Origin of the sequence: Ilumatobacter sp., assembly GCF_039969435.1 — a bacterium.
In the GTDB taxonomy this organism is placed as follows: domain Bacteria; phylum Actinomycetota; class Acidimicrobiia; order Acidimicrobiales; family Ilumatobacteraceae; genus Ilumatobacter_A.
Map to the genome: position 1 here is coordinate 1 of NZ_JBDVNU010000032.1, position 57,476 is coordinate 57,476.

Sequence of the window (57,476 nt, forward strand, 5' to 3'; positions counted from 1 at the left end):
GGTGGCGCCGGGTCGTCCGGCGGTGGCTCCGTATCGGTACCAGCCGATCTCGGTTTCGTCGGGGATCTCGAGTTGTCCGTCTTCTTGGAGTCCGACGGGTCGGATGGGGTAGGGGGTGAGGTCGATGGACGACGTGACCGCTCCCACCGGAACCGGACGCGGCGCCACGGGCTCGGGGATCGCCGAATACAATGGGCCGAGCCGATCCGTCAGGCGGGAGCGGTCGGAGGCGCCGTCGCCGGGTTCGTCGTCCACGGGTTCGTCGTCGGATCCGATGGTCGCGCCGGACGTCGATGCCCGATCGGGCAGGGGCAGTTCTCGGCGACCCGACGACGGCTCGCTCCCTGGCTCGGGCGTCGGGTCGCTCCGCGAGGAGTCCGTCGCCGGAGCGAGCGTCGCGTCGGCGACGTCGAGCACGGGTTGCGACTGCGTGCCGGACCTCGGCGCCACCGTCACGGTGATGCCGATCGCAGCGAGGAGGCACGAGACCGAGACGACGACGAGCACTCGGCCGACCCGGTCCGAGCGGCGGGCGCCGCTCGTTCCGGAGGGGGTGTCGGAGCGAATACTCATCGTCGTCTCGAACGTGAGATGTCGGGGATGGGGATCGAGGTGGGCGTTCGGCCGGTCAGGTCAGGCGTTCGAAGAACGGCGGTGAGCGGTGAGACCGGCACCCACACCGATGACGAGCAGGCCGAGCGCCGCCGCCAGGAGTGGGGCCGTGTCGTTCGCCTGCAGTGCGTCGCCGGTGTTGACCTCGGTCGGGGCTGGAGTGCCGTCGCCCGCTTCACCTTGGGCTGGAGCGGCGGACCCGACCGTGCGTTCCTGGACGTAGAACGTGAACGTCTCGTCCTCCAGAGATCCGACGGCGTAGACGATCAGGTTCTCGCCGGCAGCGAGTTCGACGGTCGGGACATCGGCGATCGGGTCGCCTCCGGCCGGCGCGATCTGGGCCCCGGCGATCTCACCGGCGGGCAGTTCGAGGTCGGCGCTGGCACCGTTCTCGGCACCTTCGACGGGTCGGGCGTCGCCGACCACGAGGTCGACCGCCGGTGCCGCTGCGGTGTGACGCACGGTGAGGCGACCCTGTCCGTCCGCGGTCTGGGCGGTGTTGTTCTCGAACGGAGTGATCGACGGCGTTCCCTCGGCATCGAGGTGGGCGACGACAGTCCAACTCCCGGTGGCCGGAACGGCGAACTCCGGCACCGGGCCGATCGCGATGTCCTCGGTACCGGCGACGCGGACTTCGAGGTTCGCGAGGGTCTGACCTGCGAACGACGACAGATCCTGCATCGTCCCCGGCTCGAAGCCGGGAATGACGACGTCACCGTCGACGACGACGTCGACCTCGACTCCGGGAATGCCGTGGAGCAGCATCACCTCGGCTGCATCGGACTGGGCGCCCGCACTCGACGGCGCGAGCAGGGCGGTGGCCGCGAGAGCGGCAACTCCGAGGAGCATCTTCTTCATGACCTGATTTCCTTTCGCAGGACCGCCGGCGGTTCCAGGGTCGTGCCCCTATTACGGACCCGGCCCCGATCCTGGATGACGATGCCGCACACCGACGCCGGCGTGTCGGCTCCCCGCGTGCTCAGGGAGTCAGCGTCGCACGGAGCGCATCGGCGTCGCGGCTGCGGAGACGAGCGTTGACCCGCTGGCGTTCGAGCACCTGGCGCAGGGTGCTCGCCGACTGTTCGATCGGATGGTCGGCGAAAAACGCCTCGGTGTCGGCGACGTCGTCGGGGGTCGTCAAGGACTTCACGGGCCCGACCATGTAGACGATCATGTTCGACGGGAACCTGTCGTTGGCTGCCTGCCAGTTCTCCTTCACGAACTCCCATGCCTGGCGTCCGTGACGGCGACTGCCGATCGCGCCGGCGAGCAGGTACGGGGCGTTCTGGCTCTTGACCTTGCCGCTCATCGCCAGCTCGCACGTGCGGGCGACGAGGTCGGCGTCGTCGAACTCGGGCAGCGCCGTCAGGTGGCGCATCAGGTCCTGGGGCGTGGCTGCGTTCGTCAATCCGTCGATCATGCGGTCGTAGTCGTCGCTGTCGCCGTGCGCGGCGACGACCTTCGTCGCTGCGGCGAGCAACTCGGGGTCGACGGATTCGCCGTTGCGTTCGGCCTCGAGCAGGGCTCGACAGCGGGCGATGGCGTCGGCGTCGGAACCGAGTGCCCCCATGGTGCGCAGCAGCAGACCGCGCAGCTTGGCCCGCAGGTCGGACTCGTCGGGCACCGGTGCGCCGAGGTCGTCGAGCGCGGGGGCGACCAGGCCTCTGACCCGACTGCGCAGTGCGTCGAGCGCTTCGCCGTCGAGTAGTCGCGACACGCCGCCCAGTGCGATCACGATCGCCTGCCAGACGCCGTACTCGCGCTCGTCGACGAAACCGTCGAGCAGGTCGAGCAGATCGGGGGACGACATCGTTCCCGCCACCGTGGATGCCCACGCGTCGTCGACGAGCATGTATCGCTCCAGGGTGGAGAGCGACGCGATCCCTGCGGGGTCGGCCAGCCGGCCGCGCAGGACGTCGTCGTACGCGACGCGATAGAAGCCGTGGCCGCCGGCGTTCACCACCACGACACCGGCGGGGGAGGCGAGTGGCACGCGCACCGGTTCGAGCGAGTCGAGCACCACGGTCACCGTGGTGTCGCCGTTGCGGACGTGGATCGGGATCACCCAGACGGCGTCGTCGTCGGTCCCGGGCTCGGAGTACCCGAACCGCTTCTGACCCAGCTCGAGCTCGGGGGTGCCGTCGGAAGCCTCGGCCAGTCGGGCGCTCACGAGCGGGAACCCGGGCTGCCAGATCCAGGAATCCATCATCGCCCGGACCGGCTCGCCGGACATCGCCTCGATCGCATCCCACAGGTCGTTGGTCTCGGTGTTCGCGTAGGCGTGGGTTCGCAGGTAGTGGCCGACTCCGTGGCGGAACGCCTCGGGCGAGAGGTACTGCTCCAGCATCCGCAGGAGCGCACCGCCCTTCTGATACGTGAGCACGTCGAACATCGCGTCGGCCTCGGCGGGTGACCGGACGTCGAACTCGACCGGACGCGTACTCGTCAGCGAGTCGACCTCGAACGCGTCGCTGCGCTCCTGCCCGAAGCTCGTCCACCGCTCCCACTCCGGTGCGAACGCATCGCACGCAGCGATCTCCATGAAGGTGGCGAACGCCTCGTTCAACCAGATCCCGTTCCACCAGCGCATGGTGACCAGGTCCCCGAACCACATGTGCGCGAGTTCGTGCGCGACCACGTCGGCCACCCGCTGGCGCTCGTCCTGGGTCGAGTTCCGGCCGTCGACGAGCAGCGCCGTCTCGCGGAACGTGATGCAGCCGAGATTCTCCATCGCACCCGCCGCGAAGTCCGGCAGCGCGACGAGGTCGACCTTGTCCGACGGGTAGTCGATGCCGTAGTAGTCCTGGAACCACCGCAGGCAGAACCGACCGACCTCCAGACCGAAGGGCGTGAGGCCGGACTTGCCGGGAACGTGCACGATCCGCAAGGGGATCCCGTCGGCATCGACCGTGTCCGTCGCCTCCAGGTGCCCCACCACGAACGCCACGAGGTAGGAACTCATCCGCATCGTGTCGGCGAATCGGATGACGGTGCGCCCGTCGGCCGACGTCCGTTCGACCTCGGCGCCGTTCGAGATCGCGGTCAGGCCGTCCTCGACGTCGAGCGTGACGGCGAACACCGCCTTGTACTCGGGCTCGTCCCAGCAGGGGAACGCCCGCCGACAGTCGGTGGCCTGCATCTGCGTGGTGGCGATGATCTGCTCGTTGCCGTCGGCGTCGACGTACGTGCTGCGGTAGAAACCGCGGAGCTTGTCGTTGAGGGTTCCGGTGAACTCGACGTGCAGTGTCGCCTCGCCCGACACCTCGGCATCGAGCGTGACCGTCATGCGTTCGGCCGACTCGTCCAGACTCCACCTCTGTGGTGCACCGTCGACGAGGACCGTCTGGACCTCCAACTCGATCGCGTTGAGCACGATGGTGCGGGTGGGTTCGGTCACCTCGAGCTCGATCGCGACGGACCCGGTGAACGACGCGTCGCTCAAGGACGGTCGCAGCCGGACGTCGTAGTGACGTGGTCGCACACCCGACGGCAGGCGGTACGGGTCGTCGGTGGCGGTGATCGGCTCGGAGTGCGTCGACATGGCGGGGAGAGTACCGGGGGTAACGTTGCCGACCGTGCCCGAATCGTCGTCCGAGTCGTCTTCGTCACCCGGAGGATCGGGTGTCTCCGTCGGTGCACGCGCGCCGCGCTACGACGTCGTCGGGATCGGCAACGCCCTCGTCGACGTGATCGCCCATGCGACCGACGATTTCCTCCCTCGCCACGATCTGGTCAAGGGGTCGATGACCCTGATCGAGACCGAGCGGGCGGTCGAGTTGTACGCGTCGCTCACGGGGGCGGTCGAGATGAGCGGCGGTTCGGCCGCCAACACGATCGTGGGCGTGGCGAGCTTCGGTGGCGCTGCGGCGTACATCGGCAAGGTGGACGACGACGACCTCGGTCAGGTGTTCGGCCACGACATGCGCGCGGTCGGAGTCGGATTCGTGGGCGGCGGAGTGCCTCAGGAGACGCCGACGGGGCGGTGCATCATCGTCGTCACGCCCGATGCCGAGCGCACGATGAACACCTACCTGGGGGTGTCGTCCACCCTGGGCGTGGGCGACCTCGACGAATCGGTGATCGCCGACGGGCAGATCCTCTACATGGAGGGCTACCTGTTCGACCGGGACGATGCGAAGGAGGCGTTCCGGAGGGCCGCGGCGGTGGCGCACGAACACGGCCGAACGGTGTCGCTCACGCTGTCGGACTCGTTCTGCGTGGATCGCCATCGGGAGGACTTCCGATCCCTCGTCGCCGACAGCGTCGACCTGTTGTTCGGCAACGAGGACGAACTGCTGTCGCTCTACGAAGCCCCGACGTTCGACGAGGCGGTCGAGGCGTTGCGTTCCGAGTGCTCGCTCGCTGCGATCACACGCGGCGCGAACGGCTGCGTGATCGTCACTCCCGAGGAACTGATCCCGGTTCCGGCAGTGCAGGTCGTCAAGGTCGTCGACACGACCGGAGCGGGTGACCTGTTCGCCGCCGGATTCATGTACGGCCGGACCCACGGTGCCGACCTCGCCGAGTGCGGTCGCCTCGGCTCCATCGCTGCCGCAGAGGTGATCAGCCACGTCGGCCCCCGCCCTCTGGTGGAACTCAGCACGCTGCGCGGCGATGTGTGAGGCTTGAGCCGTGAGCGATTCCGAGCCAGCCACCACGCAGTCCGACGCCGTGCCCGACCCCGACGTCGACGTGAGCCCGTCGGAGCTGATCGAACAGGCCGTCGCGTGGCTCGAGGCCGAGCCCGACGACGACATCCGTCGTGAGCTGACGACGCTGGTCGACGCAGCACGGACCGACAACGCCGATGCCCTGGCCGACCTCGCCGACCGCTTCTCGGGCCGCCTGCAGTTCGGCACCGCCGGGCTGCGCGCGGCTGTTGCGGCGGGGCCGATGAGGATGAACCGACTGGTCGTGCGCCAGGCTGCGGCCGGTCTCGGTCGCTGGTTGCTCGACCAGGAGGCGACGGGCGCGATGGAGCGGGCGGCTGCTCGTGGCGTCGTCGTGGCGTGCGACGCGCGACGCAAGAGCGACGTGTTCGCGCTCGACACGTGCCGCGTGCTCGCGGCGCTCGGGATCCGTTCGATGCTGCACCCCGGACTCACGCCCACGCCGGTGCTCGCCTGGTCGATCACCGGGCTCGACGCCGCGGCCGGCGTGGTGGTCACGGCGTCGCACAACCCGCCTGCCGACAACGGGTACAAGGTGTTCCTCGAGACCGGTGCTCAGATCGTCACGCCGATCGACGTCGACATCTCCGAGCAGATCGGTGCCGTCGACCCGCTCGACGTTCCTCTGGCCGCGGAGGACGACCACCTGATCCAGCGTCTGGACCTGTCGTGGCAGGAGGCGTACGTGGCCGCGGTCCCCCAGGTCCGGCTGCGACCCGACGTGCCCGGCGTCCCCGTCGCGTACACCGCGATGCACGGTGTGGGGGCCGAGACGATCGAGATGGCGTTCGCTGCGGCGGGCTTCGACCCGCCGATCCCGGTGGTCGAGCAACACCAACCCGACGGCACGTTCCCCACGGTGTCGTTCCCCAATCCGGAGGAGCCGGGAGCGATGGACCTGCTGCTCGAGACCGCCGCCTCGTCCGGCGCGGCCATCGCGCTCGCCAACGATCCCGACGCCGACCGCCTGGGTGCGGCGATCCCCCAAGCCGACGGTTCGTGGCGGCGGCTCAGCGGCGACGAGATCGGCTGGTTGTTCGCCGACCACATCCTCACCAACACCTCGGGTGACGACCGCCTGGTCGTCACGACGCTGGTGTCGTCCTCGCTGCTCGGTCGGATCGCCGAGGCACACGGGGTGCATTCGGAGGAGACGTTCACCGGGTTCAAGTGGATCGGCAAGCTCGCCCTCGAACGCGCCGAGGTCGGTCAGCGTTTCGTCTTCGGATACGAGCAGGCGCTCGGCTACCTCGTCGCCGACCGGCCGCTCGACAAGGACGGCATCACGGCCGCGGTCCTGATGGCCGAGATCGCGGCGTGTGCCGCAGCCGACGGTGTCACGCTGCAGGGCCGCCTCGACGCGCTCGCCGACCGGTTCGGTCACTACGTCACCGCCGAGCTCTCGGTGCGGATCCCGCCGTCGGAAGGGGCGACGTGGGTTGCGGCGATCGAGGCCGATCCGCCAGCGGAGGTCGGTGGCGTCGCCGTCGTCGGTGTGGAGTCGTACCCCGAAGCGAACCTCGTTCGCCTGAAGCTCGACGGCGGCACCCGCCTGCAGGTGCGCCCGAGTGGCACCGAGCCGAAGGTGAAGCTCTACGGCGAAGCCGTCGGCATGGAACCGGCACGACTCGAGTCACTCCTCGAGTCCCTCGCCGCCACCCGCTGATCAGGCCGGCGTCGAGCCGGTGTGGCAGGGGTCTGACCCACTCCACACCCTCGTTGGTGTGGCAGGGGTCTGACCCACTCCACACCTTTCGTTGGTGTGGCAGGGGTCTGACCCACTCCACACCTCCTGGCGTGGCGCGGACGAGTTGGTCAGGCAGCGTCGGACTCGATCGACCGTGGCATGTCGAACAGCCACCGCTGCGTGGCATCGACCGCAGCTTCCACCGTCGGCATGGACTCCGACCGATGGTCTGCTCGGCGATACGCGTCGCGAACACTGCGGGGTGTCGTGAGATCGAGATGGTCGAGGAGTCTCCGCTGGTTGTCAGGCCCGAGCCGACGACCGAGCTGCAGGAGCACTGTGCGTGACAGTTGGATTGCGGAGGCATGTTCGCCGACATGAGTGTCGATCATGAGTGATGCGACAGCTGCGGCGTGGTCGAAACGGATCGCCCGAGGCTCCGATGTTTCGGGGTCCCTGAGGACGAAGTCTCGATACTGATCCACTGAATCGAACCACCCCAGCACTCGGTCCGAATCGAGCCATGATGGACTGCGCCGGAGCCCGAGATGGGCACGGACACTCGACCATCGATATGTGTCGGGGGACAGCACGCCCGGCAGATCGAGGGAGTTGCGCTCGACGTAGCGCAGGGCCGCCAGCATGTACGCGTTCGAATCGATGAGCGTCGAGTGGAAGCGTGATCCGAAGAGGTGGCCGGTTCTGCCGTGTCGAGCGTTGATCGACTCGGCGTAGCGACTCCCCAGAAACTGCATTGCCGCCGACAGCACCGAATCAGGACAGTGGATGATGAGGTGGTAGTGGTTGTCCATCAGACAGTACGCCACGATCGTGATGCCGAATTGCTCGCTCGCCTCGCCGATCAACTGACCGAACGTGATCCGATCACGATCGTCGAAGAAGATCGTTCCGCGGTCGACACCACGATTGACGACGTGATGCGTTGCGTCGGGGAGGTCGATCCGTCGCGCTCGAGGCATGGTCTCATCTTGGCGAAGGGGTACTCCAGGGTTCGGAGCTCGGGAAAGGTGTGGAGTGGGTCAGACCCCTGCCACACCTCGGCCGGTTGTGACCGCCTCGGGCTCGACTCGGGGGTCGGTAGCGTGGGGGTCATGTCGACGGCTGAACTGATCGCACGGGCGCCCAAGGCGCTGCTGCACGACCACCTCGACGGCGGGCTGCGCCCCCAGACCGTGGTCGAACTCGCTCAGGAGTACGGGTACCACGATCTGCCGACGACCGACGTCCACGAACTCGGGCTGTGGTTCAACAAGGGTGCCAAGCGCAACGACCTCGTTCTCTACCTCGAGACGTTCGCTCACACCGGCGCCGTCATGCAACATCGCGACGCCATCGAGCGGGTCGCCTACGAGTGCGCGCAGGACCTCGCTGCCGACAACGTCGTGTACGCCGAGGTCCGGTTCGCACCCGAACTCCACACCGAGGCGGGCCTCAGCCTGGACGAGGTCGTCGAAGCGGTGCTCGCCGGATTCGAACGAGGATCGGAAGGTACCGACCTGACGATCTACGCGATCCTCGATGCGATGCGCCAGGCGGCGCGCAGCTACGAGATCGCAGAACTCGCGATCAGGTTCCGTGACAAGGGTGTCGTCGGCTTCGACATCGCCGGCCCCGAGGCCGGGTTCCCGCCCACCCGTCACCTCGACGCGTTCCAACTCGTCAACCGCGAGAACTTCCACGCCACGATCCACGCCGGCGAAGCGTTCGGCCTGCCGTCCATCTGGGAGGCGGTCCAGTTCTGTGGTGCCGAGCGGCTCGGCCACGGCGTGCGTCTGGTCGACGACATCGAGATCAGCGACAACGGCGAGGCCACCCTCGGCCAGCTGGCCACCTACATCCGTGATCGTCGGATCCCGCTCGAGGTGTGCCCGACGTCGAACGTCAACACCGGCATCGCCAAGACGATCGCCGACCACCCGATCGGCATGCTGCGTCGACTCCGCTTCCGCGTCACGATCAACACCGACAACCGGTTGATGAGCGACACGTCGATGACCCGCGAGATGGTCGCTTGCCACGACGCCTTCGGCTGGGGGCTCGACGACATGCAGTGGCTCACCGTGAACGCCGTGAAGTCGGCGTTCGCGCCGTTCCCCGAGCGGATCAAGATCATCGACGGGATCATCAAACCGCGCTATGCGATGTTGAAGGCCGAGCAGCAGCTCGGCGTCTGAGACACTGTCGATCATGTCCGTCGAAACCGTCATCGTCGACCATCCGCTCGTGCTCGATGCGCTCACGCGCATCCGCGACCGCGACACGCCGAACGCCCTGTTCCGCCAGCATCTCGAACGCATCGGCACGCTGCTGATCGCCGAGGCGACCCAGACGCTGCCGACCGTGCAGGGAACGGTGACCACGCCGCTCACCGAGACCTCGGCCACCCGCCTCGCGGTCCAACCGGTGATCGTCCCGATCCTGCGCGCCGGTCTCGGATTCCTGGCACCGGCTCAGCAACTCCTGCCCGCAGCCGACATCGGGTTCATCGGCATCGCCCGCAACGAGGAGACACACGAGCCCGAGCCGTACGTCAACAAGCTGCCCGACAACATCGCCGAGCGACCGGTGATCGTCGTCGACCCGATGCTCGCCACCGGTGGCTCGTTGATCCACACCCTCGAACTGCTGGTGCAGCGCGGCGCGCAGCAACCGATGACCGTGATCTGTGCGCTGTGCGCGCCCGAGGGCATCGCGGCCGTCGAAGCGTGCGGGATCGACGTCATCCTGTTCACCGCCTCGGTCGACGAACGCCTCAACGACCAGGCGTTCATCGTGCCCGGCCTCGGTGACGCCGGCGACCGACAGTTCGGTGCACCCGCCTGATTGGTCGACGCCCGTCGGAGACGCATCGATGACCGCTGCGGGCGGTCAGCGCTGCCCGGGGGTCATGTAGAACCAGATCGGGAACTTTGCGCCGCTGTCGCGGATGGCCGTGCGAGCGGCGAGCACGGTGGCGCCGGCCTCGGTCCGTTCGAAGAACCAGTCCTCGAGAGCCCGCCCGCCGGGGAGCGGACCGTCGACCAGTTCGAGTGACGCCTCCTCGTAGTACGTGCGGATGTCGTGGCAGATCGCGGTGGTGTTGCCTCCCGGGATCCCGGCGGTGGACCAGTCCTCGCCGTTCGCGATCGAGTGCAGGACGGCGAGTGCGTCGGGAACGCCGTCGGCATCGACCACCCGCCCGACCGAGGTGACTCCCCGTCGCGCAACGGCTCGGTCGTAGGCCTTGCGGAGCCCTCTCGCCTCGTCGACCGATGGCGGGAGTGACGGATCGAATCGCGGAGGCAGCGTGCACGACACGGCCTCGTCGTCGGCCTCGATCACGTCGGGGTGGTCGACGAGCACGGGGCCCTCGGACGCATCGAGCAAAGCGAATGCCCGTGTCAGCACGTCGTGCTGGTAGTCGGAGTCCCCCGGCTTGCCGAGCGGGCGGCCGAGCGGGAACTCACAGTGCAGCGCCCGAGGCGGGGCGACGGCGACGGCCATCTCGCGGATCGACGACAGCACGACGGTGGCGATGCCGGCCGCTTCGAAGACGTGGGCGAGCACACTCACGGTGCGCGTGCAGAGAGGTCAAACGGGTGTGAGGATCGCGACGTCGACGCCGTCGGCCTTCAACTGTGCGGCGGCTGCGGGCCCTGTGTCGAGCCGAATGGTGGCCACATCGTCGGGTTGGTTGCCGGCGAACGAGACGTGACGAGGAGCCACGCCGCCGATGACCCCGCGATCGGCGAGTTCTTCGAGGCGGTCGATCGGGTAGACGACGTTGAGGTCCATCGCGACCGCGGCACGGTCGAAGTTGGGGCTCCAGTGGCCCATCACGAGGTCGCGACGGTCCCGGTCGATCAGCCGGTATCCGGTATCGCCCGCGGTGAACGCATCGTCACCGTTCGCGTACAGCGCCGCTGACGTCACGATGGCGACGGTCGCGTGTGCGAGTTCGGGTGGCGTGACCCATGCCGGGTTCGGGAACTCGGGGGCGGGCAGCGTGGCCGAGTGGGCACGCATCGTCTGGTCACCGTTCATGTCGACTCCGTTCGTCGGTGTGCGGCGACAATATCCACCGCGGGTCGCACGTTCTGCAGTGCTCGGTCGTATCGCCGATCGTCCGTCTGCATCAGGGCTGCGGCGGTCGAAGGGGAGTGCGGCACTACGTTGGCGATGTCGCGACCAAGGAGGCACGGATGACACAGATGGAGATCACGGTGCGCGGATCGCACTCGGTGTACGCACCGCCGCAACGGGCGACCGCGTCGCTCCAGGTCGCGATCGACGGGCCGACGTCCGACGAGGTGTTCGCCGGTGTGAACCGGACCGCGGCCGCCGTCCGCGAGTCACTCGAACCGTTGCACCGCCCCGACACCGGCCCGGTCACCTGGTGGTCGAGTGATCAGATCCGCACGTGGGCGAATCGTCCGTACCACGACGAAGGCGTTCAGCTTCCTCTCGTGCACCACGCCCGGCTGGGGTTCCAGGTGAAGTTCTCCGAGTTCGTCGAGATGGGGCGGTGGATCTCGGGTGTCGCTGCGTTGCCGGGTGCCTCGATCACCGGGATCGAGTGGGCGCTCACGGCCGACCACCGGACGCTCCTCGTTGCGCAGGTGCGGGCCGCAGCGGTGCGCGATGCGGAGTCGAAGGCGAAGGAGTACGCGGCGGCACTCGGGGTGACCACGGTCAGAGCGATCGCGATCGCCGACGCCGGGATGCTCGGTGAAGGGTTGCACCCGGTCACTGCGTCGGGAGCCTCGTTCGCCCGGATGAAGTCATCGGACAACGGCGGAGTCGAATTCGCTCCCCAGGACGTCGCCGTGTCCGCGGACATCGACGCTCGGTTCCTCGCGGGCTGAGTATCTCGGCGTGTCTGCGGATGTCGACGGGTCGATCCCCGACGTCTGAAGCGGAGTTCGACACTCGGGCGGGTGATGTCCTGGCGGGCGACGACGCACGGCGTGGAGCGGACGACGGGAATCGGTCCCGCATCATCAGCTTGGAAGGCTGACCACGCACCGGGACCCGTTCGGCCGATCGGTCACCCCTTGGCCTTGCGACCGTCGGCTGCGGCCTCGACGATCTGACCGATCCGGTCCGTCTTTGTGGCCGGCTGGATCGCGCTGACGACCCACCAGAGCATCTGCTTGCGCGAGCTCGGGGAGAAGCCATCCCAGTTCGCCCGTGCGTCGGAACGCGCATCGAGCGCTCCTGCGAGTTCGTCGGGTTCGACGAGGTCTTCGACCGGGTCGAAGATCGTCCACCAACCGTTGCCCTTCGCGATCTCGATCACACGCCGACCGGCATCGGTCATGTCCCCCGCCGCCTCCATGTCCGCCGCACGCTGACGGTTGAGCCGGGTCCACGAACTCTTCGCCTTGCGCGGCGTCATGAGCTGCAGGCCGCGATCGTCGTCGAGCACGGCCGCGGTCGAGTCGATCCAACCGAAACAGATCGCTTGCTCGACCGCTTCGGGATACGGGCACCGCGGTCGATCCGTCGTGGACCGCCACGAACACAGCCACACGCCCCGCTCGGATTCGTGGTGATGTGCGAGCCACGCCCGCCACTGCTCGCGGTTCTCCGCGTGGAAGATCGGGTAGTCGAACTTCCACACGGATGGATGCTCCGACGCCGACTTGGGTGGGGTCGATTCGGACGGCTCGGTCATGTCCGGCGGGCGCTCCTTCGATCTGGACGGGTGGGTCGGCGTTCCGGCTGGCGGACCCAGCTCAGCACATCTGCGAGGCGGCCGACGCCGCCGCCCGTCATCCGAGCGCAGGGAGTCCGTCGATCGACGTCGAATTCTTCGCCGCCCAGTAGTCCTCGAGGTCCTGCTCGCTCTTGTCCTCGGCCCAGTCGAGGAGCCGGCGACGGTCGTCGGTGAACTCCATGAACGGCACCGAGTAGCCGCACGACATCGACGTCCGATCGATGTCGGCGACGATGATCGACCGAACGGCACCATCGGCCGCATCGGCACCGTCGAACAGCTCGAGGAGACCGTCCCACTCTCCGTCGGCAGCGCGCACGACCCGACCGGTGCCGTGGAGCCGGACGATGTTCGGCTTGCCCTCGAACGCGCAGAACATGAACGTGATCCGACCGTTCTCCCGCAGGTGGGCGATCGTCTCGGCACCGCTGCCCGTGAGGTCGAGATAGGCCACGCGTTGCTCGTCGAGCAGCCGGAACGAGTCGTACCCCTTGGGCGACAGGTTGACCCGACCCGCACCGTCGAGCGGTGCGGTCGCCACGAAGAACACGTGCTGTTGCTCGATGAACTGCTTCATCGGTTCGGTGATGTCGTCGAACGTACGTCCCATGCCGTCAGTGTGGACCATCGCGACACACGCCGGCGACAGGTGTGCATCCCGCCACGATCGTCCGCACGCCGAGGGCCGTGTTCCGGTCGACTGGTACGTTGCCGATCCATGGAGCGCTTCCATCCGATCGGTGTCCCTGGCGAGCCGTGGGGCGAGGCCGAGAAACGGCAGTGGTTCGAGTCGCAGTCGGTCCAGCGCAGCTACCGCGACGAAGTACTGGCGAGACTCGACGGACTCGACGACACGTTCGAGGTGTACCAGTACGGCGCACTGTCGATCGATCCGGAGCGGTACCCGTTGATGGCGGTGAAGGTCGCATCCGAACGCGCCGATGTTCCCTGGGCACTGATCACCGGGGGAGTGCACGGCTACGAGACGAGCGGCGTCCAGGGTGCACTCACGTTCCTCGCCTCACACGCGTCGAGCTATCGGGACCGGCTGAACCTGGTCGTGGCACCGTGCGTCAGCCCGTGGGGGTACGAGACCGTCAATCGGTGGAACCCGAACTGCGTCGATCCCAACCGGTCGTTCACACCCGGGACGGACGTCGAGGAGTCGGCCTCGTTGTCGGGATTGCTCGCCGACCTCGGAGAGGACGTCCTCGTCCACATCGATCTGCACGAGACGACCGACAGCGACGAGTCGGAATTTCGGCCCGCGCTCGCCGCTCGCGACGGGCTGCAGCTCGAGCCGGGTGCCATTCCCGACGGCTTCTACACAGTCGGCGACACCGAGAATCCGCAACCGGAGTTCCAGGCTGCGATCATCGCCGGCGTCGCCGAGGTGACGCACATCGCCCCGGCGGACGACCACGGCCAGATCATCGGATCCGACGTCACCCAGCCCGGGGTGATCGAGTACCGCAACGCCGAATGGGGCTTGTGCGCAGGCGTGACGCGAGCACGGTTCACCACCACGACCGAGGTGTATCCCGACAGTCCGCAGGCGACTCCTGCCATCTGCATCTCGGCTCAGGTCGCAGCGGTCCGCGCCGGCCTCGACTTCGTGCTCGCCAACGTGTGAGGCGACGGTGCCGCCTCGACGGTGCCGATTCGACGGTACCTATTCGACGGTGACGGTGGCCTGCATGTCGGGGTGCAGGGTGCAGAACAGGCTGTAGACGCCGGGCTCGTCGAAGCTCAGTTCGAAGTTCGTGCCCGGGTCGAGGAGGCCTGAGTCGAACTCGTCGAACATCGGGGCGTCGAACGTTCCGGCCGTCACCGTGTGGGGCACGGCATCGACGTTGTTGAAGAACAGCGACTGCCCGACCGCCAGCTGGAGATCCCCGTTGTAGACGAAGTCGGTGATCAGCGACTGTTCGGCGCCCTCCGGGAAGTCCGAGCCCTGCACCTCGCGGGTCTCGAAGATCGCGTTCGGATCCGAGATCGGTGCCACCGTCGGGTTCCACATCGAGAACACGCCGAGGTCGTTGTCGTGCAACGGGTCGACCCAGGCATGGATCATCCAGCCGAGCGACGCACTGAAGCTGCCACCGGCCGCCTGACACTCGGTGATCGGCAGGAAGGAGTCACGACCCTCCGACGCACCACGGCACAGGTTGTAGTGGATGTGCCAGTTGTCGAGCGGCCCCGCGAAGGTCTGCGGATGGTCGTTGCCGATGATCTGAGGCGGAATGAGGAACGACGTCCCGATCAGTTGCATCGGCTCACCGGTCCAGGCGCCGTCGACACACTGACCGAGCGGAGCGGTGGGCATGGTGTCGTCGGCCAGCGCGTAGAGCAGGATCTCGGGCTCGCCCGGGTCGAATCCGTTGGCGATCGACGACCCCTTGTAGAGGTGCGTGCCCATGTTGGGGGTCTGGATCCGGTCGCTGACGAACCCCTCGGCACAGGCTGCGTCGATGTCGGCGTGCGCCACGGCGAAAGCGGTGAGTTCGTCGAGTTGCGCAACCAGTTCGGCCAGTTCCTCCGGGGTCATCTGCAGTTCGTCGGGGATCGTGCCGCCCGATTCGTGCAATTCCTTCAGTTCGAGGTACGAGCACGGCAGGTCCGTGTCCTGGCAGCGGACCGTGGACTCCAGCGGACCCTCGACCAGCGTGGGAACCACGCCGGCGCTCGTCTCACGGAACACGTAGCGGGAGAATCCCGGCGCACCGCCCGCCGCGAACGTGAGTCCCTCGGGGAACTGCGCGTCGGCAGCGGCCTGATCGAACGTTGCGGCTTGGTCGACGTAGGCGTTGATCTGCTCGATCGTGCGCGCCTCGTTCGGGTCGATCGTCGTGGTCGTCTCGGCTGCCGTCGTCGGCGCAGCCTCGGTGGTCGGTGCCGCCGTCGTCTCCGGTTCCGATGGGGCCTCGGTGGTCGGCGCCGACTCCGACGGCGTGACCGTTTCCGGTGCCGTCGAGGAATCGGAGCCGGAACATGCGGCAACGGTCACGGCTGCCACCACGGCAACGCCCATCAAGGTCTTGCGCACGTCGTTACCCCCACGGTGTCGAAAGAAAGTGCTCCGTCACCATAGTGGCAGTTCGACTGCCGAGCGTGCCCGAGCTCGCCGGCAGACGGCCATCGGTAGCGTGAACGGATGGAATCGACCGACCAGATCACGGCCTCGGCCACCGGCGTCTCGACCGGAACCACCACCGATACGAGCGGACTGCGCGTCCTCGGCGCCACGGTGCGACATGCCATCGACCACGTGGAGGTGTTCCCTGCGCCCGCCGGGATCTCCTCGGTGAAATTCACCAACGAGGAGCTGAATTCGATGTGCCCCGTCACCGAGCAGCCCGACCTGTCGACGGTCGTGATCGAGTACACGCCCGATCAGTGGTGCATTGAGTCGAAGAGCCTCAAGCTGTACCTGTGGGGTTTCCGCAACCGGGCCGTGTTCGCCGAAGCCCTCGCCGTCGAGATCGCCGACGAGGTGATGGCCTCGGCACGCCCCAAGGCAGTGAGCGTCACGGTGACCCAGGCGCCACGGGGCGGCATCGAAGTCGAGACCGTCTGCCACCGCCACCACTGACCCGACGGGGTGTGGAGTGGGTCAGACCCCTGCCACACCACCGACCCACCATTGACCCAACGGGTGTGGAGTGGGTCAGACCCCTGCCACACCCCTGCCACACCGTCAGAGGGTGGCGGCGATGGAGCGGCGTTGTTCGATCGGGCAGAAGGCGGACCGGATCGCATTCACGTTGAGCTGACGCAACTCGTCCGCCGTGAGGTCGTGCGCGTTCGCGACGGTGGCGAACTCCGACGAGGGCATCACGCCGCTCATCAATCGGTTGTCGGTGTTGACGCCGACGTTGAAGCCGGCGCGCAGCATGGCGGCGATCGGGTGCGTGGCGATGGACTCGACGGCACCGATGTGCACGTGACACGTCGGCGCCATCTCGAGATGCACCTGGCGGTCGAGGACGTGTCGCGCGAGCGGGCCCAGCCCGGTGGCGGTGTCGATCGATCCATCGGGTGAGAACTCGATGTCGGCCTGGAGCCGGACGCCGTGGCCGATGCGGTGCGCTCCGTACTCGATCGCCTCGGAGATCAAGGTGAGGTCAGGAGGCTCGCTCGCGTGGATCGTGATGTTCTGCTGAGTGCGACGGGCGAACGCCAACGCCTCGGCGTGCAGCGACGGCGGGAACCCGGTCTCGGCTCCGGCGAGATCGAACGCGACGACCTTGTCGTCCCACGCCCGCATCCGGTCGACGAGGTGCGCGATCTCGACCGACCGGCCCTCGGTGCGCATCGCGCAGAGGATCGCGTTGACCACGATGGACGACCCGCCGGCCGCCGCCTCTGCCTCGCCCCGGCGGAACCCCGCCGTGACCGCTTCGACCACCTCGTCGAGAGCGAGTCCCTGCGCCTGGTGGAGTTCGGGGGCGAAGCGCACCTCGGCGTACACGCACCCGTCGGCGGCGAGGTCGGCGACCGCCTCGGCCGCGACGCGTTCGAGGTGATCGGCGTGCTGCATCACCGCACAGGTGTGCTCGAAGGTGGCCAGGTACTGGAGGATGTCGTCGGTGTCGGCACCGCGCGTGAACCACGCCTGCAGTTCGTCGACGTCGGTCGACGGCAACGTCCACCCGCTCGCGTCGGCCAGCTCGATCACCGTCGACGGACGCAGCCCACCGTCGAGATGGTCGTGCAGCAACACCTTCGGCAACGCCACCGACTCGGCCGTGGTGAGAGCCGCCCCGATGAGCGTCACGGTCAGCCGCCCTTGCGGTAGATCTGGCCGTCGGCCGCCGGCATCCGCAACCGCTGACTCATGAACACGAGCACCAGCAGCACGGTCGCGTACGGCATCGTGTTCGGCAGCCAGTTCGGCGCCGTACTGCTCTGGGACCACCAGATCAGCATCGCCAGCGCGAGCACCCCCGCGATGATCGAGTCGGTCCGCTTCCGGTTCACGACGGAGAACACCAGCACGGCGATCAGTGCGATGCCGATCACCAGGAGCAGCGCACGGGTACCCAGTCCCGCGCTGTCGCGCAGCGCGAGCACGAACGGATACCCGAACAGCAGCGAGCCGAGCATCACGCCGCCCGGGCGCCAGTTGCCGAAGATCAGTGCGGCCAGGCCGATGTATCCGCGTCCGAGGGTCTGGCCCTCGCGGTAGATGCCCGCCAGTTCCATGGCGATGAACCCGCCCGCCACGCCGGCGAAGGCACCGCTCGTGACCACGCCGATGTACTTGTGCAGGTAGATGTTGACGCCCAGGCTCTCGCCCGCCTCGGGACGCTCGCCACAGATGCGGATGCGCAGCCCGAGTCGGGTGCGCCACAGCACGAATCCGCTGAGAGGAACGAGTGCGAATGCGATCACCGTGTACAGCGACAGGCTCTGCAGTGCGCCTTCGAGGAAGCCGGCGACGTCGGAGACGAAGAACAGGTTCCTGTCGTCGATGTCGCCCAGGACGCTCGTGCTGCCGCCCTGACCGGCGAGAACGGGAACGTCGAACTTGGGCAGACCGACGGCGCGCGGGGACTGGGTGATCGAGCCGCCCTCCCAGTCACTGAACACCTGGTCGGACAGGAACCGGGTGAGGCCCGGCGCGAGGATGTTGATGGCCACGCCCGAGATGATGTGGTCGACGCCGAAGCTCACGGTGGCGACCGCGTGGAGCAGACCGCCGAGAGCGCCGCCCACGGCTGCGCAGACCAGCCCGGCCCACGGTGAGTCGAAGTTGACGGTGCCCCATGCGCCGAACCAGGTGCCCAGGATCATCATGCCTTCGAGGCCGATGTTGACCACGCCGGCACGTTCGGAGAACAGGCCGCCCAGACCGGCGAGGAGGATCGGTACGGCGAAGCGGAGCATCGCTCCGGAGGTGCCGGGCTCGGTGAGGACCGAACTGCCCTCGCCACTGATCTCCTGCACGATCGACAGCAGGAGCATGCCGATCGCGGCCGCGGTCATCCACCGGATCGCCCCCGGCAGGGCCAGGTACTTCGCGAACAGGCCGGCGTCGTCGTCCGGGGTGTCGGCGGGACGGGGAGTGGTGAGCACGTCGGTCATGCCGGCACCTCCGATCCCTCGGCGGGCACGGAGTCGTCCCGGCGCTCGGTGGCCTCGGCGGCCGACTTCGCTTCGTCCCGCAGACGGATGCGGCGCACGACCTCGTAGGCGACCACGGCGCTGAGCACGATGATCCCCTTCATGATCTCGACGATCTCGGGTGTGGCCGAGCCGGTGATCTGCAGGATGCCCGACGACGTGGAGAGGAACCCGAACAGCAGTGCGCCGACACCGATGCCCACGGCGTTGTTGCGACCGATCAGTGCGACGGCGATGCCGTTGAATCCGATCCCTCGCACGAAGCTCTGGCTGTACTGACCCTTGTCGCTGAGCACCTCGAACATGCCGACGAGGCCGGCGGTGGCGCCCGACAGGAGCATCGCGTACATGATCATCCGTTTCGGTGGGACACCCCCGGCACGTGCCGCGAGCGGGTTGTAGCCGCTGGCCCGGAAGTCGAACCCGACCCTCGTGCGGTTGATGAAGAGGTGGTAGCCGACACCGACCACGATGGCGATCACGAACACACCGGTCAGTTCGCGTCCCCGACCGATCTCCCGTGTGACGAGTTCGAGGACCCGGTTCAGACTCGGGAGTCGGCCCGAGTCGTCGAGTGGGGTGGTACCGGAGTTCGATGCACCCGAGTCGTCCTGGAACTCGACGAGCAGCCAGGCGATGACGCCGCCGACGGCGATGAAGTTGAGCATGATCGTGGAGATCACCTCGTTGATCCCACGGGTGACCTTGAGGACACCTGCGACACCGGCCCAGGCAGCGCCGACCGACATGGCGACGAGCAGGATCACCGCGACGTGCAGCGGTGCCGGGAGGTCGACGACGAACCCGGCGCTGCCGACCGCGGCGGCGAAGAACGCAGCGATCAGATACTGACCTTCGACGCCGATGTTGAACAGGTTCATGCGGAACCCGATCGCGGCGGCGACGCCGGAGATGTAGAGCGGCGTGGCGTTGTTCAAGATGTCGACGAAGGTCTCGAGGCGGCTCGCGTTCTCGAGCATGTCGGTGAATGCGGTCAACGGGTTGTTCCCCGAGATGAGCAACACGACCGATGACAGTGCGACGGCGAACACCACGGCGGCGAGCGGCGCGCCGATGCTGAGGACGACTCGTCGGACGATGGACTGGTTCACGATCCTGCTCCTTCGGTGACGGGTGTCGACTCGGGGTGCGCCGGGGGCGCAGTCCTCGCCGACGCATCGTCGTCGAGTCGGGCGCCGGTCATGTACGCACCGAGCACGCGCGGCGTGACGTCGGCGGGATCGAGCGTTGCGACGAGCTTGCCGTGGAACATCACGACGATCGTGTCGGACAGTCCGATCAACTCGTCGAGGTCCGCGGAGATCAACAACGTGGCCAGTCCACCCGCTCGCGCCGTGCGGAGGTGATCCCACACCGCTGCCTGGGCACCGACGTCGATCCCGCGAGTGGGGTGCGATGCGATCAGCAGATCCGGCTCCGAGGTGATCTCACGCCCGAGGATCAGTTTCTGCTGGTTGCCGCCCGACAGCGCGTGTGCCGACACGTCGACGTTGGGAGTGCGCACGTCGTACCAGTCGCAGATCTCCTCGGTCCGCGCCCGGGTCCCGGCGCGGTCGATCCAGATCCCCTTCGAGAACGGCTTCTCGGTCTGGTGACCGAGCGCCGTGTTCTCCCACAGGGGCGCATCGAGCAACAGACCCTCCACGTGCCGGTCCTGAGGGACGTAGGCCATGCCGGCCTCGCGGCGCTCGCGCACGGAGCGCAGGGCGAGATCGTTGCCGTTCAACGACACCGTGCCGCTGTCGGGCGTCATCGTGCCGATGATCGCCGAGACCAGTTCGTGTTGGCCGTTCCCTTCGACCCCGGCGATCCCGACGATCTCACCACGATGGATCGTGAGCGACACGTCGTCGACGACTCGTCGTCGGTCGGCGTCGAGCACCGTCAACCCCTCCACCTGGAGCGACACCTGGTCGGTGACGGTCGAGTCCGTCGTGTCGGGGACCGGCAGCTCGGAACCGACCATCAGTTCGGCCAGGTCACCGGCGGTGACGTCCTTCGGGTCGACGGTGGCGATGGTCCTGCCCTGGCGGAGAACGGTGATCGAGTCGGCGATCTCGAGCACCTCCTCGAGCTTGTGGTCGATGAACAGGATCGTGGCGCCCTTGGCCTTGAGGTCGCGCATGTTGCGGAACAGTTCCTCGACCTCCTGGGGAACGAGGACCGCAGTGGGCTCGTCGAGGATCAGGATCTGCGCGCCGCGGAACAGGACCTTGATGATCTCGACCCGCTGGCGCTCGCCGACCTCGAGGGTCTCGACGAGGTCGTCGGGGTCGATCGTCAGACCGTACGACTCGCCCACCTCGTCGAAGTGGCGCCGGGCTTCACGGAAGTCGATCATGCCGATCCCGTTGACCGGTTCGGATCCGAGGATCACGTTCTCCAGCACGGTCAGTTGGTCCGCGAGCATGAAGTGCTGATGCACCATGCCGATGCCCCGGGCGATCGCATCGCTCGGTGACGACAGGCTGACCGGCTCCCCGTCGATCAGCATCTGGCCCTCGTCGGGTGCCTGCATCCCGTAGAGCATCTTCATCAGCGTCGACTTGCCCGCACCGTTCTCGCCGCAGATCGCATGGATCTCGCCGCGTTGCACGGTCAGGTTGACGTCGTCGTTGGCGATCACGCCGGGGAAGCGCTTGGTGATGCCGATCAGTTCGATCGCTGCGGTCACAGGGGTCCCTTCGAGGGGGTCGAGATGGGGTGCGAAAACGAAACGAGCGGGGCCGGCGGACCGGCCCCGCTCGTCGGAGGTTAGTGAGTCCCGGCGGTCTGCCGGAACTCCATCAGTGGTGCAGTCGGATCAGCTGGGCTCGGTCGGCACTTCGATGGTGCCGTCGATGATCTGCGCCTTGAACTCTTCGAGCTGGTCGACGTAGGCGTCGACGAAGCCACCCGAGGTGGAGTAGCCCACACCGTCGACGCTGAGGTCGTAGACCGTCTGGCCAGCGGCGAACGAACCGTCGTTCGCTGCTGCGGTGATCTCGAACACGGCGTTGTCGACCCGCTTGAGCATCGAGGTCAGGATGAACTCCTGCAGCTCGGGGTCGGTCGTGTTGTACTGGTCGGAGTCGACGCCGATCGCCCACACCTTGGTGCCCGACGAATCGCTCTGCTCCTTGGCTGCCTCGAAGAGGCCACTGCCGGAACCGCCGGCTGCGTGGTAGACGACGTCGGCGCCGTCGGCGTACATCGACAGTGCGATCTCGCGTGCACGGTCGGGAGCGGTGAAGCCGTCGAAGTCGGGAGCGGCGGTGATGTACTGCGCCACGATCTCGATGTCGGGGTTCACGGCGAGTGCGCCGGCCTGGAAGCCTGCCTCGAACTTCTCGATCAGACCGAAGCCCGAGACGCCACCGAGGAACCCGATGGTGCCGGTTTCGCTCTGCAGTGCCGCAGCGGCGCCGACCAGGAACGAGCCCTGCTCCTCGGCGAAGGTGAGGCCGGCGCAGTTCTCACAGCGCGGGTTGCCCTCTTCGTCGAGCATCGCGTCGTCGACGACTGCGAACATCGTGTCGGGGTTGTTGCCGGCGGCTTCGACGACCTCGTCGGCGAAGAGGAAGCCCACACCGATGACGAGTGCGTTCTCGTCGGCCTGGAGCTGCAGGAGTTCGCCGCGGTCCGAGCCGTCGTCGTTCGGGACGAGGTCGGTGTAGGCGGTGCCGAGTTCGGCCTCGGCGCGCTCGATGCCGGCGAAGGCCGAGTCGTTGAAGGACTGGTCGCCACGGCCACCGATGTCGTAGGTGAGCCCCACGCTGATGGCGTCGCCGGACGGCGCGTCGTCGCCCGCCGCTTCGGTGGTTGCGGTCGTGTCGCCGGCGGCTTCGGTGGTGTCGGTCTCGGCCTCGGCCTCGGTCGTGTCGGTCTCGGTATCGCTGTCCGAGTCGCTGCCACAGGCAACGAGGCCCAGTGCGGCGACGACGCCGAACGCGAGCATCTGCTTGCTCTTGATCATGTTCTCCCCTTAATGGATTGAGCCCGGGAACGTCCGGGTGTTCACGTGAAGGCACAAAGCTACCCGTCGGTAGCCGATGTGTGAAGCGCGATCTACCGATCGGCGTGGGTGTCACACGGTGTTCATCGTGCGGTGACGTGACGATGCGACGTCGACCGACCGTGGCATCCGCGGTCCACGATGCCGCCCGACGGCGCCTGCGGCGACATAGCGTGGCGAAGATGGCACCCCGCACGCCACCGCCTCGCGCACCCGTGAGCGGCCCGACACCGAACTACTGGGCGCGCCGCGCCGGTGCGCTCGTCGTGGTCCTCGTGGTCGCGTACGCGATCGTCCGCGCGATCGGATCGATCGCCGGGGGCGACGACGAGGTGGCCACCGCCGACCCCGGGAACTCGACCGCGGTCGCGGAATCCGACGGAGCGGACACGGACTCCGGCACGTCGCTCGACGAGCGTTCCGACGGCGAACCGATCGCGGCGCAGACGGATCTCGACTGTTCCGACGAGGCGAACTCCGCACTGTGCGACGAACTCGGGTTGGACGACGGTGTCACGGTCGAGGAGGCCGCCGACCTCGACGGTGACGGTGATGGCGACGTCGAGACGTCCGCCGACGACGAGGACGCACCGGCGGGCGACGAACCGACCCAGACCGGGCCTCCCACGTCGGCCAATCCGGCGAAGGTGTACATCGTGGGTGACTCCGACGCGGGCACCTTCGGCCCCTACCTGGAGACGCTGCTCGCCGGCACGCTGGTCACCACCACCGAACTGAACTACAAGGTGTCGTCCGGCCTCGCCCGCCCCGATTTCTTCAACTGGCCGCTCGAGCTGGAGCAGAAGTTGCCCGAGGTCGACCCCGACATCGTCGTGGTGACCTTCGGCGGAAACGACTCCCAGGGGCTGTCGCTCCCGCAGGACGAGTTGGAGTTCGTGATCGGCGACCCGCTGGACAACGAAGCCGAATGGACCGAGGAGTACCAGCGGCGAGCCGGCGCGGTGATGGACCTGCTGTTGGAGGACGACCGCCACGTGATCTGGGTGGGCATCCCGAACGACGACAACCCGGATGTCACCGCGAAGCTCGCGATCCAGGACCGTGCGGTCAAGGCGGCTGCGGCGGAGCGGCCCGACGTCGTGTTCGTCGACACGTGGACCCGCTTCTCGGGTCGAGACGGCGGCTGGGCCGAGTTCGTGATCGATCCGCGGGACAACACCGGCAAGGACGTGCGTGCCGACGACGGCTTCCACCTCAACCAGAACGGCGCCGAGATCCTCGCCATCGACATCGCGATCGAGGTCCAGAAGGAGCTGCGTGAGATGGGTGCGGCGCTCTAGGGCGGTTCTCCGACCCGGTCCCGTGGACCGAGTTCAGTGTGCGGCGGCAGCCCGCTTCTTGGAGTTCGAGCGCTTGACGGCGGTCACGATGATCACGATCAGGCCGAGGAGGATGCCGAGACCCGTGACGATGAACGGGATCAGGATCGCCCGCACCAACTCGCCGGCGACCGACGGACCGATCGCGATGCGCGTGTCGGTGGTGACGGTGTAGGTCCCCGAACTGGGCGCCTCGAACGTGGAGACGGCCTGTCCGTTCCGGCCGCCGAGGTCGTACGTGAGCTCCGTCGAGTAGCGCGACGTGGTGACGGGTTCACCGTCGGGCGACAGGACCTGCACGTCTGCGAAGAACGACCCGTCCTCTGCGTAGATCACGTAGTCGCCGGCCGAGTCGATGCGCACCTCGTCGGTGCCGGGAGAGACACGTGCGAAATCGTCGACCGTGTCGGAGATCCCGATCACCCCGAACACGCCGAGCACGATCGCGAGGACGACCCCGAGAACCATGACGAGACCGCCGATCCAGAACCAGCGGGCCCTCGGGCGGATGTCGGCCTTCGGTTGGGCCGACCCCGGGGTGGGGAATCCGGGCGCCGGGGTGAACGGCGCCCCCGGTGGGGGCGCGCCCTGCGCCGGACCGCCGTACGAGGGGTACGCCGGAGGCGCGGGTTGCTGCGGGAACGGCGGGGGCGTGTCGCTCATGGAGCGATCATCGCAGGATGTCCGCTCGGATGCACGCCGGGTCGGGCGCTACTGGACCGCTTCGACGTTGACTTCGTTGTCGCTGACGATCGACGCGATGAAGTCGGTCGTGCCGAACCCTTCGATCTCGGCCGTGCACGCGAACGTGGTGCCGACCTCGGTGCTCTCGGGCTCGTCGCACGAGGCGTCGGAGACCTCGACGTCGTTGAGTTCGGCGAAGCTGCCGGTGATCGCTTCCTCGGCAGCAGTCTGGAAATCGGTCTCGCTGGCGGAGCAGCCGACAGCGACGGCGACGAGGACGAACGGGGCGACGAGCAACTTCTTCATCGGGGGAAGATAGCCCGATCGGCTTCGGGATCGACTGGCCTCGGCGGCGCGCGGAATCTACTTCACTGGGTCTTGCCGCGCGACTGGATCTTCGCTCGGCGCTCGGCGACCTTGTCGGGGCTGAAGTTCGAGCGTCGCCACGCCCGACCGTCACGCGACTCGGTCTCCCACGCATCGTCGTCGGTCGCGATCGACGCGTAGGTCTCGCGGATCTGGCGGACACCGTCCTGCTCGTTGCCGACGATGTCGGCGGCGAGTTGTCGGGTGAACGCCAACAGCTCGCCGTGCGGGACCACGTGGTTCACGAGGCCACACCGGAGGGCCTCGTCGGCGAGCATGAAGTTGCCGGTGAAGCTCATCTCGCGGGCTCGGCGCACACCGATCGCCTGGGGCAGCAGCACGGTCAGCCCCCACCCGGGCATCACGCCCACCCGGGCGTGGGTGTCGCCGAACTTGGCGTGCTCGCTGGCCACGAGGAAGTCGCAGTTCAGCGCGAGTTCGAACCCTCCGGTCACCGCGACACCGTTGATCGCGCCGATCAACGGCTTGGTCAGCCCGGGGAACGGTCCACGCACCCCGTGGGCGTTCACGCTGCCGTCCGCTCCGCTGCCGTCGAGGTTGCCGCCGGTCGATCCCAGTTCCTTCAGGTCGAGGCCGGCGGTGAAGGCGGGATCGGTGCCGGTGAGGATCAGCACGTCGACGTCGTCGGAACGCTCGGCTCGCATCATCGCTTCGGGGATCTTGGCGAGGACCTCGCTCGACAGCGCGTTGCGGGCGTCGGGTCGGTTGATGGTGATCGTGGCGATCCGGTCGGTCACGTCGAGCAGGACGACGTCGTCGCCGCTGAGCGACGCTGTCGATGGATCCGATGCGGAGGAGGTCATGTCCCCATCCTCGCGGCTCGCCACCCTGCCGCTCCCATCCGCCCCGACCTCTGTTGATCCGTCCGGGACGGAACAACAGAGGATTGGTCAGTCGTCGGCGGGGAGGAAGGCGAGGTCGAGGTCGCCGAGTTTGACGAGGCTGGCGGCGATCCAGCCACCGAGGGCACCGAAGTGTTCGTCGAGGAGGGAGGACCGGCCGTCGGCGACGGTTTCCTCGGCGAGTTCGTACAAGCCCTCGTAGGTGACCTCGACGGCGAACTCGGGGGTGAGGTCGAGCGGGTCGTCCGGGTCGGGGTGCGACGTCTCGCTCGTGAGCCCGGAGCGTTCGAGGCGGTCGGTGCCGATGTCGGGGGAGTGCGCCGGGAGAGTGAGGTGGACGCGTTCGGGCTCGACCGGTCCGGACAACTGCTGGACCCGAAGGACGATCTCGATCTCGATCGCCGGCTGCCCGCCGAGTTCGTCCTCGACGTACCAGCGCCGATAGGCCGCCTGACTCCACGCCGGCCAGACGAAGGTGATGTGGGCGACGATGCGCGGCGGCTCACCTTCACCGGGCAACCCGTAGCTGGTCTCCCACGTGAGGTCGCCGGACAGGACGTCGGACTGGAAGTGTTCCTCGAACGGCTGACGCTCGAGGAACGCCGACTCGAATGCGTCGCGGAGTGCACCGATCGCATCGGTGAAGACGTGGTCGAGCATGCGTCTCGAATCTAGCCACACCGACTCGCATCGGTGCCCGGCTGGCCGCTCCGGCGACCCGGCTCCGGCGAAACGGTTCGGTCCTGCGGGAACGGAACCCGGACGAATCCGCGACGACCGCGTGCGCGTAACTCCGGTCGGCGGTGGCATGATCGCCAGATGGCTCTGGTGCTGACCGACATCATCGACGGGGTGGCGACACTCACGTTGAACAACCCCGACGAGCGCAACACGCTCACCGCTCCCATGGTCGCCGAGATCATCGCTGCGATGGACGAGTTCGAGGCCGACGAGAGCGTCGGCGCCCTCGTCGTGACCGGCGCTGCCCCCGCCTTCTGCGCGGGCGCCAACCTCGGGAACCTCTCGGAGGCCACCGGTGAGAGCCTCGGCAACATCTACGAAGGCTTCCTGCGCATCGCTCGCAGCCCGCTTCCCACGCTCGCCGCGATCAACGGTGCCGCAGTCGGCGCCGGCGCGAACCTGGCGCTCGGTTGCGACGTCCGGATCATCGCCGACGAGGCCCGGATCGACACGCGGTTCCTCGACCTCGGCATCCATCCCGGCGGTGGCCACACGTGGATGCTGCGACGCATCGCCGGTCCGCAGGCGGCCATGGCGGCGGTCGTGTTCGGTCAGATCCTGGATGGCAAGGAGTGCGAGCGGGTCGGGATCGCGTTCCGCTCGGTGCCGCGAGACCAACTCGCCGACGTCGCCCAGGAGTTCGCGGCGCGTGCCGCTTCGGCACCGCGAGCGCTCGCGGTCGCGACCAAGGCGACGATCCAGGCGATGGCGGACATCGACAACCATCCCGACGCCGTCGCCCGGGAGTTGGAGCCTCAGCTCTGGTCGACGCAGCAGCCGTGGTTCGCCGAGCGGATGGCGGCGTTGAAGGCCAGGATCGCCTCCAAGAAGTCCTGACCCGTCGACCGTCGAGCGCCCATGTGACGTCGATCCGGGATCGACGTCACGTGGTGGACGTCAGCGGTCGCGGAGCTCACGTTCGAGGCTGGCGATGTCGGCCGCGACGCGCCGGCGGTCGTCGCTCGTGGGCGTGTGATCGGGGTCGAACGCGACTCGGTCGAGCGTGTCGGCCACCTCGTGCGGGCCGAACGTGTCCGGCCCGAGCACTGCCATCAGACGAGTGGCGGCGGCGGGCGCCGTGACGGCCCCGGGCGCCAACTGCATGAATCGGTCGTGGAGCAGACCCCACGGTCCTCGCCGGCGCCGGCGCCGGAGTTCGCCCACCCCGCGGACGGCGGCGGCCGCTGCGCCGAGGACCAGGATCACGCCGCCGACCTCGACCGGGTGCGACAGCGCACCGTCGAGGATCGCGCCGGCCGCGTCGGCGCCCACCGTGGAACGATCGGCGTCACCGGCGAGCGGCACCTCGGCGGTCGGGTCGAACGCCTCCCACCCGGTCTCGGGGAACCACACCTCGACCCAGGCGTGCGCGTCGCTGGCCTTCACCTCGAACACGCCCGAGATCCGGTCGCGGGTTCCTGGCACGTAGCCGGTGGCGAGACGGGCGGGGACTCCTTGGGAACGCAGCATCACCACGAGCGACGATGCGATCTGTTCACAGAACCCACGTTGTGATCCGAACAGGAAGTCGTCGACGGCGTCGCCGTCGGGAACCGGGGCGTTCAGGTCGTACAGGGTGTTGAGCCCCATCCAGGCCTGATAGGCGAGGATCGTGTCGTACGTGGACCCCGGCACGCGCAGGTCGGCCGCCAGGGCCAGGGTGGCCCGAGACGTCGAGTCGGGGATCTCGAGGAAGCGGTCCAGTTCGCTCGCCAGGGTGGGGTCGGTCTCGAAGCGGCCGAAGAAGTCGCCGAGATCGCCCTGCGCGCGGAGCACGTCGGAGGTGACGTCGACGCGCTGTGACACGACGGAGTACACCGTGCCGTCGGTCAGTGTGCGATCGGCGCGCAGGGCTCCGTCGGATCGGGTGACGACACTGCCGTCGAAGATCACCGTCTGGGGTCGACCTGCGCCGAAGATCACGTTCGGCAGGTCGGCTTCGACGATGTAGGTCTGCACGAACTCCGCGGTCGGTGTCCCGGTCGCCGGCAGGTCACCGATCGTGGGCCGCACGTCGATCTGCGGGCCCTGCACCGTGCGGCCCCTCTCGGGTGTGACGCGCCAGGTGCGACCGTCGAACTCGGTGAAGATCTGGCCGCGCCAGAAGGCGGGTTCGGGAGCACGCACACGCATCACGACCTCGTCGCCGAGGTCGCCGCGCACGGCGGTGTCGAGGGTGTCGGAGAACCCCGGGTACCCGCCGGCCTGCCCGAGCGCCCCTCGTGCGGGCGCCTGTCCGGGAGGCGGCGGGGGAGTCGGTGACGTGCTGCCGTCGGGGCCGAGGAGGGCGCCGGAGGAGTCGATGGTGGCGCCGGGCGGCGACAGTGACGGGAGCCCGAGGCTGGCGGGCCCGTCGGGGATCGGCACGAACGCAGCGAGCCCGATCGTCGCCGCGAGTCCGACGACGCACCAGGCGACGATCGGTGCGATGCGGACGCGGGTCGTGCGCGAGACCGGTTCGCCGACGGTCATCGCAGCGATCGCCACGACTCCCCAGGCGAGGAGCCAGAACCCGACGTTGCCGTCGATCCTCAACCCCGCGGCGTAGGCCACGACGACGAACGTGATCGCGACGTGCACCCGGTTCGTGCGTCGGTCGACGATCTCGGCGCCGTGCAGCGCGACGAGCAGGAGCAGCAGGTCGGGGAGCGGCCCGCGCAGCGCTTCGAGGAGCCCGCCGATCCCGGCGGACTCGACGGCGATCCGTGCCAGCGCACCGAGGGCGACGACGGCGATCAGCGCTCGGATCCAGATCGTGCGGCGTCCGGCCGACGCCCAGAACGAGAGGCCGGTGGCAACGGCGATGCCGAGTGTGACTGCGCCGCGCGAGGCGAGTGATGCGTCGAGCGCACCGCTCAGCATGTTCAACGCGATGACCGCGGCGAGGGCCGTCAGCAGGCGTTGCCGAGGAGCGAGTGGAACCGACGAGTCGCGCCGAGCCGGTCGCGTCACCTGACGCTTCCACACGGCGACCCGGTCGGGCGACGAGTGCTGCGCGGGGGTCTGGCGGTGGGCGGCGATCGCCGACCAGACGAGAACGTCGTCCCGGTGGCGGATCGGCTCGGTCCGACCCGACTCGTCGTCGATCTCGAGGTCGACGGCGTGGCCGTGCCTCAGCCCGTCCTCCATCGTGCGGCGCAAGCGCCCGGCTTCGGCGGTGAGCGGGAGCACCCAACGTGTCTCGGTGGCCGCCGATCGGTCGAATGCGATCACCTCCCCGGAACGCAGCGTCGACGGCCAGTGGATCGACTTCTGACCTTCACCGGCACGCCACTGTCGGGTGCCGTCGAGGTCACCGATCCGGGGCCCATTGCCGCCGGTCGACTCGCCGGGGTCGACGGTGGATCGACGGTCGACGGGGAGTGGCGCACCGTCGGCGCGTGGAGCGACGTGCAGTGGATCGATGGCGAGGCGGCTCCGTCGACGCCACCACACCACGCCGACGGCGCCGGCGCTGCGGACCGTCACGCCGAGGTCGACGACGACCCCTGCCGCCGGCGCCACGACGACGACGGGTGTCGACCCGGACGGGTCGAGCGGACACGTGGTACCGAGGATGTCGACCTGGACGGCGACGGGGCTGCGCGCAGGGTCGACGTGGCGGACGGTGAGGATGAGGTCGTCACCGACCGTGGCCGTCCGAGCGACCGACACGGCATCGACCGACACCCGGCGCAACCGCCACCACCCGGCGACGACCGAACCGAGGAGAGCGACGGCCCCGGCGACGAGCAGGAGGACGACGGCGGCGGCTCCGGTCAACCGTGCGATGGCGAGGCCGACGCCCCATGCGCCGAGGAAGGCGAGCGATCCGGGTGCGAGCGCAGCGGGCCGGCAGCGGCCGCGGTCGCGACGCCCGTGATCGTTGCTCGTCCGCGCCGCGTCGACCGCCTCGACGGTCCGGTCCTCGATGCGGACGCGTCCGTCGGACAGGTCCGCAGCCGGCGGTGTGGCAGTGTCGGTGTCGAGCAGCGTCACGACCCGGTGCCGTTCGTCTCCGGGCGCGTCATCGGCGGGCCTTGGGGTCGCACGACTCGGTGGAGCAGGTCGCTCGGCACATGGTTCAGGCGGTCGGCGCGGGGACCGTGGCGACGCACTCGGCGACGAGGTCACGGCCGGCGGTCGTGGATCCGTTGCTGTCGGCGACCATGACGCGGTGACCGAGCGACGTGGCCGCCAGTGACGCGACGTCGTCGGCCACGACGTAGCTGCGGTCGTGGAGCGCGGCGCGTGCCCGCGCGAGCGAGATCAGGGACACGCCCGCCCGGGTGGACGCTCCGAGGCGGGCGGCCGGGTGGGTGCGGGTCGCGGTGAGGAGGTCGACGACGTAGCGGCCGACGGCATCGGACACCCGGACCCGGTCCACTTCGTGCTGGATCGACTCGATCCGAGCAGTGGTCGTGATCGCCTCGATCGCGCCGAGCATGCTTCGGCCGCGTCGGCCGGTGAGCACGTCGAGTTCGAACTCCGGGGCGGCACGTCCGGGGCTGACCACCGCCGCGAACCGGTCGAGGGAGCCTTCGCCGAGGCCGTAGGTCCCGGCGATCTCGATGGGATTCTGGGTGGCCACGAGCATGAATGGGCCCGGCAGTCGGTGTGCGTCGCCGTCGACGGTGACCGTCGCCTCCTCCGCGGCCTCCAGCAGTGCGGACTGCGTGCGCGGTGTGGCACGGTTGAGCTCGTCGAAGACGACGACGTTGGCGAAGATCGGGCCGGGACGGAAGCGCAGTTCGGTGCCGCCCCGCGCATCGGTGACCGGCATCATCGAGCCGGTCACGTCGCCGGGAAGCAGGTCGGGCGTCCCCTGGATCCGGGAGAACGACCCGCCGACGGCCCGGGCGATCACCTGTGCGAGCAGTGTCTTGCCCACTCCGGGAATGTCCTCGATGAGCAGGTGTCCGCGTGCGAAGAGGGTGGCGACGGCGATCTCGGCCACGTCGTGGTGTCCGGCGACCACCGCGTCGATCGCGCCGACGAGCTCCTGGCCGATCGACCGCACGTCGATGCTGGCGTCGGTGTCGGCACCGGTGTGTGCATCGGTGTCGGCTCGCAGCTGCGCCGCCGTGCTCGACGTGTCGCTCGTCGACGGATCGACGGAGGGGGCATGCGGGGGCGGAGGCAGTTGCACGTTGCGTTCATCGGCTCGCGCGACGTGGTTCTTGACGGCTCCGCCCGACGTTTCCTCGGCGTTCATCCGGCCCCCTCGGCGAGCGCGCCGATGCGGCGGCGAGGAGCCGGAACTCGCGCCGTGGGCGCCCCGCCACACATGGTGACGTGACGTCCGTCACGAAATATCGCGCAGAATCGTTACACGAGGCAAACACACGGGGGACGCCAGGTGTCCTACAGTCGTCGTCACAGGAACCGAATCCACCGCGGCGTCATCAACCTGTGCCGCTAAGTAGGAGGTCACCAATGAGCCAGCGCAACCGTGATACGGACATTGTGCAGATGCTGCCCCGGCAGGAGAGGAGGGCGCACGCACACAGTGAGCGCCACCGAATCCACGTCGAGTTGCAGAACGTCGCACAGACCGTCTCCTCGGGGATCGAACCCGAGGACGTGCACGAGCCCGGAAGCGCTTGGAAGCCGGCGCATCACCACGATGCCGAGGTCGCCAAGAGCAAACTCGCCAAGCGCGGTCGCACGAAGCGCCATTGGAAGACCAAGATGTGGAAGCGCCGCACGCAACTGCGGATGGAGAAGATCGAAGCGTTGCAGATGACGCGGGAGAACCCGGGGCTCGCCGGCTACTGAGTTCCATCCCACTCGATCTCAGGATCGCGACGCCGTCGTCGATCGGGCCACACGCCCGATCGGCGGCGGCGTCTTCGCGTGAGGAGCCAGCGGTGTGGTGCCGGATGTGTGGGCCGGTTGGCGCAGACGTCCCGGAGTCGGCGTGGGCTCAGGCGGTGCGGGTGATCCAGGTGCGCACGATCTCGGAGCGGCGGGCGTGCCACTCCTCGCTCGTCATGGCGTAGCGGACGTGGTCCTCCCACGTGCCGTTGATCTCGAGATATCGCTGCGCCACGCCCTCCTCGCGGATGGCCAGCTTCTCCATGATGCGACGACTGCGCTGGTTGCGCGGCACGATGCAGATCTCCACGCGATGCAGGCCGAGTTGCTCGAACGCGAACTGCATCACGAGTGCCACGCCCTCGACCGTGTACCCGTTCCCGGCATGGTCCTGGTCGACCCAGTAGCCGACGGTGCAGGACTGCATCGCCCCGCGGATCACGTTGTTCAGGTTGACCTCGCCCGCCACCCGGCCGTCGACGAACAGGCCGAACTGGAACGCGGTCCCGGCCGCCCGGTCACGATCGCGTTGGAGGCAGCGTGATGCGAACGCCGACTTGTCGGTGGTGGGGTCGGGTTGGTGAGCGAAGCGGCTCGGTTCCCACACGGTCAGCCATTCGCCGTTGCGTTGTCGCACCTCGCTCCACTCTCGGAAGTCGTTGATCGCGAGCGGACGCATCGTGACCCGTCTGCCGAAGAGATACACCGGCGCAGGTGGGCGCGACGGATGGCGGAGTGCCACGTCAGTCGTCCCCTCGATCGGGTGACCCGGCCGTGCCGGATCGCCGGGTCGCATCGGCGTCGGTCGTGATCGCCACCTCGGTCAGTTCGAGCCGTCGCATCACGGCGAGTACGACGCAACAGGTGGCGACGATCGATTCGACCCGCTCGGGGTCGAGGCCGGGGTTGTGGATCCGCTGCGCGATCGGTTCGGCCACGAGTGTGCGGAACACCTCGTCGGCGTCGGCCCGATCGAGGGTGTAGTCGCCGGGGACCTCGTCGGTTCCCAGCTCGACGCGTGCCAGTGCCGCGGCATGGTCGCCGACCAAGACGACGTGGGGGGCTGCGCTGACCATCGGCGACGAACGGACGACGTCGTCGAGGTGGTCCGAGACGATGCCGAGTGCGTTGGTGAGTTGCTCCGGTGCCGGGCGGTCAGCCCCATCGAGTTCGCGTTCGACGAGCGTGAGTGGCCCGACCGGTAGCGACCAGGTGCCGCCGCCGACGAGTTCGAGATCGACGGTGCGGTCGGCGATCGCGACCACGAGTGCCCCCGGCGTCACGACGGCACCTGTCCGGGAGTGCTCGCATCGTGCGCGTCGCCGGCGGGCGCACCCGCATCGAGGGACGGACCGTCGTGCGCGGTGTCGTCCGCCATGTTCGGCCGACCCGGCGTGCCGGGCGGGACGCGACGCAGGGTCCACCGGCCGATCTCGTCGTCGCCCGTCGCGAGGTGGTGGGCCACATGAGCGTGGAGGCACTTCACGCCCACCCGGGTCCCGCCGACGCCACCCGACGGACGCGGGCCGACGTGGTCGATCGCGATCGCGCTGTCACGTTCGGCCTCGTAGCGGCGGTGGATGTCGGCGATGATCTCGTCGCCGAGTTCGGCCTCGACGATGTCGACCGAGCCTTCGGACTCGATCCGGCTGACCGCCTTCACCAGTTCCTCGCCCACGAGGTAGTAGCGAGTCGGCATCGGCGTGCCGTCGCCCAGGAAGGGGGCGTTGCGGAGGACGACCGGATCGCCGGTGCGGTCGCGCACGACGACGGTGTAGGCGCCGCGTGGCTCGCGACCGAGCAACTCGGCGACGCGTTCACGATCGCTGTCGCGCGGCTCGCCCATCAGCTCCGACGACGGAGGAAGTACAGGATGACGAGGAGCGCGGCGAGCGCCGGGGCAGCTCGCTTCAGGATCGAACTCCCGCTCACGTCCATCAGGTCGATCGGGTCGGCAGCGGGGCCGTTGATCTTGCGCACCTTGGTCTCGGATGCGGAACCCGAGGTGTCGGTGTCGGGGACGCCGGTGTCACCGGATTCGTCGGCGGGTGCTGCAGCAGCTCCGGCGTCGGGTGCACCGACGCCGTCCTCGTCGATCATCGTGTTGAGGTTGTCGGCGAACTGGTCGATCAGCTTGGTGCTGACGTCGCCGAGGATGCCGCGGCCGAACTGTGCGACCTTGCCGGTGATGTGCAGATCGGTCGTGACGACGACCTTCGTGCTGGTGGGCGAGAGGCTCTCGGCATGGGCGGTGATGTCGGCCGAGGCGTTGCCGCGGCCGCCGGTGTCGCGACCCTTGCCCTTCAGCACGACGCGGTAGTTCGCGTCGTCGCGCTCGACGAAGTACGCGTCCCCCTTGAACTGGGTGGAGATCGCTCCGAGCTTGACCTTGACGACACCGCGGTACACCTCGCCGCGCTCGGCATCCTCGGCGATCTCCTGCAGTTCGGCGCCGGGGAGGCACGGTGCGATCTTCTCGACGTCGGTGATGATCGGCCACGCCTCGTCGATCGGTCGATTGACGGTGAACTCGTTGTTCAGTTGTTCTGCCATTGGGTCAGATCCTTCACGGTGTCGATGTCCTCGGGTGAACCCGTGCACGGTACTTCAACCACCAGGTCGGGGCGTAGCCGCATCAGGGTGCGCGCCCCTTCGTCGCCGGTGGTGGGGAGCAGATTCCACACGTCACGGTGCAGCGCGACGGGGTTCGCCCGGCGCCCGTCGTAGGTGGCCACTGCGATCCGGGCACCGGATCGGGCTGCGTCTGCCACGGCACGCCACGCGTCGGGTTCGATGCCGGGCTGATCGGCGAGGCCGATCACGACGACGTCGGCGCCGTCGGACGTCGCGGCATCCAGTCCGGCGCGCACGGAGGTCATCTGGCCCGACGCCCAGTCGACGTTGTGGGCGCACGACACGTCGGTGCGGTCGGCGATGCCGAGGTCGACCGCCGACAGCCGACCGGTGACGACCGTGACGGGGCCGATCCGGGCCGCCACGACCGCTGCGAGCGAGCGGTCGAAGACCGACTCCTCGGGTCGCCATACCGTCTTCGGCAGTCGAGCTGCCAGCTTGTGACCAACGTCACGAAATCGGGATCCTGCGCCGGCGGCGAGCACCACCGCGTGGACCCGTTCGCTCTCAGGCATCGCGTCGACCCTGCTCATGGTGCACTTCTCGAGAGTACCGACCGGCGGCGGGTCGTGGCGCTCCATGACGAAACGACCGTCAAGATGTCGTTCAGATGACGAAATGCCACGGATGGGACTTGAGTATTGCGTTTGGGTGACGATACGTTACCCGTCCGTCACGATCAGTCGTGATGACGGGATCACGTCGCAGTCCGTGCGTCGACCGATTCTCCTGACGAACGGCTTCTTCCTGACATGACTCTCACCCCTTCACTGTCTGCCCGCGTGCGCCGCCGAGCCTTCGCCGGTGCCCTGGTCGTGTCGTCGCTCGGCTGCATCGCCGGCGTGAACGCTGTCGACGGTGGATCGGCAGCGGCGGCCACGAACGTGAACGAACACGCCGCCGAGATCACCGCTGCGGCCAACGAGGCCGTCGCCGCTCTCGATGCGTATCGCGTCTCGGGCTCCGTCGAGGACGAACTGACCCTCGCCTGGTACCGCGCCGCCACAGCGAGTTGGACGGCGAAGGAACTGGGCTACGACGAGATGGCGATGGTCGATGCGTGGAGCAGCGCTCCGCTCGATCATCAGCGGGCCGTGCTCGGCGCGCTCACCCAGGTCGGTGTGCCCTATCGCTCGAACACGAGCTCCGAGGGCGTCGGCTTCGACTGCTCGGGACTCACGACCTACGCCTGGCAGGGAGCCGGCCTGGAACTGTACCGCCAGAGCGGCACGCAGATCTCCGAGGCCCGGTCGCTGTCGAAGGACGAAGCCCAGGCGGGAGATCTCGTCTACTACCCGGGACACGTGATGCTCTACCTCGGCGTCGACGACGCGATCGTCCACTCGGTGCAGACGGGACGCACCGTCGAGGTCGACACGATCCGGCGTGGCAGCGTGCGCTTCGGCGACCCCACCCAGTCCGACTGATCTCCGGCTCGGGGCGGCGACTTTCTCCGCTGTTCACCGAATCGAGCTCAGGTCCGGCGACCGACTGCCGATGACATCGACGTGTCGAATCCAGCCCAGCCGGCTCACTCGTTCGTCGGCCGATGGATTGCGTCGTGGTCGGTTCCTGCCGCAGCGCAGATCGCGCTGTCGATGTGGTTCGCCACGGGGGTGGAGTTCGGTTCGCCGATGCTGCTGTTCTGGGTGGTGGTGATCGCCGCGTCGCTGTGTCTCGTGACATCGGCTGCGGTGATCATGCGTTCCTTCGATCGCAACGAGGCCGACCTCGGCTTCCTCGGCCTGTTCTTCTGCGCGGTGTCGGCGCTCCCTCTCGTCCACGGCATCACGACGCCCGGCGTGATCGTCGGCGACAACACGTCGACGATGACGTCGGTGCTCCTCTCGATCCCGATCGGGCTCACGGCGGCCGGTCCCGCGCTCGTCCCCGCCTTCCGGCAGGCCCGATGGGTCCGGCGACACTGGCGGGTGTGGATCGCCACCTGGCTCGGCGTGATCAGCGCGCTCGCCGCAGCGTTGTTGATCGACGTCGATCTCCTGCCGGCCCCCACGCTGCGCCAGCCGCTCACGATCGCCGTCGCCGTCGTGTCGTTCGTCGGATGCGTCGTGTTGTCGCGTCGTCACCTGCTCCTGGCGTGTGTCGCCGAGCGGTCCAGCCCGCTGGTCGTGTCTCTCGGGTACGGACTCGTCGGCTCATCGGCGTTCGTGTGGCTGTCGACCGCGCCGTATTCCAGTGGGTTCTGGTCGGCGCACGCATTCGACGTCATCGGCGTGCTGGGCGCCACGATCGGCGCGATCGTGGTGTACGGACGGACCGGCCGGGTGAGCGAGGTGCTCGCACCGGTGTTGGTGGTCGACCCGCTCGGCGCACTCGAGATCGGGCTCGATCCGATCGTCCACCGGTTCGTCGCCGACCTCGAGGCGAAGGATCCGATCACCCGTGACCACGTGGTGCGGACCGCCGAGATCGCCGTCCGGGTGGGTGAGGAACTGCGTGTCGGACCGACCGCCCTGCGCTGTGTCGGCCTGACGGCCATCCTCCACGACGTGGGCAAACTCGATGTGCCCGACGAGATCCTGAACAAGCCGGGCCGTCTCACCGACGAGGAGTTCGAGGTCATGCGACGCCACACCGTCGACGGCGAGCGTCTGGTGGCGGGGTCGCTCGTGCTCGCCGGGATCGCCGCAGGCGTGCGCGCTCACCACGAACGCATGGACGGAGACGGGTACCCCGACGGGCTTGTGGGCGATGCGATCCCCCATGCCGCTCGGGTGGTGGCCGTGTGCGACGCATTCGACGCGATGACCCACACCCGGCAGTATCGGGACGGGATGGGTCGCGACACGGCGATGGCGGTCTTGAACGAGCACGCCGGGTCGCAGTGGGACCCGGTCGTCGTGGCGGCACTCGCCGCCATCGTGCGTACGGACCCTCGAATCTCCGAAGCGGGCCGAACGCTCGATCTGATCGGTCGAGGACTCGCTCACGCCGGACCGGCTCAGCGCATCGGATGCGACTGTCTTCCCGAACCGCTGATCGGTGAGGCGTCCGTCCTTCCCGTCGACCGATCGGGCAGCGTCGATGCGATCGATGGTGAGCCGTCGCTCGTGCTGACACCGGCGGCGGTCTGGGACCCGCCGAACCCGGACGCCGTGGTGGTGCCGGGAGCCCACTGAAGCGAGCCGCCAGATCGGCCCGGAGTGGATCGGTCAGGAGTGGATCGGTCCCGACGAGTCCTTCAGACTCGGCACCCCTTTGCCGGTGCGGGCCGCGATGATCTCGGCACAGATGCTCACTGCGGTCTCCTCGGGCGTGCGCGCACCGAGGTCGAGGCCGATCGGCGACATCAGACGGTCCAACCCGGCCTGGTCGACGCCCACCTCGGCGAGTCGCTGCATGCGTCGGTCATGGGTCGTGCGACTGCCCATCACGCCGATGTACCCGGCTCGCGTGGCCAGAGCGCCCTGCACGGCAGGGACGTCGAACTTCGGGTCGTGGGTCAGGATGCACACCGCGTCGCGAGGGCCGAGTTCGCTGCCCAGTTCCTCGAAGATCGGGGTCGGCCAGGTGACACGGACCGCGTCGGCCATCGGGAATCGGCGCTTCGTGGCGAACACCTCGCGGGCGTCGCAGACGGTCACCCGGTACCCCAGGACCTTCGCGACGCGCGCGAGCGCGGCCGTGAAGTCGACGGCACCGAAGATCCACATCTGCGGCGGCGGCGCATGGGATTCGACGAAGATCCGGATCGTCGGTTGGTCGATCAGGTCCTCGGGTGTGGTCTGGCCCTCGGGGCCGTAGGAGCGAACGCCCGAGCGGGCGGCTTCGAGTTCGGCGATCGCGTCGCGTGCGACCACCCGGTCGAGTTCCGGGTGACCGAGCGAACCGAGGGGTGCGGTGCCGTCGGTGGTGACGAGCAGCTTGGCACCGACCTCGATGTCGCCGCTCGTCCCCTCGATCACGGTGGCGAGGGCGACGGGCACCTCCTCACGGAGCAACGCCGAGTAGCGGTCGAAGATCGGCGAGCCGCGCTCGGGTCCTGTTGCACTCACCAGGCCAGCTCCTCGATGAACAGGTGGATCGTGCCGCCGCACGTGAGCCCGACCGCGAACGCCTCGTCGTCGGAGTAGCCGAACGTGACGACGCGCGGTTTCGTGGTGCCCTCCAGGATCGACAGCGCTTCGCCGACCACGGCGCCTTCGACGCACCCGCCGCTGACGCTGCCGGCCACCTCGCCCGATCCGGTCACGGCCATCGCTGCGCCGGGAAGTCGCGGTCCCGACCCCTCGATGTCGACCACGCGTGCCACGGCGATCCGCTCACCCGCCCGCTGCCAACGTTCGATGTCCTTCAGAAGTTCCTTCATGATCTCCCAGTCTCCCCCCGTCCTCGACCTTTCCTGCCACTCGCTCGCGTGAGCATCTTGCCGTCCACGCACCGATCGCGGTCACGCGTGTGCCGGGCTGAGCGATGCCGTCCGAGCGCTCTCATTCGCTGATCACCCTGCACAGTTCCTCCATCGCAGCAACGGAATGCCCCTCGACGAACGAGTCCAGGTGCGGCAGCGCAGCCGCCATGCCGCGCGCCAGTGGCGCATAGCCGGGGGTGACCTTCAGCGGATTGACCCAGACGAGGCGGTGCGTGACCCGGTGCAGCCGCTCCATCTGCTCGGAGAGCGTGTCGGGGTCGCCGCGGTCCCAGCCGTCGGAGAGGATCACGACGATCGAGTTGCGGGCGAGGCCACGCACCCCCCACTCGTCGTTGAATGCGCGGAGACCGTCGCCGAGGCGGGTGCCGCCGCTCCAGTCGATGACGCGCTCCGACGCAGCAGCGAGCGCGATGTCGGGATCGCGACTGTTCAACTCGCGCGTGATCCGCGTGAGTCGGGTGCCCAGAGCGAACGCCTCGACCTTCTGTCTGCCCGCGACCGCGGCGTGGACGAATCGGAGCAGCGCACGGGCGTAGGGTTCCATCGAACCGCTGACGTCGAGCAGCAGCACCAGACGTCGCAGGCGGGTGCGTGGTCGGCGGTGGTGCCGCTCGATCGGCTCGCCACCGGAACGGATCGCGGCCTGCATCGTGCGGCGGATGTCGGGGCGACTCGTGGCGCGAGCCGACGGACCGAGCCGCAGCGACGAGCGTGGCGACCCGACCAACCGCAGGCTCGACATCAGGTCCTGTGCCAACACGAGTTCGTCCGAGCTGTACTGGGCGAAGTCCTTGTGGCGCAGCACCTCGGTCGTGGAGAACCGCAGCTCGATCGTGGGATCGTCGTTCGCTTCGGCGGTGTCGGGGCCATCGTCGGCGTCGTGGTCGTCCTGGGCGTCGACGGCGATCGTGATCGACAGCGGCTCGTCCTCTGCGTTCTCGCCGTTCGACCGACGGTGCTCGAAGAACACCTGGAAGGCACGGTCGAACACGTCGATGTCCTCGGGCCGGCGGGCGAGAGTGGCACGACCCGACCAGTACACGCCGGTACGGTCGTCGAGACCGACGGCGCACAGCGCCTCGGCGAACGTGTGGGTGCAACTCGTCGGCACCTTCAACCCGGCGCCTCTCAGTACCCGCGTGAATGCCACGGCGATCTGCGCGGCATCGCTTCGCTGGGTCCTGACCGTGTCGTCGACGGTGGGCGGCGCCCAGCTCATCGGGACGCGACGCGCGGGTCGGACGTCACCGTGGACCCCGCCGACGCGGCTGACCGACGTCGTGCTCGGCGCGACCCGGTGCGCCCCGAACCGTGGGCAGGGATCGACGGCATCACCCGTGCAACAGACCCTTCTCGAACGCCTGCTTCACCACCGCGGCCACCCCGTGCTGATCCACCCGCTGGTGGTCCTCGCGATACTTGAGCACGGTGCCGAGCGTGTTCGCCACCAGCGTGTCGTCGAGCTTCGTCGCACCGAGTCGGCCGAGTGCGGCCGCCCAGTCGATCGTTTCGGCCACGCCCGGTGGCTTGTAGAGGTTGAGGCCGCGTAGGGCCTCGACGGCTGCGGCGACCTGACGGGCCAGACCGTCGTCGACGCCGGGCACGCGCAACTTCACGATCTCGACTTCACGTTCGAAGTCGGGGTGCTCGACCCAGTGGTAGAGGCAACGTCGCTTGAGCGCGTCGTGGACGTCACGGGTGCGGTTCGACGTGAGCACCACGAGCGGCGGCTTCTCGGCGCGGAACACGCCGACCTCCGGGATCGTGATCTGGAAGTCCGACAGCACCTCGAGCAGGTACGCCTCGAACTCGTCGTCGGCCCGGTCGACCTCGTCGATCAGCAGCACCGGCGGCGGCCCCTCGGTCGGAGCGATCGCTCGCAGCAACGCCCGCTTGACCATGAAGCGCTCGCCGTACAACTCCGCCTCGAGGTCCGTCGACGTCATCGACGTCGACTCACCGGTCGCCTCGGTGGCGCGCAGGTGCAACAGTTGGCGCGAGTAGTCCCAGTCGTACACGGCTTGGGAGACGTCGATTCCCTCGTAGCACTGCAGGCGGATCAACTCGCCGCCGGTCATCGCGGCGAGCGCCTTGGCCAACTCGGTCTTGCCGACACCCGCCTCCCCTTCGAGCAACAGGGGCCGTTGGAGGGTCATCGCCAGGAACACCGAGGTCGCGATCCCCTCGTCGGGCAGGTAGCCCTGCTGCGAGAGGGCGGTGCTGACATCGCTCGGCGTCACCGGCACGACACTACCGACCCGGTGTGGCACCGAGTGAGGACGAGGTCGTGGACGGTCAGCCTGCGCCGCGGGCGTCGAGGATCTCGGTCACGACGTTGTACGGCCACCCATCGGGCAGGTCGGTCGGGAGTTCGGGCATCGGGAGGATCGACGAGCGCTCCTCGCCGAGCTCGACGAAGCCGAAGTCCTCGCGGGCGGCTTCGCGGATTCCGTCGGGCGTCTCCAGACGTACGGTCTCGGCCTCGAGTTCACCGTTCACCCGCTGCAACTCGTCGAGTTGCGCCTGGCGCTGCTCGAGGTCGACCGACTGGTCCTGCCACGTGCTGATCGGCAGCACGAACACGGCGAACGCGATCGCTGCGATGATGCTCAGAGCGAAGGCGCCGGTGAACGCAGCGACACGTGGACGCCGGGAGATCCGCTTCTCGACCGGGATCGGCCGGGTGAAGTCGCCGAGGCGCGAGCGTCCCTCGTCGGATGCCTTGATGCCCGCAGGGCGCGGGATCGAGGTGGTCTTCGAACGAGGCACGCCGGTCATTGTGGCAGGCCGCTCTGCGGTTGCACGATCATTCTGTGACATTGAACCTCATGTCGAGGTCCAGCTCTCCGCGGGTGGAGACATCCGACCCTGGCCGGGTCAGTCGCAAGGCCGGGACCGCCCGGGGAGTGCTTGGTCCGTGGCGACTGACGCGGCGCCGGTTCGCCGCGCGTGTCTGCGTGCGGCTCGAGATCGGCGAGCGTCAGGCGTTGCGGATGGTGGCGACGAGACCGTCGACGTCGAGTCCGTAGCGCGCGTGGATGTTGTTCGACTTCGGATCGTGAGGGTGGAACCTCGTCGGCAGCCCCAAGGGGGTGACCGGGACCGAGCCGTCGATCTCACACACCTCGGTGGCGATCGCCATGCCGATGCCGCCGTCACGGATGCCGTCTTCGATGGTGACGACGGCGCGGTGCGCCGCGGCGTCGGCGATCATCGCCGGATCGAGCGGTGCACAACACCGTGCGTCCCACACGGTGACCGCCGGGCCTCCTTCGTCGGCGAGCCGCTCGGCCGCCTTCTCGGCGGTCTCGAGCATCTTGCCGATTGCGATCACGCAGATCGCACCGGACGGATCGGACGCCTCGACGACCTTGCGGCCGAGGATGCCGACACCGACCTCGTGTTCACCGACCTGGCGGGCCTTGCCGCGTGCGTACCGGATGACGACGGGGCCCTCGTCGGTGAGCGAGGTGGCGTCGTGCAGCATCTGCGTCAGTTCCTGTGCGCTGGACGGGACCAGCACACGCATGCCCGGCACCTTGGACATCAGGGCCATGTCGTACACGCCGTGGTGGCTGGCGCCGTCGGGACCGGTGACGCCGGCGCGGTCGAGGCAGAAGATCACCGGCAAGCGGTGCATCGCCACGTCGTAGACGACCTGGTCCCACGCACGGTTGAGGAACGTCGAGTAGATCGCCACGACGGGCCGCAACCCGCCCATCGCCATGCCGGCCGCACTGGTGACCGCGTGCTGCTCGGCGATGCCGACGTCGAAGAACCTGTCGGGGAAGCGCTCCTGGAACGGGATCAGACCGGTCGGTCCGGGCATCGCAGCGGTGATCGCCACGATGCGCGAGTCGGCTTCGGCCTCCTTGACGATCGCGTCGGCGAAGGCCTGGGTGTAGCCACTGGCCACGGCCTTGGGTGGGCCGATCGCCGGGTCGAACACCGGTGCGTCGTGCAGGTTCTTCTCGTCGTCGTCCTCGGCGGGGGAGTACCCGCGCCCCTTCTGGGTGAGGACGTGGACCACGATCGGACCCTCCTCGGAGAGCTCGATCGCGTTGTGGAAGGCCTCCTCCATCTCCGCGACGTCGTGCCCGTCGAAGGGGCCGACGTACCGGGCACCCAGGGCCTCGAAGAACGACGGGGGCTGCAGGAACTCGCGCACCGCTGCCTTGAACGCCTCCATGGCGGAGCCGGCCTGGTTGCCGACGACCGGGATCCCCTGGAGAACCCCTTCGAGGCGGCGTTGACGACGCACGTAGACCGGGTTCTGGCGGATGTCGGTGAGTGCGTTCGAGAGCTTCCCGGTGACTCGGTCGGTGATGGTCGGGCGGCCCGCGGACGGATGGTTGGCCTGTTCGTCGACGCCCTGGGAGTTGGCCGAGAGGTTCGAGATGGTCGGCGCGTACGAGCGACCGTTGTCGTTCAACACCACGATCACACCACGGCGGTGGTGGCCCATGTTGTTCAGCGCCTCGTAGGCCATGCCGCCGGTCATCGCGCCGTCGCCGATCACCGCGACGATGTGGCGGCGATCGTTCGTGCCGAGGTCGCGTGCCGCGGCGATTCCGTCGGCGTAGGACAGCACCGTCGACGCATGGCTGTTCTCGATGAGGTCGTGCTCGGACTCCTCGCGGCTCGGATAGCCGGAGAGGCCGCCGGCCTGGCGCAGCGTCTCGAACTGGGACTGGCGTCCGGTGACGATCTTGTGGACGTAGGCCTGGTGACCGGTGTCCCACAGGATCGCGTCGAGAGGCGACTCGAACACGCGGTGCAACGCCAGGGTCAGTTCGACCGCACCCAGGTTCGAACCGAGGTGACCGCCGACCTCGGAGACGGCGGACACGATGAAGTCACGGATCTCGCCCGAGAGGTCACGGAGCTGCTCGTGGTCGAGCGTCCGCAGGTCACCGGGTTCGCGGATGCGCTCGAGATACATACGCTCGCCAGGCTACCCGGCGGGCGTGGCGGCGTTTCAGCGTGACGACGACTCGGTCGGTGTCACGTCGCTCCGAGATCGTCGTCGTCGAAACCGGCCGTCGTGGTCTCGTGCCGTGCCTCGCTCGGGCCGAGTCGGTACACGGTGACGTGGCGATCGGCCAGGTCGTCGAACGGCGCACCGGTCATGTCGGCATCGCGCCGCTCGACGTGGAATCCGGCGGCGGCAGCCATGTCGTCGAGCTCGCCGGGTGGAGCCCAGCGGATCGACCAGGGGCGCAGTCGGACGCCTCCGGACTCGGTGAACTCGACGAACTGTCCACTGGTGCGTTGCTGGTCCGGGCGGTGGTCCGACACCGACAGCACCACCCGGTCGACCGACATCGAGCGGACGCCCACGTCGTGACCGGCGGGTGCTTCGTCGTCGGGGACGATCGCCTCGACCACGAAGCACCCACCGGGTCGCAGTCGAGCGGCGACCTCGGCGAAGCACCGCCGTTGGGTACCCGCATCGAGCAGGTTGAAGATCGTGTTGTAGGCGACGAGGCACGCATCGAACGGTCCGTCGGGAAGGTCGTCGACCATGTCGCCGCACACCGAGGTGATCGACGAGCCCGCAGCGACGGGTTCGCCCTCGGTGGCTGCGTCGCCCGCATCATCCGACGGGGGTGCAGCGACCAGTCGCTCGTCGAGCTTCGCGAGCATCGCCTCGCTCGAGTCGACGCCGACCACACGCAGACCGGCAGTCGCCATCGGGACCGCGAGACGTCCCGTGCCGACGCCCAGTTCGAGCACGCGACCCCCCGATCCGCACAGTTCGACCATCCGGGCGACGGTCGCCGCCACGTCGGTGACCTCGCCGTACCAGTCGTCGTAGACGTCGGCGAACCCGTCGCCGTAGCTCGTCGAGTCGTATCCGCGCATCGCCGCGCACGCTACTCCGACCGGTGGTGGGCCGGCCCTGGCATGGTCTGCGCCCCACGATCGGCGATGATGGTGCGATGACGGAGCAGGGCGGCGCCTGGGAGCGACTCGACGCCGCGGCCGCCACCCCCCGCTCGGTCGGTTCGTCCGCGACCGCGTCGTCGGCAGGGTCGGGGGCGCTGCGGAGAGTCGCGTCGAGCTTCCGACTGCGTCGCAGTCGCGGGCCGTCACTCGCATCGCTCGACGGCGGCGGCTCGATCCTCCAGCGGCGCTTGCGCGACGTGATGCTCGGTGCAACCGTGATCCTGGTCCCGGCCGTGGCGCTCAACGTGTGGGTCACGGTCCTCGGCTACGACCGCCTCGACCCGAACGACTCGGCGGTCCCGTCGTTCCTGGGCGACGACACCGGAGGTGGCATCGAGGACCTCGCCGTGTGGACATCGATCGTGTTCGCCAGTCTCGTCACGGCGGTCGTCGGGTACTTCGCCGCCCAGATCCTGCTCGGCGAGCGATTCCGCAGCCCGGTCACGCTGGCGACCGCGCTGAAGCGGACGGGGAGGCGCCTGCCGTCGATCACGGTCGCCTGGATGCTGACGCACTGGTGGTTCCCGATCATGGCGCTCATCGTCGTCACGGCAGAGGTCGACCTGGTGGGCCTGTGGCTCTTCCTGTTCACGTTCGTCGCCTGGTTCTCGTCGGCAGCCACCCTGTTCGTCATCCCGGCGATGGTCGGCGAGCGGCTCGGGCCGCTCGCCGCCGCCAAGCGGAACTGGCGCCTCGTGCGGTTGCGCTACGGACTGTGTGTCGTGTTCGTCATGCTCGCGACGCTGCTGTCGGTCCTGCTGCTCGTGGGCATCGCCACGCTGGTGCCGTTGCTCGAACAGTTCGGCTTCCTGGAACTCGGCAGCGCCGGGTGGATCGTGCAGAGCGTCATGCTGCAGTTGGCGGTGCTCGTCGTGGTGCCGCTGATCGCGCTCGGCACCGCGCAGGCGTACCTCGAGGTCCGACTCGCCGCCGAGGGGCTCGATCTGCAGATCGACGCCGACCGAGCGTTCGGACCGTCCACGGTCGAGGTGGTCGGGTGATCTCCGCTCTCGGTCTGGGGATCGTGCGGTTCGTCCCGCATCGAGCGGTGACGGCGTGGATGCGCGTGGTCGATCCGCTCGGACCGACCGACATCGACCCCGACGACACCCGCGACCGAGCGTGTGATGCAACGAGCGTCGGCCGGATCTGCAACCCGCCCGACCCCGATCCGGCTCGCCCCCCGGACACGCCCGACCTCGCGACAACGAACTCCGGAGCGGGCTTCTTCGGTCAGGTGCTCGTGGCCCTGCTCGTGCTCGCGTTGATCGTCGCGCTCGTGTGGATCGTGATGAACCGACTCGAGGGCTCGAGGAGTCGGGCCGGCGACGGCGACGACGGCGAAGCGCTCGATGTCGACGAGGCAATCGACGAGGTCGTCGACTCCCGGATCATCGACCGCGAGACTCCGCCGGATCGATGGCGCCGACTCGCACAGGAGGCCCGATCAGCCGGTGATCATCGCGAGGCGGTGCGTTGCCAGTACCGGGCCTTGATCGGTGACCTCGCGCGTGCCGGCTACGTCGACGAGATCCCGGGACGCACGTCCGGTGAGGAGCGTGAGCAGGTCGCCGAGATCGCGCCTCGACTCGGCGACCTGGGTCGCGACGTTGCCCGCCAGTTCTCCGCGGCAGCCGACACCTTCGACCAAGCCTGGTTCGACGACGGCGAGGTCACCGCGAGCGACGACGAGCGTTTCCTCGCAGCGGAACGAGCCGTTCTCGACGTCGTGCTGACCCCTGCGGGGAAACGAACCGGCCGGAGCCGCAACGAGCGGGACCGTTCCGAGGAGGGCGGCGCGGGTCGTGGTGGCGGCGCGAGTCAGGGTGGCGGCGACCGAGATGCGACGGTGACGTAGTGGCGCGCTCGGCGGGTCAGGGCGGCGGCAGCGGCGGCGTGAAGGCGGTCGGCGCGATGGTGTTCGTGGTCGTGATGTCGTTCGTCGTCCTGCTGCTCCTGCGTGCGAGCCCGTCGAGCGAACCGTTCGACCCCCGATCGGGGCAGCCCGACGGAGCGCGAGGGCTGGTCCTCACGCTGCAGGACGCGGGCGCCGACGTCGACGACACCCGCGACGTTCCGTCCACGGACCAGGTCGAGTCCGCACGGATCCTGGTGCTCGAGGACCGACTCGACGACGAGCAGCGTGACGCAGTGCTCGACTTCGCCGAGGCCGGTGGTGTCGTGGTGGTCGCCGACCCCGCGTCCGCGCTGCACGGCGGGTCCGACGCCGACGGTGGCGCCGTCGAGATCTCGGCGCAGCCGTCCACATCGGAGCGTCGCGACGCCGAGGAGGAGACGAACGTCGCTCTCGGACGATGCAGCATCGCCGCGCTCGTCGAGTTGCGCGGTGTGTTCGTGCCGAGCGGCGTGTTGTTCCCCGTGGGGCCGTCCGAGGAGCAGTGTTTCACCGACCCCACCTCGGGAGTTCGCGCCGACAGCCACTCCTTCGTCATCGTGCGCGAGTTCGGCGACGGACTGATCGTCGGTCTCGGCGACAACGACGCGTTCGTCAACCGGTCACTGCGGCGAGCCGACAACTCCGGCCTGATGGCGTCGTTGCTCGTGCCGACGGCCGGCAGCGACGTGTCCATCGTGATCGGTCGAGGAGTCAGCCCGACGGTGCGTGACGTCGGCTCGGGCGAGGACACGCTCGTCGACCTGGTGCCGGCGTGGGTGTGGATGTCGCTCGTGGTCGGTGCGGTCGCGTTCGTCGTGTTCGCCGTCTCACGGAGCGCACGCGAAGGACGCATCCTCAGCGAGCCGGTGACCGCCCCGATCGCCGGGAGCGAACTCGTGTCGGCGACGGGCAACCTGATGCAACGTGCCGGACACGCGTCGCGTGCCGGGTGGCTCCTGCTCTCGCGCCTGCACCGCGACCTGTGCCGTGCTCACGGCATCGACGTGAACGCCCCGCTCGCCGACCTCGACCGTGCGGTCGCCGAGCGATCCGGCGTCGCCCCCGGGGAGACCGAGTACCTGCTGCGACGCACCGCCCCCGACAACCGTGCGCTCGTGGACCTCACCGCGACGATCGACCGACTTCGCACCCAGGTCTTCGGCGACGACTCCGCCCCACATTCCGCCCGACCTCGTCGTTCCGGCTCTGAACCAGAACGACGAGGCTCGACCGACTCGACCGACGAAAGGGTCACCACATGAACCAACCCCTCCAGCCCCCCGCTCCGGAGCCGCCCGGGCAGATAAGCACGTCGTCGGTCGGGGAGTCGGCGGCGCGGCGCGCGGTCCTCGACGTGCGTGACGAGGTCGGCAAGGTGATCGTCGGCCAGCAGGGTGTGCTCAGCGGGGTGATCACCGCGCTGCTCGTCGACGGCCACGTGCTGCTCGAAGGCGTTCCCGGAGTGGCCAAGACGTTGCTCGCCAAGACCCTCGCCGCTGCGTTCGACATGCAGTTCGCCCGCGTCCAGTTCACGCCCGACCTGATGCCGTCCGACATCGTCGGTCTGTCGGTGCTCGACCAGGTGCCGGGTCAGGCGCCGCAGTTCCGCTTCCGGGAGGGCCCGGTCTTCACCAACCTGCTCCTCGCCGACGAGATCAACCGCACCCCGCCCAAGACACAGGCCGCCCTGCTCGAAGCGATGGAGGAGCGACAGGTCTCGATCGAAGGCACCACACACCCGTTGCCCAAGCCGTTCCTCGTGATCGCCACGCAGAACCCGATCGAGTACGAGGGCACGTTCCCGCTCCCCGAAGCGCAGCTCGACCGGTTCCTGTTCAAGCTGGTCGTCGGCTACCCCACCGAGGAACAGGAGCACGACATGCTCGTGCGGCACCACGGAGGCATGAACCCACACGCGACCGCCGACCTCGTGAAGCCGGTGGCGAACGCCCTCGACCTGGCTGCGGCCCGGCGTGAGATCGACCGCATCACCGTCGAGCCGGCGGTCCTGCGCTACATCGTGCAACTGGCGCGCGCCACCCGCGAGTCGCCGTCGTTGCAGTTGGGGGTGTCGCCGCGCGGGATGACCTGGCTGCTGCACGCGTCCAAGGCCTGGGCATGGTTGTCCGGCCGTGGATTCGTCACGCCCGACGAGGTCAAGGCCATCGCCAAACCGTGCCTGCGCCACCGCATCCTCGTGCGCCCCGAACTCGAGCTCGAAGGCACCGCTGCCGACACGGTGATCGACGGTCTGCTCGCGACGGTCCCCACCCCGCGCTGATGACATGGCCTGACCTCACCGCACGACCGGTTTGCGTGACACTTTCGGCTGCCCGGGCAGCCGAAAGTGTCACGCAAGCGGTGGGGGCGACGGAGAATGCGGGTGGCTGAACGGCGGGCGCGCAGTGTGCCGATCCCGACGGGGTGGGCCGCACTGCTGATCGGGCTCGTCGCCGTGCCGCTGGCCGTCCTGCGTCCCGACTCGTGGATCGTCCTGGTGGTCGCGCTCGCTGCCGTCGTGGCGCTGATGGTCGTCGACTTCGTCGTCGCACCGCACCCGTCGGGAGTCGACGTGGCGCGCGAGTTCCCGGCGTCGCTGACCCTCGGCGAGCAGGGTGACCTGCGCTGGCTGGTCCAGAACCGGACCGGCCGGTCGGTGCGGGTCGGGGTGGCGGACGCACTGTGGCCGAGCTTCCAGGCCTCGCGACGTTCGTCGAGATTCACGATCGCCGCAGACCGCCAGCACCGGTTCGGTGCCACCATCGAGCCCACGCGACGCGGCCGCTTCCCGTTCGGCGCGATCACGCTGAGGATCTCGGGGCCCATGCGTCTCGTCCACCGCCAGCAGACCAGGACCGTGCACGACACGCTCGCCGTCCTTCCGGCGTACCCGTCGCGCGACCTGATGCGGACCCGGATGCGCATCCCGCTCGAGACCGGGCTGCGCAGCGTGCGCACCCGCGGGACCGGCACGGACTTCGACCAACTGCGCGAGTACCGACCGGGCGACGACATCCGTCGCGTCGACTGGGCCGCCACGGCCCGTCAGCAGAAGGCGATCGTGCGCGAGTACCGCGCCGAACGGAACCAACACGTCGTCGCCCTCCTCGACAACGGGCGACTCATGGCGGGGACCGTCGGCGAAACGCCGCGTGTCGAGCACGCGATGGATGCCGTGCTGGGGCTCACCCAGGTCGCGTCCGAACTCGGCGACAACATCGGGCTGATCACGTTCGACAACCAGGTGCGCGGAATCGTGCCGGCGTCGAACAGCAAGGCGCAGTTCGCCCGGGTGACGGAGGCGATGTACCTGCTCGATCCGCAGTACGACGAGAGTGCGTACGGCGTGGCGTTCACCACGGCGGCGTCGCGATTTCGTCGGCGCTCGCTGTTCGTGGTGTTCACGGACCTCGTCGAATCGGTCGTGAGCGATTCGCTGCTGCCGGCACTGAAGTCACTCACCCGCACCCACCTCGTCATGGTGGCCGCCGTGCGCGACCCCGACGTGGCGGCGTGGGCGTCCTCGGCGCGGCACGGCGACCTCGAGGGGTCGTACCTGTCGGCGGCAGCGGTGGCCTCGCTCGACGCCCGCGAGAGGGCGATCGCGGCGCTCGCGGCGTTCGGCGTGGTCGTGGTCGATGCCCGCCCCGGCGAGTTGGCGACCGGCGTCGTCGACAAGTACCTGGAACTCAAGGCGAAGGGTCGTCTCTGAACGAGCGGATCGGCGACGTCGTGTTCGACACGTCGGGCCGACCGGTCGGAACCGACTCCGTGCGCAGAGTGCCGTGGCGAGCACGCGTCGTCGATGTCGCTGTGAGACACTCGCTGTCGTGGCCGCGCCAGTCCCGTCCGTCCCGCCCGTCCTGATCGGTCAGCTGACCGACACCCACGTCCTCTCCGACGACGAGACGACAGACCGCGACGTCGACAACAACGCACGCTTGACGCTCGCCGTCGAGTCGATGGTCTCGGAGTCGCCGACGCTCGACGCGGTGCTCGTCACCGGCGATCTGACCGACACGTCGCACCCGCACGCGTTCGAGACGCTGGTCGGCGCGCTCGATGCGTTCCTCGTACCCGTCCTCGTCCTCCCCGGAAACCACGACACGCGAGCCGAGACCCGGCGGGCGTTCCCGGACATGGGATGGATCGATGCCGACCACCTCAGCTGGGTCCACGAGATCCGAGGTGTCCGGCTGATCGGACTCGACTCGACACGGCCTCGCCACCACGGCGCCGAGTTCGACGGGGACCGTGCCGAGTTCCTGTCGTCCGTCCTCGGTGAGCGCCACGATGGGCCGACGATCCTGGCGATGCACCATCCACCGTTCGCGACCGGCATCGACTGGATGGACCGTGCCGGCTTCATCGGCCTCGATCGCTTCGCCGACGTCCTCGCCGCGCACCCCGGAACCGTCGACACGATCGTGTGCGGTCATCTGCATCGGCCGATCTCGTCGGTGGTGGCGGGCGTTCCCGTGCAGGTCGGCCTGGCGCCGGTGCAACACGTGGCGCTCGACCTCGACGCCGACGCCGGGCCGGCGGTGATCCACGATCCGATCGGCTACCAGATCCACCTGGTGGCCGCGCCGGACCGGACGGTCGGTGCCACAACGGCGCACGGCGTGGGACGCGTCGTCACCCACACTCGCTACATCGGCACGGGCGAGACGCCGTTCGTCCCGTCGTGGGCCGCCGACCACGACCCCACCGCACCGTTCTGATCCTCGCCGTTCGGTTCGGGGTCGAACGGCGTGACCGGGATCGATCTCGACCGCGACACGGACGTCAGGCGATGGTGGCGGCGTCGGGAAGGATGAAGGCACCTGCGGCTTCGATCTGCGAGGCGACGCGGATCAGCACGTCCTCACGTCCGTAGGCGGCGGCGAGTTGCACGCCGACCGGGCGACCGTCGCCGGTCACGTGGGTCGGCAGGCTGATGGCGGGTTGACCGCTCGTGTTGAACGGTGGTGTGAACGACACGAAGTCCGCTGCCCGCTTCATCCCGGCCATCGGGTCATCGGCGGCGGCATCGTGTTCGCCGATGCGGACGGGTGGTTCGGACAGCGTGGGGGAGAGCAGCAGGTCCCATCCGTCGGCCCACCAGCCCTGGAGCTTCCGGCGGTACTCGTTGATCGCGGAGAGTGCCGATGCGAACTCGGTGGCCGACAGATGTCGTGCGAACTCCGACATCGCCCAGTTGACCGGCTCCACCTCCTCGGCCGTCAGCGGGTGACCGGCGAGCTCCCCGCACCGCCGGATGCCGAGCGACATGTTCGTCGCCCAGATCGCCATGAACCGCGCCGAGAACCCGGCGTCCTCGAGGACCGCCGGATGGGCCTCCTCGACGTGATGCCCGAGCCCTTCGAGCAACTTCGCCGCCTCCGTGGCAGCTGTGGCGCACTCGGGATCGAGCCGGTTGCCGAGCGGGTGGCGTGCGAGCAGGCCGATCCGCAGGCGCCCCGGGTCGGCTCCGACCTCCTCGGCGAAGGGCCGCGTCGGTGCCGGAGCGATGACGTTGTCGCCGACACCGGGTCCGGCGACGAGGTCGAGTAGTCCGGCGGTGTCGCGCATCGAACGCGACACGGCGAATGCCACACTCAACCCGGATTCGTCACGTTCCGGTCCCAGCGAGATCCTGCCCTGGGACGGCTTCAGGCCGATGAGTCCGCAGCACGAGGCGGGGATCCGGATCGACCCGCCACCGTCGGACGCGTTCGCGATCGGCACCATGCCGGACGCCACGCTGGCCGATGCCCCACCCGATGAACCACCCGGCGTGTGATCGGTCGACCACGGGTTGCGGGTGGGTCCGAAGGAGATCGGTTCGGTGACCGGCAGCGACCCGAGTTCGGGGCTGTTGGTCCGCCCGAGGGTGATCAGGCCGGCATCGCGGAACCTCGCCACGAGGTTGGAGTCGTGGTCGGACACCGGCATCGCGAGCTTCAGCGCGGCGTTGCCGTTGGTCTGCGGGTGGCCGGCGGACTCGGCCCACAGATCCTTGAGCAGCGTCGGTACGCCTGCGAACGGTGCGAGTGGCTCGCCGTTCGCACGCTGGGCATCGACCGCTGCAGCCGCGGCTCGAGCGTCGTCGTACCAGGCGACCACCACGGCGTTCAGCGGACCGTCCAGTACCTCGATCCGCTCGATCGCCGCCTCGACCAACTCGCCGGCGGAGACCTCGCCGTCAGCCACCAGTGCGGCCTGTGCCGTCGCATCGAGCCACCGGGTCCGATCGGCGAGTCCGGAGAGAGCGGGTGCAGCGGGTTCGGTCATGGACCGTTGCTACCATCACCCACCCGCTCACCCCGATCCGGACACCATTCGGTGTCAGACACCGAATCCCCGGCTCGCCTCCCGTGTGACAACTGTCCTCTCCGACGCACCGTCGGTCGGGGCGTCGGCTCCGAAGAGATGGTGAGCGTCACTTCGGAGCCGACCGGGTCACCACACGCCCAACGACTGGAGCCACCCACGTGAACACCGAGGCGACGAGCACGAACCCGTCGTTCATCACACGACTCGCAACCGGTGCTGCCCGGCGCTGGCAGGTCACGCTCGCCTTCTTCATCGTCGTCGTGCTCGCCGGCGGGTACTCCTACGGGTTCGGGCTCGACCGGGAGGGCTTTCCACCGATCAACACGCCGATCTCGATCGTGACCGGCACGTACTTCGTCGACGACATCGACCGCGTCGACGCCGACGTGGCGCAGCCCCTCGCCGAGGCGTTCGCCGGCGTGGCCGACGTGTCATCGGTCGAGTCCCAGGCTCTCGAGAGTTCGTTCGTGGTCGTCGTCGAGTTCGACGACTCGATCGGATCCGAGGAGGGAACGCAGCGTCTCGTCGATCTCGGCGTGGACTTCCCGCCGGAGGTCGCCGACGCCCTCACCCTCGACTACCGCGCCGTGAACGCCGCGAAGTTCGTCAACGAGTACGACGTGCTCGTGTCGGTCATCGGCCCGGCCGACGCCACTGCGGCCGACCTCCAGGCGCAGGCGGTGACGCTCGCGGATGCGCTCCAGGCCGACCCCGACGTGGAGGCCGCCGACGTACGCGACCTGATCACCGACTCGCTCGACCCCGCCACCGGCGAGACCGAGGTGCGAACGACCCGCTTCACCCGCGTCGTCGTCGACGACACCGGCTATCAGGAAGCGATCTCGATCGGACTCGTACGCGACGACGCGTCAGACCTGGACGTGCTCGACTTCAGCGACCTCGTCCAGGACCGGATCTCCGAAGCCAACGCTCCGCTCGACGACGGATACCGCGCCGAGATCACCGCCGACTTCGCCGTCGGAGTCGACCGTCAGATCACCTCGCTCACCAGCAACCTCCTCACCGGGCTGATCGCGGTGGCGATCGTCAGCTTGATCCTCATCGGATGGCGCGTCGCCGTGATCACCGCCGGATTCATGGGTCTCGTGATGGTCGGAGCACTCGTGGGCCTCTGGGCCATCGGCTTCACGCTCAACACGATCACACTGTTCGGGCTGATCCTGACGCTCGGCCTGCTGGTGGACGACGCGATCGTCATCTCCGAATCGCTCGACGCCAACCGGAACAACCCCGACCCGGCGGCGGTCGACGGCGATCCGTCCGACGAAGGCGTCGACACCTCGGTCGGCGTGATCAAGCGGGCGATCGACCGGGTCGGAAGTGCGTCGTTCGCCGGGACGCTCACCACGATCGTCGTGTTCAGCCCGATGCTGTTCATCGGAGGCATCCTCGGAGAATTCATCCGACCGATTCCGACGACGGTGATGATCACGCTGCTGCTGTCGTTCCTGTTCTCGATCGTGTTCATCCCGACGGTCGCCCGGGTGTTCATCCTGCGGGGATCGGGCACACCGAATCCGATCGTGCGGGCCGAGCAGGCCCTGGCCCGAGCGATGGGTCGACTCGCCGGCTACCCGTCGGGCAACGGGCTGAAGGGCGTTCTCGTCGGGACCTGCTCGGCACTGCTCGCAGTGGTCTCGATCGGTGCCGGCGTGGTCACGGCGGGTGGACTGGGCTTCAGCATCTTCCCGGCGGGCAAGGACGCGACGGGCATGTCGGCGGTGGTGGAGTTCCCACCCGGCACCTCGATCGAGAACGCACAGGCGATCGCGACCGAGATCGACGACATCGTGATCGACGTGCTCGGACCCGAGCTCGAACGCTCCCAATACGTGCGCGGCAACGAACGCACGGTCGAGACGTTCATCGACCTCACCCCGATCGACTCGCGGTCCACCACCGCCCCCGAGTTCGTCGAGCAGATCGAAGCGCGCGTCGCCACGGTCGACGGGGCGCGAGTGACGGTCGGGATCACCGAGAACGGTCCACCGGTGGTGGAGTTCCCGTTCGCAGCCCAGATCAGAGTCGACGACGACACCGTCGATGCAGGTCAGGCGCTCGCCGAACGACTCCGCGACGACCTGATCGGCCGCGAGATCACCACCGGCGGAGACACCGTCAGGATCACCAACGCGATCATCGAGACCGACGGCGAGGTGTACCGCGTCGACGGTCAACGGGTGCTGGAGGTGCGCGCTCAGTACGACGAGGACAACGGCATCTCGGGAATCCTGAACGAGACCGAGGCGTACGTGGCGGAGGCGTTCGGTGAGGCGTCACTCCAGTCCGCCGGCCTGCCCACCGATGCGCTGAGTTTCGACTTCGGCCTGGAGTCCGACAACCAGGAGGACTTCGCAGCGCTCGGAGCGGCGGGTCTCGTCGCTCTGCTGCTCATGCTCGCGCTGATCACGATCCAGTTCCGTTCGCTGGCCCAGTCGCTGTTGATCTTCCTCGCCGTTCCGTTCAGCTTCTTCGGCGTGTTCACGGCGCTGTCGGCGACCGGCAATCCCCTCAGCTTCCTCGCCGTGGTCGGATTCATCGCACTGATCGGTGTGGCGGTCAACAACACGATTCTGCTCGTCGACGCAGCGAACCAGGAACGGCGCGTCGGCGCCACGGCGAGCGAGGCGATCCAGTCGGCGGTCACGTCGCGCTTCCGGCCGCTCCTGGCGACCACACTCACCACGGTGGTCGGCCTCCTGCCGTTGTCGATCAGCGACCCGTTCTGGGAATCGCTCGGCTTCACGCTGATGGGCGGCTTGATCAGCTCGACGTTCCTCGTGCTGCTCAGCTTCCCGGCGTTCTACCTCGCGCTGGAATCGGTTCGTACACCGGTCCGCAACGCCGTGCGCCGCCGTCGTGGGCGCCCGGAGACCGCCTGAACGCAGCCGGGCGCACCATCCGCGCGGTCGCTCGACACTCAGGCTGCGGTGGTCCAGATGCGGGCCCGCACGACGGTGCCGTCGCGTTCCAGGACGGTCCCGACCGGGAACGATGCGCACACCTCGGCAACCAGTGCGACGTGCTCGTCGACCATCGCATCGAGCATTTCGTCGACATCGACGTCCGGACCAGCGGACCCGTCGTCGGCCTCGGTGGCTCCACGGAACAGATCGACCCATCCCGTCGTGTCCAACCAGTCGGCCACGGTGTCGCGCAGGTCGGTCTCGGACAGGTGGGGGCGGTCGACGACCATTGCGGTCGTGGTGGCCCTGCGGCTCGCCATCGCCCGCCAGCCCCTGCCGCAACCGCATCGCCGGGGCCCGGAACACCGGGCGACCTCGAGCAGCACGAGTTCGCCCTCGACGGCGTGTGCGTCATCGCTCCGGGCGCTTCCCTGCAGTTCGTCGGTGGCGACGAGGACTCTCATGTCTGGCTCCATTCGATCGGTCATCGGTACACGCACCATCCAAGCGAAGGGGTACTCCAGGGTTTCGACACGGGGTGGTCCCCGCCACCACTCGCATCCCGGATCGGAGCCGGACCCGCATTGACGACCCGGACCGACCCCGGAATCGGGTTCCGTCGGGGACGCGGATCGGTATCGTCGACACATGGGACTGTTGAACGCACGCAACCTGCGCCGGGCCAAGCAACTGCTCGACAAGAACCGCCACAAGGTGGGCGACGTCGTGGAGAAGGCGG

Annotated in this window: 53 protein-coding genes and 1 pseudogene (1 of these 54 running past the window's edge); 20 read left to right on the forward strand and 34 right to left on the reverse strand. The window is 68.5% G+C overall.

Features of this window, described 5'->3' with window-relative positions:
- From ABJK40_RS16150 to ABJK40_RS16160, 3 genes and pseudogenes are all read right to left on the reverse strand, one after another.
- Positions 1-573 (reverse strand): annotated as a pseudogene (locus ABJK40_RS16150) (hypothetical protein); the annotation flags it as partial.
- Positions 574-633: 60 nt separating this feature from the next.
- Positions 634-1,470: a DUF4397 domain-containing protein gene (locus ABJK40_RS16155; RefSeq protein ID WP_348482940.1), complete on the reverse strand. Its 837-nt coding sequence runs from the start codon at positions 1,468-1,470 to the stop codon at positions 634-636.
- A gap of 121 nt (positions 1,471-1,591) precedes the next feature.
- Positions 1,592-4,153: a M1 family metallopeptidase gene (locus tag ABJK40_RS16160; protein WP_348482941.1), complete on the reverse strand. Its 2,562-nt coding sequence runs from the start codon at positions 4,151-4,153 to the stop codon at positions 1,592-1,594.
- Positions 4,154-4,187: 34 nt separating this feature from the next.
- Between ABJK40_RS16160 and ABJK40_RS16165 the strand changes: the two genes are divergently transcribed.
- Both ABJK40_RS16165 and ABJK40_RS16170 read left to right on the forward strand, forming a co-directional pair.
- Positions 4,188-5,234 (forward strand): adenosine kinase, encoded by a 1,047-nt coding sequence (locus ABJK40_RS16165; protein ID WP_348482942.1) that lies wholly within the window; start codon positions 4,188-4,190, stop codon positions 5,232-5,234.
- 10 nt (positions 5,235-5,244) lie between these two features.
- Positions 5,245-6,948, forward strand: coding sequence for a phospho-sugar mutase (locus ABJK40_RS16170; protein WP_348482943.1), 1,704 nt, complete (start codon positions 5,245-5,247; stop codon positions 6,946-6,948).
- Positions 6,949-7,097: 149 nt separating this feature from the next.
- Here ABJK40_RS16170 and ABJK40_RS16175 read toward each other — a convergent pair whose 3' ends face one another.
- The gene (locus ABJK40_RS16175) at positions 7,098-7,949 is read right to left on the reverse strand and encodes a transposase (protein ID WP_348482944.1); all 852 of its coding nucleotides are present in this window, start codon (positions 7,947-7,949) and stop codon (positions 7,098-7,100) included.
- Between the two features lie 132 nt (positions 7,950-8,081).
- Between ABJK40_RS16175 and ABJK40_RS16180 the strand changes: the two genes are divergently transcribed.
- Both ABJK40_RS16180 and upp read left to right on the forward strand, forming a co-directional pair.
- A complete protein-coding gene (locus tag ABJK40_RS16180) occupies positions 8,082-9,164 on the forward strand; it encodes an adenosine deaminase (RefSeq protein WP_348482945.1) in 1,083 nt (360 codons plus the stop codon).
- A gap of 13 nt (positions 9,165-9,177) precedes the next feature.
- Positions 9,178-9,813: a uracil phosphoribosyltransferase gene (gene upp, locus ABJK40_RS16185; RefSeq protein ID WP_348482946.1), complete on the forward strand. Its 636-nt coding sequence runs from the start codon at positions 9,178-9,180 to the stop codon at positions 9,811-9,813.
- A 45-nt stretch (positions 9,814-9,858) separates the two neighbouring features.
- On the opposite strand, the gene ABJK40_RS16190 is transcribed toward upp, so the two are convergent.
- Both ABJK40_RS16190 and ABJK40_RS16195 read right to left on the reverse strand, forming a co-directional pair.
- Positions 9,859-10,542, reverse strand: a complete 684-nt coding sequence (locus ABJK40_RS16190) for a hypothetical protein (protein ID WP_348482947.1) — start codon at positions 10,540-10,542, stop codon at positions 9,859-9,861.
- Between the two features lie 18 nt (positions 10,543-10,560).
- Positions 10,561-11,013, reverse strand: a complete 453-nt coding sequence (locus ABJK40_RS16195) for a glycine/sarcosine/betaine reductase selenoprotein B family protein (RefSeq protein WP_348482948.1) — start codon at positions 11,011-11,013, stop codon at positions 10,561-10,563.
- Positions 11,014-11,171: 158 nt separating this feature from the next.
- Between ABJK40_RS16195 and ABJK40_RS16200 the strand changes: the two genes are divergently transcribed.
- Positions 11,172-11,834 (forward strand): SIMPL domain-containing protein, encoded by a 663-nt coding sequence (locus ABJK40_RS16200; RefSeq protein WP_348482949.1) that lies wholly within the window; start codon positions 11,172-11,174, stop codon positions 11,832-11,834.
- 182 nt (positions 11,835-12,016) lie between these two features.
- Here ABJK40_RS16200 and ABJK40_RS16205 read toward each other — a convergent pair whose 3' ends face one another.
- Positions 12,017-12,592 (reverse strand): YdeI/OmpD-associated family protein, encoded by a 576-nt coding sequence (locus ABJK40_RS16205; RefSeq protein ID WP_348482950.1) that lies wholly within the window; start codon positions 12,590-12,592, stop codon positions 12,017-12,019.
- Positions 12,593-12,743: 151 nt separating this feature from the next.
- Positions 12,744-13,298, reverse strand: a complete 555-nt coding sequence (locus ABJK40_RS16210) for a pyridoxamine 5'-phosphate oxidase family protein (protein ID WP_348482951.1) — start codon at positions 13,296-13,298, stop codon at positions 12,744-12,746.
- Positions 13,299-13,406: 108 nt separating this feature from the next.
- Here ABJK40_RS16210 and ABJK40_RS16215 point away from each other — a divergent pair, with 108 nt between their 5' ends.
- Positions 13,407-14,321, forward strand: coding sequence for a M14 family metallocarboxypeptidase (locus ABJK40_RS16215; protein ID WP_348482952.1), 915 nt, complete (start codon positions 13,407-13,409; stop codon positions 14,319-14,321).
- A gap of 39 nt (positions 14,322-14,360) precedes the next feature.
- Here the strand turns inward: ABJK40_RS16215 and ABJK40_RS16220 are convergent, their stop codons facing one another.
- Complete coding sequence (locus ABJK40_RS16220; protein ID WP_348482953.1) at positions 14,361-15,734, reverse strand: plastocyanin/azurin family copper-binding protein; 1,374 nt, start codon at positions 15,732-15,734, stop codon at positions 14,361-14,363.
- 108 nt (positions 15,735-15,842) lie between these two features.
- Here ABJK40_RS16220 and queF point away from each other — a divergent pair, with 108 nt between their 5' ends.
- The gene (gene queF, locus ABJK40_RS16225) at positions 15,843-16,280 is read left to right on the forward strand and encodes a preQ(1) synthase (RefSeq protein ID WP_348482954.1); all 438 of its coding nucleotides are present in this window, start codon (positions 15,843-15,845) and stop codon (positions 16,278-16,280) included.
- Positions 16,281-16,385: 105 nt separating this feature from the next.
- On the opposite strand, the gene ABJK40_RS16230 is transcribed toward queF, so the two are convergent.
- The 5 genes from ABJK40_RS16230 to ABJK40_RS16250 all read right to left on the reverse strand — a co-directional run bounded on the left by ABJK40_RS16230 (position 16,386) and on the right by ABJK40_RS16250 (position 22,790).
- Positions 16,386-17,465 (reverse strand): adenosine deaminase, encoded by a 1,080-nt coding sequence (locus ABJK40_RS16230; RefSeq protein ID WP_348482955.1) that lies wholly within the window; start codon positions 17,463-17,465, stop codon positions 16,386-16,388.
- Between the two features lie 2 nt (positions 17,466-17,467).
- Positions 17,468-18,775 (reverse strand): ABC transporter permease, encoded by a 1,308-nt coding sequence (locus ABJK40_RS16235; protein ID WP_348482956.1) that lies wholly within the window; start codon positions 18,773-18,775, stop codon positions 17,468-17,470.
- Entirely contained in the window at positions 18,772-19,926 is a 1,155-nt protein-coding gene (locus tag ABJK40_RS16240; RefSeq protein ID WP_348482957.1) for an ABC transporter permease, read from the reverse strand. The genes ABJK40_RS16235 and ABJK40_RS16240 overlap by 4 nt, the downstream gene beginning before the upstream one ends.
- Positions 19,923-21,509 carry an ABC transporter ATP-binding protein gene (locus tag ABJK40_RS16245; RefSeq protein WP_348482958.1) on the reverse strand — a complete coding sequence of 529 codons (1,587 nt, stop codon included), beginning with the start codon at positions 21,507-21,509 and terminating at the stop codon, positions 19,923-19,925. Before ABJK40_RS16245 ends, ABJK40_RS16240 begins: the two co-directional genes overlap by 4 nt.
- A gap of 129 nt (positions 21,510-21,638) precedes the next feature.
- The gene (locus ABJK40_RS16250; RefSeq protein WP_348482959.1) at positions 21,639-22,790 is read right to left on the reverse strand and encodes a BMP family ABC transporter substrate-binding protein; all 1,152 of its coding nucleotides are present in this window, start codon (positions 22,788-22,790) and stop codon (positions 21,639-21,641) included.
- 221 nt (positions 22,791-23,011) lie between these two features.
- Between ABJK40_RS16250 and ABJK40_RS16255 the strand changes: the two genes are divergently transcribed.
- Positions 23,012-24,130 carry a GDSL-type esterase/lipase family protein gene (locus ABJK40_RS16255; RefSeq protein WP_348482960.1) on the forward strand — a complete coding sequence of 373 codons (1,119 nt, stop codon included), beginning with the start codon at positions 23,012-23,014 and terminating at the stop codon, positions 24,128-24,130.
- A gap of 33 nt (positions 24,131-24,163) precedes the next feature.
- On the opposite strand, the gene ABJK40_RS16260 is transcribed toward ABJK40_RS16255, so the two are convergent.
- The 4 genes from ABJK40_RS16260 to ABJK40_RS16275 form a co-directional block, all read right to left on the reverse strand.
- Entirely contained in the window at positions 24,164-24,832 is a 669-nt protein-coding gene (locus tag ABJK40_RS16260) for a hypothetical protein (RefSeq protein ID WP_348482961.1), read from the reverse strand.
- A 48-nt stretch (positions 24,833-24,880) separates the two neighbouring features.
- Complete coding sequence (locus tag ABJK40_RS16265) at positions 24,881-25,159, reverse strand: DUF4333 domain-containing protein (protein WP_348482962.1); 279 nt, start codon at positions 25,157-25,159, stop codon at positions 24,881-24,883.
- A 62-nt stretch (positions 25,160-25,221) separates the two neighbouring features.
- Complete coding sequence (locus ABJK40_RS16270; RefSeq protein ID WP_348482963.1) at positions 25,222-26,043, reverse strand: enoyl-CoA hydratase; 822 nt, start codon at positions 26,041-26,043, stop codon at positions 25,222-25,224.
- Positions 26,044-26,130: 87 nt separating this feature from the next.
- Positions 26,131-26,742, reverse strand: coding sequence for a hypothetical protein (locus ABJK40_RS16275; protein ID WP_348482964.1), 612 nt, complete (start codon positions 26,740-26,742; stop codon positions 26,131-26,133).
- A 159-nt stretch (positions 26,743-26,901) separates the two neighbouring features.
- On the opposite strand from ABJK40_RS16275, the gene ABJK40_RS16280 reads away from it, so the two are divergent.
- Complete coding sequence (locus ABJK40_RS16280; protein WP_348482965.1) at positions 26,902-27,660, forward strand: enoyl-CoA hydratase-related protein; 759 nt, start codon at positions 26,902-26,904, stop codon at positions 27,658-27,660.
- Between the two features lie 60 nt (positions 27,661-27,720).
- Here ABJK40_RS16280 and ABJK40_RS16285 read toward each other — a convergent pair whose 3' ends face one another.
- Both ABJK40_RS16285 and ABJK40_RS16290 read right to left on the reverse strand, forming a co-directional pair.
- On the reverse strand, positions 27,721-30,801 hold the full coding sequence (locus ABJK40_RS16285) for a DUF3488 and transglutaminase-like domain-containing protein (RefSeq protein ID WP_348482966.1): 3,081 nt from the start codon (positions 30,799-30,801) through the stop codon (positions 27,721-27,723).
- An 85-nt stretch (positions 30,802-30,886) separates the two neighbouring features.
- A complete protein-coding gene (locus ABJK40_RS16290; RefSeq protein ID WP_348510342.1) occupies positions 30,887-32,017 on the reverse strand; it encodes a MoxR family ATPase in 1,131 nt (376 codons plus the stop codon).
- A 257-nt stretch (positions 32,018-32,274) separates the two neighbouring features.
- On the opposite strand from ABJK40_RS16290, the gene ABJK40_RS16295 reads away from it, so the two are divergent.
- Positions 32,275-32,580, forward strand: a complete 306-nt coding sequence (locus tag ABJK40_RS16295; RefSeq protein WP_348482415.1) for a hypothetical protein — start codon at positions 32,275-32,277, stop codon at positions 32,578-32,580.
- A gap of 148 nt (positions 32,581-32,728) precedes the next feature.
- Here the strand turns inward: ABJK40_RS16295 and ABJK40_RS16300 are convergent, their stop codons facing one another.
- From ABJK40_RS16300 to ABJK40_RS16320, 5 genes are all read right to left on the reverse strand, one after another.
- A complete protein-coding gene (locus ABJK40_RS16300) occupies positions 32,729-33,298 on the reverse strand; it encodes a GNAT family protein (protein ID WP_348510343.1) in 570 nt (189 codons plus the stop codon).
- Between the two features lie 64 nt (positions 33,299-33,362).
- A complete protein-coding gene (locus tag ABJK40_RS16305) occupies positions 33,363-33,902 on the reverse strand; it encodes a hypothetical protein (protein ID WP_348482411.1) in 540 nt (179 codons plus the stop codon).
- Positions 33,899-34,465, reverse strand: coding sequence for a DUF501 domain-containing protein (locus ABJK40_RS16310; RefSeq protein ID WP_348482409.1), 567 nt, complete (start codon positions 34,463-34,465; stop codon positions 33,899-33,901). Before ABJK40_RS16310 ends, ABJK40_RS16305 begins: the two co-directional genes overlap by 4 nt.
- Complete coding sequence (locus ABJK40_RS16315; RefSeq protein ID WP_348482407.1) at positions 34,465-35,172, reverse strand: SRPBCC family protein; 708 nt, start codon at positions 35,170-35,172, stop codon at positions 34,465-34,467. The genes ABJK40_RS16310 and ABJK40_RS16315 overlap by 1 nt, the downstream gene beginning before the upstream one ends.
- The gene (locus ABJK40_RS16320; RefSeq protein ID WP_348482405.1) at positions 35,157-35,768 is read right to left on the reverse strand and encodes a nucleotidyltransferase family protein; all 612 of its coding nucleotides are present in this window, start codon (positions 35,766-35,768) and stop codon (positions 35,157-35,159) included. Before ABJK40_RS16320 ends, ABJK40_RS16315 begins: the two co-directional genes overlap by 16 nt.
- A 237-nt stretch (positions 35,769-36,005) precedes the next feature.
- On the opposite strand from ABJK40_RS16320, the gene ABJK40_RS16325 reads away from it, so the two are divergent.
- Both ABJK40_RS16325 and ABJK40_RS16330 read left to right on the forward strand, forming a co-directional pair.
- On the forward strand, positions 36,006-36,680 hold the full coding sequence (locus ABJK40_RS16325) for an NlpC/P60 family protein (protein WP_348510344.1): 675 nt from the start codon (positions 36,006-36,008) through the stop codon (positions 36,678-36,680).
- Between the two features lie 81 nt (positions 36,681-36,761).
- On the forward strand, positions 36,762-38,393 hold the full coding sequence (locus ABJK40_RS16330) for an HD domain-containing phosphohydrolase (RefSeq protein ID WP_348482401.1): 1,632 nt from the start codon (positions 36,762-36,764) through the stop codon (positions 38,391-38,393).
- A 33-nt stretch (positions 38,394-38,426) separates the two neighbouring features.
- Here ABJK40_RS16330 and ABJK40_RS16335 read toward each other — a convergent pair whose 3' ends face one another.
- From ABJK40_RS16335 to ABJK40_RS16365, 7 genes are all read right to left on the reverse strand, one after another.
- Entirely contained in the window at positions 38,427-39,269 is an 843-nt protein-coding gene (locus ABJK40_RS16335) for an XdhC/CoxI family protein (protein ID WP_348482399.1), read from the reverse strand.
- Positions 39,266-39,583 (reverse strand): XdhC family protein, encoded by a 318-nt coding sequence (locus ABJK40_RS16340; protein WP_348482398.1) that lies wholly within the window; start codon positions 39,581-39,583, stop codon positions 39,266-39,268. The genes ABJK40_RS16335 and ABJK40_RS16340 overlap by 4 nt, the downstream gene beginning before the upstream one ends.
- A 121-nt stretch (positions 39,584-39,704) precedes the next feature.
- Complete coding sequence (locus tag ABJK40_RS16345; RefSeq protein ID WP_348482396.1) at positions 39,705-40,865, reverse strand: VWA domain-containing protein; 1,161 nt, start codon at positions 40,863-40,865, stop codon at positions 39,705-39,707.
- A gap of 112 nt (positions 40,866-40,977) precedes the next feature.
- Complete coding sequence (locus tag ABJK40_RS16350) at positions 40,978-41,886, reverse strand: MoxR family ATPase (protein WP_348482394.1); 909 nt, start codon at positions 41,884-41,886, stop codon at positions 40,978-40,980.
- 55 nt (positions 41,887-41,941) lie between these two features.
- A complete protein-coding gene (locus ABJK40_RS16355; RefSeq protein ID WP_348482392.1) occupies positions 41,942-42,415 on the reverse strand; it encodes a septum formation initiator family protein in 474 nt (157 codons plus the stop codon).
- A 211-nt stretch (positions 42,416-42,626) separates the two neighbouring features.
- Positions 42,627-44,588: a 1-deoxy-D-xylulose-5-phosphate synthase gene (locus ABJK40_RS16360; protein ID WP_348482390.1), complete on the reverse strand. Its 1,962-nt coding sequence runs from the start codon at positions 44,586-44,588 to the stop codon at positions 42,627-42,629.
- Positions 44,589-44,650: 62 nt separating this feature from the next.
- A complete protein-coding gene (locus ABJK40_RS16365) occupies positions 44,651-45,511 on the reverse strand; it encodes a class I SAM-dependent methyltransferase (RefSeq protein ID WP_348482388.1) in 861 nt (286 codons plus the stop codon).
- A 77-nt stretch (positions 45,512-45,588) separates the two neighbouring features.
- Here ABJK40_RS16365 and ABJK40_RS16370 point away from each other — a divergent pair, with 77 nt between their 5' ends.
- The 6 genes from ABJK40_RS16370 (at position 45,589) to ABJK40_RS16395 (ending at position 52,216) form a co-directional block, all read left to right on the forward strand.
- A complete protein-coding gene (locus ABJK40_RS16370) occupies positions 45,589-46,596 on the forward strand; it encodes a hypothetical protein (RefSeq protein ID WP_348510345.1) in 1,008 nt (335 codons plus the stop codon).
- On the forward strand, positions 46,593-47,453 hold the full coding sequence (locus ABJK40_RS16375; protein ID WP_348482384.1) for a DUF4129 domain-containing protein: 861 nt from the start codon (positions 46,593-46,595) through the stop codon (positions 47,451-47,453). Before ABJK40_RS16370 ends, ABJK40_RS16375 begins: the two co-directional genes overlap by 4 nt.
- On the forward strand, positions 47,453-48,754 hold the full coding sequence (locus tag ABJK40_RS16380; protein ID WP_348482382.1) for a DUF4350 domain-containing protein: 1,302 nt from the start codon (positions 47,453-47,455) through the stop codon (positions 48,752-48,754). The genes ABJK40_RS16375 and ABJK40_RS16380 overlap by 1 nt, the downstream gene beginning before the upstream one ends.
- Positions 48,751-49,773, forward strand: a complete 1,023-nt coding sequence (locus ABJK40_RS16385) for a MoxR family ATPase (RefSeq protein ID WP_348482380.1) — start codon at positions 48,751-48,753, stop codon at positions 49,771-49,773. Before ABJK40_RS16380 ends, ABJK40_RS16385 begins: the two co-directional genes overlap by 4 nt.
- Before the next feature lie 102 nt (positions 49,774-49,875).
- On the forward strand, positions 49,876-51,204 hold the full coding sequence (locus ABJK40_RS16390; protein WP_348482378.1) for a DUF58 domain-containing protein: 1,329 nt from the start codon (positions 49,876-49,878) through the stop codon (positions 51,202-51,204).
- A 118-nt stretch (positions 51,205-51,322) separates the two neighbouring features.
- Positions 51,323-52,216 (forward strand): metallophosphoesterase, encoded by an 894-nt coding sequence (locus tag ABJK40_RS16395; RefSeq protein ID WP_348482376.1) that lies wholly within the window; start codon positions 51,323-51,325, stop codon positions 52,214-52,216.
- A gap of 64 nt (positions 52,217-52,280) precedes the next feature.
- Here the strand turns inward: ABJK40_RS16395 and ABJK40_RS16400 are convergent, their stop codons facing one another.
- Positions 52,281-53,768: an amidase gene (locus tag ABJK40_RS16400; RefSeq protein WP_348482374.1), complete on the reverse strand. Its 1,488-nt coding sequence runs from the start codon at positions 53,766-53,768 to the stop codon at positions 52,281-52,283.
- Between the two features lie 200 nt (positions 53,769-53,968).
- Here ABJK40_RS16400 and ABJK40_RS16405 point away from each other — a divergent pair, with 200 nt between their 5' ends.
- Positions 53,969-56,713 (forward strand): efflux RND transporter permease subunit, encoded by a 2,745-nt coding sequence (locus tag ABJK40_RS16405; protein ID WP_348482372.1) that lies wholly within the window; start codon positions 53,969-53,971, stop codon positions 56,711-56,713.
- A gap of 38 nt (positions 56,714-56,751) precedes the next feature.
- Here the strand turns inward: ABJK40_RS16405 and ABJK40_RS16410 are convergent, their stop codons facing one another.
- Positions 56,752-57,201 carry a hypothetical protein gene (locus tag ABJK40_RS16410; protein WP_348482371.1) on the reverse strand — a complete coding sequence of 150 codons (450 nt, stop codon included), beginning with the start codon at positions 57,199-57,201 and terminating at the stop codon, positions 56,752-56,754.
- A gap of 184 nt (positions 57,202-57,385) precedes the next feature.
- Between ABJK40_RS16410 and ABJK40_RS16415 the strand changes: the two genes are divergently transcribed.
- On the forward strand, positions 57,386-57,476 hold the start of the coding sequence (locus ABJK40_RS16415; protein WP_348482369.1) for an antitoxin. Its footprint extends 362 nt past the window's final position; only the first 91 of its 453 coding nucleotides appear in the window; its start codon is at positions 57,386-57,388; its stop codon lies beyond the right edge, outside the window.

Coding starts and splice junctions, on each gene's coding strand:
- ABJK40_RS16155 (WP_348482940.1), bottom strand. CDS start 1,470: ATGAAGAAGATGCTCCTCGGAGTTGCCGCTCTCGCGGCCACCGCCCTG.
- ABJK40_RS16160 (WP_348482941.1), bottom strand. CDS start 4,153: ATGTCGACGCACTCCGAGCCGATCACCGCCACCGACGACCCGTACCGC.
- ABJK40_RS16175 (WP_348482944.1), bottom strand. CDS start 7,949: ATGCCTCGAGCGCGACGGATCGACCTCCCCGACGCAACGCATCACGTC.
- ABJK40_RS16180 (WP_348482945.1), top strand. CDS start 8,082: ATGTCGACGGCTGAACTGATCGCACGGGCGCCCAAGGCGCTGCTGCAC.
- upp (WP_348482946.1), top strand. CDS start 9,178: ATGTCCGTCGAAACCGTCATCGTCGACCATCCGCTCGTGCTCGATGCG.
- ABJK40_RS16195 (WP_348482948.1), bottom strand. CDS start 11,013: ATGAACGGTGACCAGACGATGCGTGCCCACTCGGCCACGCTGCCCGCC.
- ABJK40_RS16200 (WP_348482949.1), top strand. CDS start 11,172: ATGACACAGATGGAGATCACGGTGCGCGGATCGCACTCGGTGTACGCA.
- ABJK40_RS16210 (WP_348482951.1), bottom strand. CDS start 13,298: ATGGGACGTACGTTCGACGACATCACCGAACCGATGAAGCAGTTCATC.
- ABJK40_RS16215 (WP_348482952.1), top strand. CDS start 13,407: ATGGAGCGCTTCCATCCGATCGGTGTCCCTGGCGAGCCGTGGGGCGAG.
- queF (WP_348482954.1), top strand. CDS start 15,843: ATGGAATCGACCGACCAGATCACGGCCTCGGCCACCGGCGTCTCGACC.
- ABJK40_RS16235 (WP_348482956.1), bottom strand. CDS start 18,775: ATGACCGACGTGCTCACCACTCCCCGTCCCGCCGACACCCCGGACGAC.
- ABJK40_RS16250 (WP_348482959.1), bottom strand. CDS start 22,790: ATGATCAAGAGCAAGCAGATGCTCGCGTTCGGCGTCGTCGCCGCACTG.
- ABJK40_RS16255 (WP_348482960.1), top strand. CDS start 23,012: ATGGCACCCCGCACGCCACCGCCTCGCGCACCCGTGAGCGGCCCGACA.
- ABJK40_RS16260 (WP_348482961.1), bottom strand. CDS start 24,832: ATGAGCGACACGCCCCCGCCGTTCCCGCAGCAACCCGCGCCTCCGGCG.
- ABJK40_RS16265 (WP_348482962.1), bottom strand. CDS start 25,159: ATGAAGAAGTTGCTCGTCGCCCCGTTCGTCCTCGTCGCCGTCGCTGTC.
- ABJK40_RS16270 (WP_348482963.1), bottom strand. CDS start 26,043: ATGACCTCCTCCGCATCGGATCCATCGACAGCGTCGCTCAGCGGCGAC.
- ABJK40_RS16275 (WP_348482964.1), bottom strand. CDS start 26,742: ATGCTCGACCACGTCTTCACCGATGCGATCGGTGCACTCCGCGACGCA.
- ABJK40_RS16280 (WP_348482965.1), top strand. CDS start 26,902: ATGGCTCTGGTGCTGACCGACATCATCGACGGGGTGGCGACACTCACG.
- ABJK40_RS16290 (WP_348510342.1), bottom strand. CDS start 32,017: ATGAACGCCGAGGAAACGTCGGGCGGAGCCGTCAAGAACCACGTCGCG.
- ABJK40_RS16295 (WP_348482415.1), top strand. CDS start 32,275: ATGCTGCCCCGGCAGGAGAGGAGGGCGCACGCACACAGTGAGCGCCAC.
- ABJK40_RS16300 (WP_348510343.1), bottom strand. CDS start 33,298: ATGCGTCCGCTCGCGATCAACGACTTCCGAGAGTGGAGCGAGGTGCGA.
- ABJK40_RS16310 (WP_348482409.1), bottom strand. CDS start 34,465: ATGGGCGAGCCGCGCGACAGCGATCGTGAACGCGTCGCCGAGTTGCTC.
- ABJK40_RS16315 (WP_348482407.1), bottom strand. CDS start 35,172: ATGGCAGAACAACTGAACAACGAGTTCACCGTCAATCGACCGATCGAC.
- ABJK40_RS16320 (WP_348482405.1), bottom strand. CDS start 35,768: ATGCCTGAGAGCGAACGGGTCCACGCGGTGGTGCTCGCCGCCGGCGCA.
- ABJK40_RS16325 (WP_348510344.1), top strand. CDS start 36,006: ATGACTCTCACCCCTTCACTGTCTGCCCGCGTGCGCCGCCGAGCCTTC.
- ABJK40_RS16340 (WP_348482398.1), bottom strand. CDS start 39,583: ATGAAGGAACTTCTGAAGGACATCGAACGTTGGCAGCGGGCGGGTGAG.
- ABJK40_RS16345 (WP_348482396.1), bottom strand. CDS start 40,865: ATGAGCTGGGCGCCGCCCACCGTCGACGACACGGTCAGGACCCAGCGA.
- ABJK40_RS16360 (WP_348482390.1), bottom strand. CDS start 44,588: ATGTATCTCGAGCGCATCCGCGAACCCGGTGACCTGCGGACGCTCGAC.
- ABJK40_RS16365 (WP_348482388.1), bottom strand. CDS start 45,511: ATGCGCGGATACGACTCGACGAGCTACGGCGACGGGTTCGCCGACGTC.
- ABJK40_RS16370 (WP_348510345.1), top strand. CDS start 45,589: ATGACGGAGCAGGGCGGCGCCTGGGAGCGACTCGACGCCGCGGCCGCC.
- ABJK40_RS16385 (WP_348482380.1), top strand. CDS start 48,751: ATGAACCAACCCCTCCAGCCCCCCGCTCCGGAGCCGCCCGGGCAGATA.
- ABJK40_RS16400 (WP_348482374.1), bottom strand. CDS start 53,768: ATGACCGAACCCGCTGCACCCGCTCTCTCCGGACTCGCCGATCGGACC.
- ABJK40_RS16410 (WP_348482371.1), bottom strand. CDS start 57,201: ATGAGAGTCCTCGTCGCCACCGACGAACTGCAGGGAAGCGCCCGGAGC.